Source organism: Pseudomonas sp. TTU2014-080ASC (genome assembly GCF_001446935.1).
Taxonomy (GTDB): Bacteria; Pseudomonadota; Gammaproteobacteria; order Pseudomonadales; family Pseudomonadaceae; genus Aquipseudomonas.
The window spans coordinates 1-57,671 of the sequence record NZ_LKKK01000014.1 but is presented as its reverse complement, the minus strand read 5'-3'; the positions used below and the strand labels follow the sequence as shown (position 1 = coordinate 57,671).

General features: G+C 54.5%; 47 protein-coding genes, 2 tRNA genes and 2 pseudogenes (1 of these 51 running past the window's edge). 22 read left to right on the top strand and 29 right to left on the bottom strand.

Annotated elements, in window-relative coordinates:
• Positions 1-110: the 5' end (the start) of a glutamine--tRNA ligase/YqeY domain fusion protein gene (locus AO726_RS17950; RefSeq protein ID WP_058069632.1), read on the bottom strand. The gene continues 1,555 nt to the left of window position 1, outside the view; the window shows 110 of its 1,665 coding nt (coding positions 1-110); it begins with the start codon at positions 108-110; its stop codon lies off the left edge, out of view.
• A 171-nt stretch (positions 111-281) separates the two neighbouring features.
• Here AO726_RS17950 and AO726_RS17945 point away from each other — a divergent pair, with 171 nt between their 5' ends.
• Together AO726_RS17945 and lpxH are read left to right on the top strand one after the other, a co-directional pair.
• The gene (locus AO726_RS17945) at positions 282-776 is read left to right on the top strand and encodes a peptidylprolyl isomerase (protein WP_058069484.1); all 495 of its coding nucleotides are present in this window, start codon (positions 282-284) and stop codon (positions 774-776) included.
• The gene (lpxH, locus tag AO726_RS17940; RefSeq protein ID WP_058069483.1) at positions 773-1,504 is read left to right on the top strand and encodes a UDP-2,3-diacylglucosamine diphosphatase; all 732 of its coding nucleotides are present in this window, start codon (positions 773-775) and stop codon (positions 1,502-1,504) included. The genes AO726_RS17945 and lpxH overlap by 4 nt, the downstream gene beginning before the upstream one ends.
• A gap of 21 nt (positions 1,505-1,525) precedes the next feature.
• On the opposite strand, the gene miaE is transcribed toward lpxH, so the two are convergent.
• Positions 1,526-2,131, bottom strand: coding sequence for a tRNA-(ms[2]io[6]A)-hydroxylase (gene miaE / locus AO726_RS17935; RefSeq protein ID WP_058069482.1), 606 nt, complete (start codon positions 2,129-2,131; stop codon positions 1,526-1,528).
• Between the two features lie 248 nt (positions 2,132-2,379).
• Here miaE and AO726_RS17930 point away from each other — a divergent pair, with 248 nt between their 5' ends.
• Complete coding sequence (locus tag AO726_RS17930; protein ID WP_058069631.1) at positions 2,380-3,243, top strand: universal stress protein; 864 nt, start codon at positions 2,380-2,382, stop codon at positions 3,241-3,243.
• Positions 3,244-3,277: 34 nt separating this feature from the next.
• On the opposite strand, the gene AO726_RS17925 is transcribed toward AO726_RS17930, so the two are convergent.
• Positions 3,278-3,745, bottom strand: a complete 468-nt coding sequence (locus AO726_RS17925) for a DUF1289 domain-containing protein (RefSeq protein ID WP_058069481.1) — start codon at positions 3,743-3,745, stop codon at positions 3,278-3,280.
• Positions 3,746-4,135: 390 nt separating this feature from the next.
• On the opposite strand from AO726_RS17925, the gene acnB reads away from it, so the two are divergent.
• The 4 genes from acnB to AO726_RS17905 all read left to right on the top strand — a co-directional run bounded on the left by acnB (position 4,136) and on the right by AO726_RS17905 (position 12,273).
• The gene (gene acnB / locus AO726_RS17920) at positions 4,136-6,745 is read left to right on the top strand and encodes a bifunctional aconitate hydratase 2/2-methylisocitrate dehydratase (protein ID WP_058069480.1); all 2,610 of its coding nucleotides are present in this window, start codon (positions 4,136-4,138) and stop codon (positions 6,743-6,745) included.
• A gap of 170 nt (positions 6,746-6,915) precedes the next feature.
• Positions 6,916-8,157, top strand: a complete 1,242-nt coding sequence (gene alaC, locus AO726_RS17915; protein WP_058069479.1) for an alanine transaminase — start codon at positions 6,916-6,918, stop codon at positions 8,155-8,157.
• Positions 8,158-8,884: 727 nt separating this feature from the next.
• The gene (locus tag AO726_RS17910; RefSeq protein ID WP_058069478.1) at positions 8,885-11,173 is read left to right on the top strand and encodes an ATPase, T2SS/T4P/T4SS family; all 2,289 of its coding nucleotides are present in this window, start codon (positions 8,885-8,887) and stop codon (positions 11,171-11,173) included.
• Positions 11,170-12,273, top strand: coding sequence for an ATP-binding protein (locus AO726_RS17905; protein ID WP_058069477.1), 1,104 nt, complete (start codon positions 11,170-11,172; stop codon positions 12,271-12,273). The genes AO726_RS17910 and AO726_RS17905 overlap by 4 nt, the downstream gene beginning before the upstream one ends.
• A gap of 182 nt (positions 12,274-12,455) precedes the next feature.
• On the opposite strand, the gene AO726_RS17900 is transcribed toward AO726_RS17905, so the two are convergent.
• Complete coding sequence (locus AO726_RS17900) at positions 12,456-12,779, bottom strand: hypothetical protein (RefSeq protein ID WP_241492144.1); 324 nt, start codon at positions 12,777-12,779, stop codon at positions 12,456-12,458.
• Positions 12,780-13,108: 329 nt separating this feature from the next.
• On the opposite strand from AO726_RS17900, the gene AO726_RS17895 reads away from it, so the two are divergent.
• On the top strand, positions 13,109-13,861 hold the full coding sequence (locus tag AO726_RS17895; RefSeq protein ID WP_058069475.1) for an SDR family NAD(P)-dependent oxidoreductase: 753 nt from the start codon (positions 13,109-13,111) through the stop codon (positions 13,859-13,861).
• Between the two features lie 381 nt (positions 13,862-14,242).
• Complete coding sequence (locus AO726_RS17890; RefSeq protein ID WP_152987323.1) at positions 14,243-16,288, top strand: hypothetical protein; 2,046 nt, start codon at positions 14,243-14,245, stop codon at positions 16,286-16,288.
• Between the two features lie 516 nt (positions 16,289-16,804).
• Here the strand turns inward: AO726_RS17890 and AO726_RS17885 are convergent.
• The 10 genes from AO726_RS17885 to AO726_RS17840 form a co-directional block, all read right to left on the bottom strand.
• Positions 16,805-16,881 (bottom strand) — tRNA-Pro (locus AO726_RS17885).
• A 79-nt stretch (positions 16,882-16,960) separates the two neighbouring features.
• Positions 16,961-17,317: a MerR family transcriptional regulator gene (locus tag AO726_RS17880; RefSeq protein ID WP_058069474.1), complete on the bottom strand. Its 357-nt coding sequence runs from the start codon at positions 17,315-17,317 to the stop codon at positions 16,961-16,963.
• Positions 17,298-17,600, bottom strand: a complete 303-nt coding sequence (ihfA, locus tag AO726_RS17875) for an integration host factor subunit alpha (protein ID WP_058069473.1) — start codon at positions 17,598-17,600, stop codon at positions 17,298-17,300. Before ihfA ends, AO726_RS17880 begins: the two co-directional genes overlap by 20 nt.
• A gap of 3 nt (positions 17,601-17,603) precedes the next feature.
• Positions 17,604-19,982, bottom strand: coding sequence for a phenylalanine--tRNA ligase subunit beta (gene pheT / locus AO726_RS17870; RefSeq protein ID WP_058069472.1), 2,379 nt, complete (start codon positions 19,980-19,982; stop codon positions 17,604-17,606).
• Between the two features lie 42 nt (positions 19,983-20,024).
• On the bottom strand, positions 20,025-21,041 hold the full coding sequence (gene pheS, locus AO726_RS17865) for a phenylalanine--tRNA ligase subunit alpha (RefSeq protein WP_058069471.1): 1,017 nt from the start codon (positions 21,039-21,041) through the stop codon (positions 20,025-20,027).
• Positions 21,042-21,136: 95 nt separating this feature from the next.
• Positions 21,137-21,493, bottom strand: a complete 357-nt coding sequence (gene rplT, locus AO726_RS17860; RefSeq protein ID WP_058069470.1) for a 50S ribosomal protein L20 — start codon at positions 21,491-21,493, stop codon at positions 21,137-21,139.
• A 26-nt stretch (positions 21,494-21,519) separates the two neighbouring features.
• On the bottom strand, positions 21,520-21,714 hold the full coding sequence (rpmI, locus tag AO726_RS17855) for a 50S ribosomal protein L35 (RefSeq protein WP_058069469.1): 195 nt from the start codon (positions 21,712-21,714) through the stop codon (positions 21,520-21,522).
• A gap of 60 nt (positions 21,715-21,774) precedes the next feature.
• Positions 21,775-22,326 carry a translation initiation factor IF-3 gene (gene infC / locus AO726_RS17850; protein WP_177330570.1) on the bottom strand — a complete coding sequence of 184 codons (552 nt, stop codon included), beginning with the start codon at positions 22,324-22,326 and terminating at the stop codon, positions 21,775-21,777.
• Positions 22,326-24,248, bottom strand: coding sequence for a threonine--tRNA ligase (gene thrS / locus AO726_RS17845; protein WP_058069467.1), 1,923 nt, complete (start codon positions 24,246-24,248; stop codon positions 22,326-22,328). The genes infC and thrS overlap by 1 nt, the downstream gene beginning before the upstream one ends.
• 241 nt (positions 24,249-24,489) lie before the next feature.
• Positions 24,490-24,566: transfer RNA gene (locus AO726_RS17840), tRNA-Val, on the bottom strand.
• 185 nt (positions 24,567-24,751) lie between these two features.
• On the opposite strand from AO726_RS17840, the gene AO726_RS17835 reads away from it, so the two are divergent.
• A complete protein-coding gene (locus AO726_RS17835; RefSeq protein ID WP_058069466.1) occupies positions 24,752-26,035 on the top strand; it encodes an NAD(P)/FAD-dependent oxidoreductase in 1,284 nt (427 codons plus the stop codon).
• A gap of 54 nt (positions 26,036-26,089) precedes the next feature.
• Here AO726_RS17835 and AO726_RS17830 read toward each other — a convergent pair whose 3' ends face one another.
• Together AO726_RS17830 and AO726_RS17825 are read right to left on the bottom strand one after the other, a co-directional pair.
• A complete protein-coding gene (locus AO726_RS17830) occupies positions 26,090-26,782 on the bottom strand; it encodes a hypothetical protein (protein WP_058069465.1) in 693 nt (230 codons plus the stop codon).
• A 149-nt stretch (positions 26,783-26,931) separates the two neighbouring features.
• Complete coding sequence (locus AO726_RS17825) at positions 26,932-28,248, bottom strand: Na+/H+ antiporter family protein (protein WP_058069464.1); 1,317 nt, start codon at positions 28,246-28,248, stop codon at positions 26,932-26,934.
• Positions 28,249-28,483: 235 nt separating this feature from the next.
• Here AO726_RS17825 and AO726_RS21670 point away from each other — a divergent pair.
• The 3 genes and pseudogenes from AO726_RS21670 to AO726_RS17815 all read left to right on the top strand — a co-directional run.
• Positions 28,484-29,773: pseudogene (locus AO726_RS21670) on the top strand (PDC sensor domain-containing protein); the annotation flags it as partial.
• 342 nt (positions 29,774-30,115) lie between these two features.
• Positions 30,116-30,631 (top strand): annotated as a pseudogene (locus AO726_RS21665) (methyl-accepting chemotaxis protein); the annotation flags it as partial.
• Between the two features lie 101 nt (positions 30,632-30,732).
• Positions 30,733-31,329, top strand: a complete 597-nt coding sequence (locus AO726_RS17815) for an NADPH-dependent FMN reductase (RefSeq protein ID WP_058069462.1) — start codon at positions 30,733-30,735, stop codon at positions 31,327-31,329.
• 26 nt (positions 31,330-31,355) lie between these two features.
• Here AO726_RS17815 and AO726_RS17810 read toward each other — a convergent pair whose 3' ends face one another.
• The 4 genes from AO726_RS17810 to AO726_RS17795 are packed head-to-tail and all read right to left on the bottom strand — an operon-like array spanning position 31,356 to position 33,962.
• Positions 31,356-32,675 (bottom strand): ATP-binding protein, encoded by a 1,320-nt coding sequence (locus AO726_RS17810; RefSeq protein ID WP_058069461.1) that lies wholly within the window; start codon positions 32,673-32,675, stop codon positions 31,356-31,358.
• Complete coding sequence (locus AO726_RS17805) at positions 32,672-33,340, bottom strand: response regulator transcription factor (RefSeq protein ID WP_058069460.1); 669 nt, start codon at positions 33,338-33,340, stop codon at positions 32,672-32,674. The genes AO726_RS17810 and AO726_RS17805 overlap by 4 nt, the downstream gene beginning before the upstream one ends.
• A complete protein-coding gene (locus tag AO726_RS17800; protein WP_058069459.1) occupies positions 33,340-33,654 on the bottom strand; it encodes a PepSY domain-containing protein in 315 nt (104 codons plus the stop codon). The genes AO726_RS17805 and AO726_RS17800 overlap by 1 nt, the downstream gene beginning before the upstream one ends.
• Entirely contained in the window at positions 33,654-33,962 is a 309-nt protein-coding gene (locus AO726_RS17795) for a PepSY domain-containing protein (RefSeq protein ID WP_058069458.1), read from the bottom strand. Before AO726_RS17795 ends, AO726_RS17800 begins: the two co-directional genes overlap by 1 nt.
• Positions 33,963-34,125: 163 nt before the next feature.
• Between AO726_RS17795 and AO726_RS17790 the strand changes: the two genes are divergently transcribed.
• From AO726_RS17790 to AO726_RS17780, 3 genes are all read left to right on the top strand, one after another.
• On the top strand, positions 34,126-35,208 hold the full coding sequence (locus AO726_RS17790; protein ID WP_058069457.1) for a hypothetical protein: 1,083 nt from the start codon (positions 34,126-34,128) through the stop codon (positions 35,206-35,208).
• A 411-nt stretch (positions 35,209-35,619) separates the two neighbouring features.
• A complete protein-coding gene (locus AO726_RS17785; protein ID WP_058069456.1) occupies positions 35,620-37,278 on the top strand; it encodes a nitrite/sulfite reductase in 1,659 nt (552 codons plus the stop codon).
• Entirely contained in the window at positions 37,262-37,759 is a 498-nt protein-coding gene (locus AO726_RS17780) for a DUF934 domain-containing protein (protein ID WP_058069455.1), read from the top strand. The genes AO726_RS17785 and AO726_RS17780 overlap by 17 nt, the downstream gene beginning before the upstream one ends.
• A gap of 121 nt (positions 37,760-37,880) precedes the next feature.
• Here the strand turns inward: AO726_RS17780 and AO726_RS17775 are convergent, their stop codons facing one another.
• Together AO726_RS17775 and AO726_RS17770 are read right to left on the bottom strand one after the other, a co-directional pair.
• Positions 37,881-38,840, bottom strand: a complete 960-nt coding sequence (locus AO726_RS17775) for a L,D-transpeptidase family protein (RefSeq protein WP_058069454.1) — start codon at positions 38,838-38,840, stop codon at positions 37,881-37,883.
• 83 nt (positions 38,841-38,923) lie between these two features.
• The gene (locus AO726_RS17770) at positions 38,924-39,205 is read right to left on the bottom strand and encodes a hypothetical protein (protein WP_058069453.1); all 282 of its coding nucleotides are present in this window, start codon (positions 39,203-39,205) and stop codon (positions 38,924-38,926) included.
• Positions 39,206-39,611: 406 nt separating this feature from the next.
• Between AO726_RS17770 and AO726_RS17765 the strand changes: the two genes are divergently transcribed.
• Entirely contained in the window at positions 39,612-41,084 is a 1,473-nt protein-coding gene (locus AO726_RS17765) for a sensor domain-containing diguanylate cyclase (RefSeq protein ID WP_058069452.1), read from the top strand.
• A gap of 6 nt (positions 41,085-41,090) precedes the next feature.
• On the opposite strand, the gene AO726_RS17760 is transcribed toward AO726_RS17765, so the two are convergent.
• On the bottom strand, positions 41,091-41,699 hold the full coding sequence (locus tag AO726_RS17760) for an arylesterase (RefSeq protein ID WP_058069451.1): 609 nt from the start codon (positions 41,697-41,699) through the stop codon (positions 41,091-41,093).
• 10 nt (positions 41,700-41,709) lie between these two features.
• Here AO726_RS17760 and AO726_RS17755 point away from each other — a divergent pair, with 10 nt between their 5' ends.
• Positions 41,710-42,393 carry an ABC transporter ATP-binding protein gene (locus AO726_RS17755; RefSeq protein ID WP_058069450.1) on the top strand — a complete coding sequence of 228 codons (684 nt, stop codon included), beginning with the start codon at positions 41,710-41,712 and terminating at the stop codon, positions 42,391-42,393.
• Positions 42,393-44,897 carry an ABC transporter permease gene (locus AO726_RS17750; RefSeq protein WP_058069449.1) on the top strand — a complete coding sequence of 835 codons (2,505 nt, stop codon included), beginning with the start codon at positions 42,393-42,395 and terminating at the stop codon, positions 44,895-44,897. The genes AO726_RS17755 and AO726_RS17750 overlap by 1 nt, the downstream gene beginning before the upstream one ends.
• Before the next feature lie 34 nt (positions 44,898-44,931).
• Here AO726_RS17750 and AO726_RS17745 read toward each other — a convergent pair whose 3' ends face one another.
• Together AO726_RS17745 and greB are read right to left on the bottom strand one after the other, a co-directional pair.
• Positions 44,932-46,227: an MFS transporter gene (locus AO726_RS17745; protein WP_058069448.1), complete on the bottom strand. Its 1,296-nt coding sequence runs from the start codon at positions 46,225-46,227 to the stop codon at positions 44,932-44,934.
• An 82-nt stretch (positions 46,228-46,309) separates the two neighbouring features.
• Positions 46,310-46,783 (bottom strand): transcription elongation factor GreB, encoded by a 474-nt coding sequence (gene greB, locus AO726_RS17740; RefSeq protein ID WP_058069629.1) that lies wholly within the window; start codon positions 46,781-46,783, stop codon positions 46,310-46,312.
• Positions 46,784-46,905: 122 nt separating this feature from the next.
• Here greB and mnmC point away from each other — a divergent pair, with 122 nt between their 5' ends.
• Entirely contained in the window at positions 46,906-48,888 is a 1,983-nt protein-coding gene (gene mnmC / locus AO726_RS17735; RefSeq protein WP_058069447.1) for a bifunctional tRNA (5-methylaminomethyl-2-thiouridine)(34)-methyltransferase MnmD/FAD-dependent 5-carboxymethylaminomethyl-2-thiouridine(34) oxidoreductase MnmC, read from the top strand.
• Here the strand turns inward: mnmC and rlmKL are convergent, their stop codons facing one another.
• Positions 48,889-51,108 (bottom strand): bifunctional 23S rRNA (guanine(2069)-N(7))-methyltransferase RlmK/23S rRNA (guanine(2445)-N(2))-methyltransferase RlmL, encoded by a 2,220-nt coding sequence (gene rlmKL / locus AO726_RS17730; RefSeq protein ID WP_058069446.1) that lies wholly within the window; start codon positions 51,106-51,108, stop codon positions 48,889-48,891.
• A gap of 426 nt (positions 51,109-51,534) precedes the next feature.
• Here rlmKL and rmf point away from each other — a divergent pair, with 426 nt between their 5' ends.
• Positions 51,535-51,750: a ribosome modulation factor gene (gene rmf / locus AO726_RS21050; RefSeq protein ID WP_082629184.1), complete on the top strand. Its 216-nt coding sequence runs from the start codon at positions 51,535-51,537 to the stop codon at positions 51,748-51,750.
• Between the two features lie 92 nt (positions 51,751-51,842).
• Here the strand turns inward: rmf and AO726_RS17720 are convergent, their stop codons facing one another.
• Positions 51,843-52,865: a quinone-dependent dihydroorotate dehydrogenase gene (locus tag AO726_RS17720; protein ID WP_058069444.1), complete on the bottom strand. Its 1,023-nt coding sequence runs from the start codon at positions 52,863-52,865 to the stop codon at positions 51,843-51,845.
• 80 nt (positions 52,866-52,945) lie between these two features.
• Complete coding sequence (locus AO726_RS17715; RefSeq protein WP_058069443.1) at positions 52,946-53,164, bottom strand: DUF2835 domain-containing protein; 219 nt, start codon at positions 53,162-53,164, stop codon at positions 52,946-52,948.
• Between the two features lie 257 nt (positions 53,165-53,421).
• On the opposite strand from AO726_RS17715, the gene AO726_RS17710 reads away from it, so the two are divergent.
• Positions 53,422-54,186: a DUF6685 family protein gene (locus tag AO726_RS17710; RefSeq protein WP_275044104.1), complete on the top strand. Its 765-nt coding sequence runs from the start codon at positions 53,422-53,424 to the stop codon at positions 54,184-54,186.
• A 129-nt stretch (positions 54,187-54,315) separates the two neighbouring features.
• Here AO726_RS17710 and AO726_RS17705 read toward each other — a convergent pair.
• Positions 54,316-57,671 (bottom strand): DUF5801 repeats-in-toxin domain-containing protein (locus AO726_RS17705; RefSeq protein WP_152987315.1); only part of this gene is annotated, 3,356 nt, incomplete at its 5' end.

Sequence of the window (57,671 nt, the reverse complement as noted above, 5' to 3'; positions counted from 1 at the left end):
GGCTCCGGCGGGAAACGGGTGATGATCTTCGCGTGTTTACCCGCATCCAGATCAGCCTGAACGATGGGGCGAAGAAAGTTAGCTGCGGCGACAGTTTCTGGCTTGCTCATGGTGTCCTTGATCATTCGGGTGCGCGGCTCAGGGTAGGCCGACTAATACAAAGCGCTTATCATAGCCGAAGCTGTCAATCCCCTGACAGGCCCCAGACTGTCTCCAGCCCTTTAGTTGTCACTAAATACAGGCTGGACGGCTTCCGGTTTTACCGAAAGAGCGACTATTACATGATCAAGCTGCACACCAATCACGGCGTAATCACCATCAACCTGTTCGAAGACAAGGCTCCTGAAACCGCTGCCAACTTCAAGCAGTATGTTCAGGAGGGTCACTACGACAACACCGTTTTCCACCGGGTAATCAGCAATTTCATGATTCAAGGTGGCGGTTTTGAGCCTGGCATGAAACAGAAGCCGACCCGCGCGCCGATTAAGAATGAAGCCAATAACGGCCTTTCCAACAAGATCGGTACAGTGGCAATGGCCCGCACTATGGAGCCGCACTCGGCCTCTGCCCAGTTCTTTATCAACGTAGCTGATAACAACTTCCTCAATCACAGCTCTCCGACCGTCCAGGGGTGGGGCTATGCAGTTTTCGGTGAAGTGGTTGAAGGCATGGACGTTGTGAATGCCATTAAGGGCGTTGCGACCACCAGCAAATCCGGCCACCAGGACGTACCGGTCGACGACGTCATCATCGAACGTGCCGAGATCGTTGAGTGATATTGCTGATCTCAGATCTGCATCTCGAACAAGAGCGCCCGGATATCACCCGGGCGTTTCTCCATTTTCTCGAGACACAGGCAAGGCAGGCTCAGGCGCTTTATATCCTTGGGGACTTTTTTGAAGTCTGGATTGGTGATGACGCCATCACTGCTTTTCATCAGAAGATTGCCCAGGCGCTACGCCAACTGAGTGAACACGGCACTCAGGTATTCCTGATGCATGGCAACCGAGACTTCTTAATTGGCAAGCAATTCTGCCGACTAGCAAGCTGCACACTACTCCGCGACCCGGCCCTAGTCGACTTCAATGGCGAAAAGGTATTGCTCATGCACGGCGATAGTCTGTGTACGCAAGATATCGCCTACATGAAAATGCGCCGCTGGCTGCGCAATCCGCTTTCCCTGTTCATCCTGCGCAATCTGCCGCTCAGCACACGACAGAAGCTAGCTCGCAAGCTGCGTAATGAAAGCAAGCTGCAAACCCGTATGAAAGCCAGCGAAATCGTTGATGTCACAGCGAGCGAGGTCAGCCGAATCATGACCCAATACGGCGTGCAAACACTTATTCATGGACACACTCACCGGCCAGCGACCCATGCGCTGCAGATTGCTGGCCAACCCGCGCAGCGAATCGTACTAGGCGACTGGGATAAACATGGCTGGGTCTTGCAGGTTGACGCTGACGGATACCATCAGTCGTCATTTGCTTTAGAAGCCGAGGCCTGACGCCCCAGCTCTTCTATCGGTTTAAAACGCGGGAACACCGCTGTGAAAGCGGAATTCGCTGTCAGGTGACTCGACCAGCTCACGCTCAGCATCCCTGATACGGATGACAGCCTGATCAACATCACGCTCATCTCCATACTGATAGGCCAATTTCAAATATCCCTGAAAGTGCCGGGCCTCGCTCTTCAATAATCCCGCATAGAACTTGGCCAGTTCTTCGTCGAGATGCGGCACCAAAGCTTCAAAGCGCTCACAGCTGCGCGCCTCAATAAATGCGCCAACCACCAATGTGTCCACCAGCTTATACGGTTCGTGAGTCCGCACATGCTTGCGCAGCCCGGAAGCGTAACGGGCAGCAGAAACCGGTCTCAGCGGAATCTTGCGGCGCTTCATGATGCGCAACACCTGCTCGTGATGGACCAACTCTTCCCGCGCTAGGCGCGACATAGCATTGAGCAGGTCAACATAGGTGCTGTACTTGGCCATCAGGCTCAATGCCGTACTGGCCGCTTTAAACTCGCAGTTTTTATGATCGATCAGCAGCGTTTCTTGATCGGCCAAGGCTGCTGCTACCCAACCATCAGGTGTTGGGCAACCTAAAAAATCATTTATCTCAGGCAAATTCATTGGCGCACACAGGTTTCAGAATTATTAACCAAGCATCACTAGCCCGGCACAAGTCGCCATTATTGGCGGTAATGACAGCGTGTTTGGCGGAAAAATGCATAGACTCGCTGTAGGGTTAGACATAAAACAAAACAGCCATTATACGAATGGTGATCAGAAGCAAGAACATCTGTTCGATTGACACGCGTCAATCGCAAGCCAAATCAGCCGTTTATAGTGAATTTAAACAATCGTTTGAGGAGCTGGTCATGCAGGCAATACGCAGCATTCTTGTTGTAGTTGATCCATCACGAAGCGAAGACTTGGCCCTCAAACGCGCCAAACTAATTGCCAGTGTGACGCAGTCGCACCTACACATTCTTGTGTGTGACAAAAAGGCCGATCACAGCGATTTTCTCTGCTCGCTTAGCGAAAACCTCAAAGATGAAGGCTTTAGCGTCACAGCTCAGCAAGAGTGGCTGGAGACACTGCATCAAACCATTGTCCGCGTCCAACAGAGCGAAGGCTGCGGCTTAGTCGTCAAACAGCACGTCGCAGACAATCCGCTGAAAAAGGCGTTGCTGACGCCTGAAGATTGGAAAATCCTACGTTACTGCCCTGCTCCAGTCCTGATGGTGAAAACTGATACACCATGGACGGACGGAGTCGTTCTGGCGGCAGTCGATGTCGGTAACGCCGATGCTGCGCACCACATTCTGCATAGCAGTATCGTCAGCCACGGTTATGACATCGCCGCGCTGGCAAAATCCGAGCTACACGTCATTTCCGCTCACCCTAGCCCAATGCTCTCAGCGGCTGATCCGACCTTCCAACTCAGCGAAACCATCGAGGCTCGCTATCGCGAACACTGCAAAGCCTTTCAAAGCGAATACGACATCAGCAACGAGCGCCTACACATTGTCGAAGGTCCGGCTGATGTGCATATCCCGCAAACCGCCAAACAGCTGAAGGCAAGCGTCGTGGTCATGGGAACAGTGGCGCGCACGGGGCTATCCGGCGTGTTGATTGGCAACACCGCTGAAGTAGTTCTGGATAGCCTTGAAACGGATGTACTGGTCCTTAAGCCCGATGACATCATCGGTCATTTAGAAGATCTAGTGGCGCAACACTGATGCATCGCTTCTGGCCGTCGCGGGCGGCCAGAAGTTATTCAAGTCCGTTCTGCAGAAAACGAGGCGCGATATAGCGCTCATAATGCGCTTCAGACAGAAGGAAGAACTCCCGATCAATTGCATCGCGTACATCAGGCAATGACCAGTCGCGAAACTCGGGCAGCAACACCACACCATACGCATCCAACTGATTAATCACCCGCGCACCTCTGGCTATTAACTGGTAAGCCCAGCAATACGGCGACTGCTGAGGGACAAACCGAATTTGCCGTTGCTCAAGTTGAAATCGCAGTCGGCCCGGGTCAAATACCACAAGCTTGGCGGCAATAACTTGCACAAGCAGCGCTTCGAGACGATGCCAGACAGCCTGTTTCTGCTCTTCTGTATAAGCGTTCCAACTAGTTACCTCATGGTGAAAACGCTTACACCCACGACACACCAAATCCCCGTAAACAGTGGAACAGAGGCCGATGCATGGGGTTTTGATACGCTGATTTGACATTACGCAGGACAAGTACGAGTAGCGGACAAGCGGGCATATTAGCCCTTTGTCTGTAACAGATCACCCCAGAGCCGACTTAACTTTGATAAAGCTTTCCAGTAGAATCTTCCGGCCAATCTTTTGGCTGCAACGTCCGTTGGAAGCTGTTTTCAAAGCGTCACGAGCACAGTCGATCCTGCAGGTTGGACGTTGGTGCAGCGCCGAGAGTTAATCACGGTTCTGCACCAGCCCTCATCTAACCCGTCCTGCCGGCGTAAAACTTTGAAAGCAGCTTCTTCAGGAAGATAACGATTCAAGGCAGAACGGCCCATAAAGCCGAGATGCGCTTGGAACGCTGTTTTCTGGATCGCGTTCCGGTTAGTCCCGGAACAACTGATGAGGGTAATAACTGTGCTTGAAGCCTATCGCAAACATGTAGCAGAGCGTGCCGCTCAGGGTGTCGTGCCCCAGCCGCTGAACGCCGAACAAACCGCAGGCCTGGTCGAGCTGCTGAAATCCCCGCCGGCTGGTGAAGAAGAGTTTCTTCTTGATCTGATCACCAATCGCGTACCACCAGGAGTTGACGAAGCAGCCTACGTTAAGGCGGGCTTCCTCTCTGCCGTTGCCAAAGGCGAAGCTACCTCCCCGCTGATCGACAAGAAGCGCGCAGTTGAACTGCTCGGCACCATGCAAGGTGGTTACAACATCGCCACCATGGTTGAGCTTCTCGACAGCGCTGATCTTGCAGAAGTCGCTGCAGAACAACTGAAGCACACCCTGCTGATGTTCGACGCCTTCCACGACGTCGCTGAGCGCGCCAAGAAAGGCAACGCTGCTGCCAAAGCAGTGCTGCAATCCTGGGCTGACGGTGAGTGGTTCAAAGCCAAACCAGCCGTTGCTGAAAAGATCACCTTGACCGTGTTCAAGGTGCCAGGCGAAACCAACACTGACGACCTGTCTCCAGCTCCGGATGCTTGGTCGCGTCCTGACATCCCGCTGCACGCCCTGGCCATGCTGAAAATGGCCCGTGACGGCATTGAGCCGGTTCAGCCGGGCGCTGTTGGCCCGCTGAAACAAATCGAAGAAGTTAAAGCCAAGGGCTACCCGGTTGCTTATGTAGGTGACGTTGTAGGTACTGGCTCTTCCCGTAAGTCCGCTACCAACTCGGTACTGTGGTTCTTCGGTGACGACATTCCTTACGTACCGAACAAGCGTGCTGGTGGCTTCTGCTTCGGCACCAAAATCGCTCCGATCTTCTACAACACCATGGAAGACGCCGGCGCTCTGCCGATCGAATTCGATTGCACCAACCTGGCCATGGGCGACGTGATTGACGTTTACCCGTTCAAAGGCGAAGTGCGCCGCAATGGCAGCGATGAGCTGGTAACCACCTTCGAACTGAAAACCGACGTGCTGTTGGACGAAGTTCGTGCTGGCGGCCGTATCCCACTGATCATCGGTCGCGGTCTGACTGAAAAAGCCCGTGCTGAGCTGGGCCTCGGCGCTAGCGACCTGTTCAAGAAGCCAGTTGCTCCTGCTGACAGCGGCAAAGGTTTCACCCTGGCTCAAAAAATGGTTGGCCGTGCTTGCGGTCTGCCAGAAGGTCAAGGCGTTCGTCCGGGCACCTACTGCGAGCCTAAGATGACCACCGTTGGCTCCCAGGACACCACTGGCCCGATGACCCGTGACGAGCTGAAAGATCTGGCTTGCCTGGGCTTCTCCGCCGATCTGGTAATGCAGTCCTTCTGCCACACTGCTGCTTATCCGAAGCCGATCGACGTAACCACGCACCACACCCTGCCTGACTTCATCAAGACCCGCGGCGGTGTTTCCCTGCGTCCAGGCGACGGCATTATCCACAGCTGGCTGAACCGTATGCTGCTGCCGGATACCGTTGGTACTGGTGGTGACTCCCACACCCGCTTCCCGATCGGCATCAGCTTCCCGGCTGGTTCTGGCCTGGTAGCCTTCGCTGCTGCCACTGGCGTAATGCCGCTGGACATGCCGGAGTCGGTACTTGTTCGCTTCAAAGGCAAAATGCAACCTGGCATTACCCTGCGTGACCTGGTTCATGCCATTCCTTACTACGCGATTCAGGCTGGCCTGCTGACCGTAGAGAAGAAAGGCAAGAAGAACATCTTCTCTGGCCGCATCCTTGAGATTGAAGGCCTGAACGAGCTGACCGTAGAGCAAGCGTTTGAGCTGTCCGACGCCTCTGCCGAGCGCTCCGCTGCAGGTTGCACCATCAAGCTGCCGGAAGAGTCCATTGCCGAGTACCTGAAGTCCAACATCACCCTGCTGCGCTGGATGATCAGCGAAGGCTACGGCGATGCCCGTACTCTGGAGCGTCGTGCTCAAGCGATGGAAGCCTGGTTGGCCAAGCCACAACTGCTGGAAGCCGACAAAGACGCCGAATACGCTGCCGTTATCGAAATCGACCTGGCCGACGTCAAAGAGCCTGTGCTCTGCGCGCCGAACGACCCGGACGATGCCCGCCTGCTGTCCACAGTGGCTGGTGACAAGATCGACGAAGTGTTCATCGGTTCCTGCATGACCAACATCGGTCACTTCCGCGCTGCTGGTAAGCTGCTGGACAAAGTCAAAGGTGGCATCCCGACTCGTCTGTGGCTGGCTCCGCCAACCAAGATGGATGCTCACCAGCTGACCGAAGAAGGCTACTACGGCATCTACGGCAAAGCCGGTGCGCGCATGGAAATGCCGGGCTGCTCGCTGTGCATGGGTAACCAAGCTCGCGTGCAGACAGGTTCGACTGTGGTCTCCACTTCGACCCGTAACTTCCCGAACCGCTTGGGTGACGCCACTAACGTGTACCTGGCATCGGCCGAACTGGCTGCTGTCGCTTCGATCATCGGCAAACTGCCGACTGTTGAAGAGTACATGGCGTACGCGAAAGACATCGACAGCATGGCTGCCGACGTTTACCGCTACCTGAGCTTCGACCAGATCGCTGAATTCCGCGAAGCAGCTGCTAACGCGAAGATTCCAGCCGTTCAGGTTTAAGCAGTAAAAGCGTCATGAAAAGCCCCGCCTTGTGCGGGGCTTTTCTTTGCCATATATAAACGGGGAACAACACTAGACAGATCAACTGCGTCGGCATATCTTCGCCATCGGCCAGCACACTGGCCAACGTCGCTCGGACGGTTCCGGGCGCTTACGTCCTCGAGGAAAGCATGGCTGAACAAGCTCCGCGCCGCTTTGCGCGCATCGATCGTCTCCCCCCTTACGTTTTCAATATCACAGCTGAACTAAAGATGGCCGCACGCCGCCGTGGCGAAGACATCATCGACTTCAGCATGGGTAACCCTGACGGGGCTACGCCGCCACATATCGTCGAGAAATTGGTGCAAGTCGCTCAACGCGAGGACACTCACGGTTATTCGACTTCCCGCGGCATTCCGCGCCTGCGTCGCGCCATTTCGCGCTGGTATCAGGATCGCTACGACGTCGAGATCGACCCGGAAAGCGAAGCCATTGTCACCATCGGCTCTAAAGAGGGACTGGCTCATCTGATGCTGGCTACCCTAGATAGTGGCGATACCGTTCTGGTACCTAACCCCAGTTACCCGATTCATATCTACGGTGCTGTGATTGCAGGCGCGCAAGTGCGCTCTGTGCCGCTGATTCCGGGCGTGGACTTCTTCAATGAGCTGGAACGGGCCATTCGCGAGTCGATTCCAAAGCCGAAGATGATGATTCTAGGTTTCCCTTCCAACCCGACTGCTCAATGTGTCGAGCTGGACTTCTTCGAGCGTGTGGTTGCACTGGCCAAACAGTACAACGTGCTTGTGGTGCATGACTTGGCCTATGCAGACATCGTGTACGACGGCTGGAAAGCTCCGTCAATCATGCAAGTGCCCGGCGCTAAAGACATTGCCGTTGAGTTCTTTACTCTGTCCAAGAGCTACAACATGGCTGGGTGGCGCATCGGCTTTATGGTCGGCAACAAAGAACTGGTCAACGCCCTCGCCCGCATCAAGAGCTACCACGACTACGGCACCTTCACCCCGCTACAAGTGGCTGCCATCGCAGCGCTCGAGGGGGACCAACAATGTGTACGCGATATTGCCGAGCAATATCGCCAACGCCGCAACCTGTTGGTTAAAGGCCTGCATGAGCTGGGCTGGATGGTCGAAAACCCTAAAGCGTCCATGTACATCTGGGCGAAAATTCCAGAGCAATATGCCCATTTGGGTTCGCTGGAGTTCGCGAAAAAGCTGCTGCATGAAGCCAAGGTTTGCGTATCTCCAGGCATTGGTTTCGGTGATTACGGCGATGATCACGTACGTTTTGCCCTGATCGAAAACCAGGACCGTACCCGTCAGGCAATCCGAGGAATCAAAGCGATGTTCCGCGCGGATGGATTTGAACCAGCTAAAGACAGTAAAAGTCGCAAACACTCTTCTGGCAGCTAATTGCAGCACAGGTGGAGTACCGGCACGCCCCACTCCACCTTCCCCGCCTTCGCTACTGACTCAGTAATTCGACAGACTGCCCCCCTCATTAGCTCAAATGCTGAGCACAGCTAAACACTGCCTTAAAAGGCCAAAGTGTGGCTGAGTCTCCCTTAACGGCATTAACACTTCAGAAGTAGATAGCAACTTGTGCCCAATCGCCCAATAGTGCCTGCCAACCAGAGCTTATTAGCAACATTGTTAATCATTCATTCGCCAATTTGAAAAGCATCTTAATTGACACCTTGGCATACACCCCCAAAAAAACAAATCAAACCAGCCAATACCATCTATACAATAATCAACTCTAAACAATTTAGAACCAATTATAAATTTAGATTCTGATCAAAATTCACAATTGATCAAAGCTACACCCAAAAGCAGCTAGATCAAACAAATACCAAAACACCATCCCCAAAACTTGGCATTTCATTACGCCCAAGACTTTTAAATTTGCAGAATTTTGCAGTTTCAATGGCGCACATCAAACACAAAGCTTCTAAAAAACAATAGACTAGAACAACACCTGCTAACAATTGTTGCTACCCAGTCGCGCACTTCGGCACTATTTAGCTATAACCTGGAATATCAACCAATTAATAGTTGTTAAATTAATAATTAAAAACATACCAAAGATCGCTCGTAAACCTAGGTGCATTTAACATTAGCACTGCAGTAGGAGTATTTAATGGAAAACAATCACCCCAGGATTCGCTCGGCGTTAAGATCTGTTTCTAGAAGTGACTTCATCAACGGAAAAGATCTGCCGCTTTCCACGACTGGGCACTCAATCCCAAGGGCTGAGGTAGTCGGCCTTATTTTGTCGATTCTTCCAGATATAAGCCCTACCGATGTAGTCATGCATGTTGGAGGCGGCTCAGGATATTTTGCTGCCGTACTTTCTCAGCTCGCCTATAAGGTCTTTTACATCGAGCAAAACAGCTATTTAGCAGAAGCCGCCAAAGAGCGGTTCATGCGCCTAGGCCTCGACAACATTGTCGTAATTGCGCAACCGGCAGAGTCTAATTTCGAGCTAGACAGCCAATGTGACCTCGTTCTATGCACGACTTTTATATCCAACATTCAAAAGCTCCAAAGTTATCTGCGCGAAGGCGGGAACTTGGTGTGCCTTGAGGATAAAATAGGCACTGAATCTACACTGTCTATGTACGTAAAGTGCAGTGGTAGACTTCAACGCGCTCAATCGCTTGGCCGCGTAGACTTCAACCGCAACTCCGAACAAATTCTCATCGACATGGGGATGGTCAGTGAACCATCACTCGAGCAAGCCAAAGCCCAGGCCGCGGCTGAAGGCAGCAATGTACTGGATATCCTTAACCGCAAACTGAATGTTGAGGAAGTAAGCTTATATCGCTCATTGGCAATTCAACGCGATATGAAGTTTGTGGATGCCGACACACTCATACCTTCTCTTAACGTTGCACTGTTCCGCCGTTTCTCCAGAGCGTTTCTGGATTTATCGCGGCTTATTCCCGTTGCGCAAAGTGATACAACTCTAACATTTATCACCGATAACCCAGATGCACGGGCTGACATGGTGGAGCGCTTAAGCCCCAATCTCAGCGTAGAGTGTTGGTTGGTGACGCCTACAGACTTCAGACGCGTTTGGTCCGCTCTCAACCTGTGCGCTCAAGGGCGGCGTTTTGCCGCAGAACACGCATCACCCGCGCAGCTTGACGACGTGCGCGCGCAGCAATCGGATCCAGAAGAAACGGATGAAGTCGAGGAAGACCGTGACCATGTCAGTCCGTATCTCGTTTCAGTCTACGAAGCCATTCTGATGGATGCGGTCAGGAATAAGGCTAGTGATATTCACATTGAGAAGTACGGTAAGCGTGTACGCATACGCCTACGGGTGGATGGCGATCTACAAGACTTGCCGCAGTATCCGCTGAGCCCTCGTGAATTCAGAGGAATCATTAACGTCATAAAGTTGCGTGCAGCCCTCGATATTGCCGAAAGCAGGCTCCCACAAGGTGGTCGCTCCCGCTTGCAACTGCGGAACATGTCTTACGACCTGCGCGTTCAAGTTCAGCCCTCGCACCATGGTGAGTATGCAGTAATCCGCTTACTGCCTCAGACGGGCCGCGCGATGACAGTTGCCGAATTGGGCATGTCTCCCCTCATTGGCTCCTACTACGAACGCTTGTTGGACAACCCAGCAGGCCTGGTTCTTGTCGTTGGCCCTACAGGCTCAGGTAAATCAACGACTCTTTATGCAGGCCTGCAAAATTTGGCGGATGATGGGCGTCGCAAAGTGATTACAGTAGAGGACCCCATCGAATACTCGATCGACAATGTGCAACAAACTGCTGTCCGCAGTGATATCGGCTTTAACTTCGCCGATGCAATGCGCTCCTTTGTACGGCAGGACCCGGACGTAATCATGGTCGGTGAAATCCGTGACAAGGAAACTGCACTAGAGGCTATCCGCGCCTCACAAACCGGTCACATTGTTCTATCAACACTGCACAGTAACGACGCCGTCGATTCGCTGCAGCGTTTGTATGATCTGGGGATACACCCCAACTCGATTGCGGCAGAGCTATTGGCTGTTATTGCGCAGCGCTTAGCCAAACGAATTTGTAAACATTGTCGCCAACCCGCTGAGCCCGACCCTGAAATCCTTGCAGAGCTGTTCCCGGACGGCGCTCCTGATGATTTCCGTTGTTTCGAAGGCAAGGGCTGTGAAAACTGTGGTGGCCGGGGAACACGCGGCCGCGTAGCAATCATTGAATACATGGGTGTGGATGACGACATCCGCAATGCTATATCGAGCCAGCCTCCGATCGGAGAGTTACGCTGGCGGGCGCTCGACTCCGGGCTGATCACCATGCGTGACAGCGCTATCGATCATGTAATTGAGGGCGTGATTCCCATGTCCGAATTGCCACGAATTCTTCCCAAAGAGCGTATGGCACCTGAAGTTCGTGGTGGTCGGAGGAAATCGATATGAGTACTACAGCTAACGCTAAAAAGTCTGCTCAGCGCCAACCAGCAGAAATCATCTTTAAAGCTGAGTTGCAAAGGCTGGCAGCCATGGATCTTGGGCCTGTACCGCCGGGCTGGCGGATGTCCCCTATTGCAGTAGAAAAGTTCATCTTGGGCGATGAAAACCTAGGCATTGAGCGTAAGTTTGTAGCTGATCGCGCCATGGTCACTCGTATTATAATTTCACTTTGCACAAATCGTGGCTGCTTGCTAGTGGGCGAACCTGGCACAGCAAAATCCTGGCTGTCAGAACTGTTGGTAGCGGCTATTTCAGGGAATTCCACGTTGACCCTGCAAGGCGGTGCTGTAACCCAAGTACAGCAGCTGCTCTATGGTTGGAACCCAGCCATTCTCGCCAGTCAGGGCCCTTGTTACGAGGCGTTAGTGCCTAGCCCCTTGCTGCGCGGGATGATGGAAGGTCGATTGGTGCGATTTGAGGAGATTGCTCGATGCCCCCAGATGTTGCAGGACGCCCTTCTCTCGATTCTTTCTGACCGCGTTGTAGTAATTCCTGAAATTGCCGGTGATGACGGGATTATTCTTGCGCGGGAGGGCTTTAACTTGGTGGCCACCTCTAACAGTGTTGATGCCGGCGTACATGAAATGAGCGCAGCACTCAAACGTCGTCTCGACTTCGAGGAAATTCGTCCCATCAAAAACCTCCCCGATGAGATAGGTGTAGTCCTGCGGGATGTCAAAAAGGCTAATGAGCGCGCTGGTCTCAAGATGGAACTCGATACCAAGCTGATCGAGGTGCTGGCCACGATGTTTCACGAGTTGCGGAATGGCCAAACCATGGACGGTCGCAGCACAAGCCGTCTCGCGGGCGCTGCAATGTCGACAGCAGAAGCTGTATCTGTTGCCCACGCAGCTTGTCTCAACGCCTGGTATTACGGTGGAGGTAAAATGACCGTAGAGAATCTAATCCATCACATTATTGGTTCTGCACTCAAGGACAATCCCGACGACCGCAGAAGGCTTAAACATTACTTCGAAACGGTTGTGGGGCTGCGCAAAGAGTGGCCGTGGTCTGAGGTCTATGCGCTGCGATCATTAATCCAATAACACTCAGCCGTGTCGCGTTTGGCAAGCAATGACCTGCACACGGCCATTGGTCCTAAGTATAGCCCGTGGCTGGCCTGCCCCTTTGAGGTTCGCCAGCCCAGCCTGCCCAATCCTTCGCACTCACAGCGGTGACCTGCTCTACAATTTAAACTATCTGCAATTTATTGGACGACGACACACATCTAGCTGTCATGGCTGGAATAATCCAACACTGTCCACAGACGACGTTCCGCTTGGCCCAGCTGACAAGCATGGCTGTCTACACCTGACTGATTGTGCACATGCATCAGACTTGTGATGCCATCTGCGGCATCCGAACGCTCAGTGAGCCACTGCATGCGCCCGCAATTTTGGGTTTCGATAACATAACTGGCTGCGACAGTTGCCCCCTGGCTGCCCGATTTGATGACATCGACAACCACCCCTTGTTCCCGGATGCGTATACCGTCAGAAACCTGCACGGCCCATGCTTGATCGTCATCGATTACCAAATAGGCCCCATTCATCTGTGGCTGCTCAAGTTGCGGCTGTGCACACCCCGTCAAAAAACCCATCAAAAAGCAAGTAATTAGCAGTTTTGGCATTACCTCTAACTCCTCAGTCAACTGAATTCGACATCAGGCCCGCAGTCATCTCTGCAACTAAACACCCCGCGCCGATGCACTATCAGATAATACTGGTTGTTTGTACAGTGTTTTTTTGCACCTTCGAATGCCTGACCTTATGAACCCAACGGGACCATCCCAGCACCACCAACAATGCACCTTTCGGGACTGGATTTGAGGATGAGACACAATCAGTATGAGCAGATAACAATCAAAAAGAGTCGGACACCATGTTGAAAGGCAAAGTAGCGCTCATCACAGGATGCAGTTCAGGAATCGGTCAAGGCGTTGCCCTCGCTTATGCAAGAGCAGGTGCCAAGGCTGTAGTGGTTAACTTTCCCAATGAGTCAGAGGCCGCTAACGCAGGTGATGTCTGCAAAAGCTTGGAAGAACTGGGCTGCACGGCTCTTGCTGTCTGCGCAGATGTCGCCAGTCAACATGAGGTTGCTCAGATGGTTGAGCAGTCGCTGAATGCATTCGGACGCATAGACATTTTGGTCAACAACGCAGGCATCACTCACAACCATGCCGTTGAAGAGCTGCCAGTAGAAGTATGGGACCGCGTTATGGCCGTGCACTTGCGCGGCACATTTCTCACGACTAAGTCCGTGCTGACACTGATGTATAAGCAAGGCTCTGGAAGAATCATTAACACCGTATCCCAGCTAGCCTACAAGGGCGCACCAGGACTCAGCGCTTACACCGCAGCAAAGGGCGCGATCATTTCTTTTACACGTTCCGTAGCCCTTGAGATAGGTGCCCCTGACATCACCATTAACAGTGTTGCACCGGGCGCGACTCTCACCCCCATACTCCAATCTGCACCCAACGAGACCTTACTGGCCATTAAAGCTGGTATTCCATTAGGGCGCCTTGCTGAAGTCGATGACATTGCCCCGAGCTATGTCTTTTTGGCCTCAGATGCTGGTCGCCACTTCCAGGGGCAGTGCATCAGCCCCAATGGTGGCGATCATTTCCTGTAGTACACAAGTTGGTCGCAACTAAGTTACCCGAAAGTCTTTGAAGATTACGCTGTCAGTGTGCAGTGAAATTAGATAGCATTTCGCCATTCATTTGCCATCACTGCACTGTAGACTAGTGCTGCACTAAGGAATAAGAATTTCCTTTTGCGTAGAGTAATGCTGCCCTGCGCTTTGCAGTGTTGGTGTTTATATCAGGGTCTTAAAACACTCTGATTGACTAATAAAAAGCTGTCGCCAACAGCCGGAATGTCGACGATGAAAAAAAATAAAGACAATGACGTAGTTTCCAGCGTGTCTGAACCGCGTACCGTTGGACATACCGTGCTTACCTCCCTTGAGCTTCCTGAGGCTCAACCCAAGCGAGTTGGCGGTGAGCAATGCATGTACTTCACCGAGCATGATATTGACCGCATTCTCGAGAACCTTGATGGCCTGCGTGATCGAGTATTCCCAAGGCTACATGGCGAAGATCCCGTCGATGTGCGTCACTCCCAGCACTTCCCGTCGGTATGCCTGATAGGTCTGGGGCGCTGTGGTTCCAACATCGCGCTTGATGTCGCCTCACTCGTTTACAACGCCCGACGTTTCTATCTGAACGAGTTCAGCAGCCAAGAAAAAAATGGCTCCGATCAACGTCCGGCAGGCTGGTTGCGCAGCAACCTGCGGCTGACCGGCAGTCGTGCTGTCAAACCTGTGTTTCTAATTGAACCACTGGTGATGCTTGGAGATTTGGACAAGGACATTGAGGGGCGCATCCGCTTCTCACGCAAAGCGGAGACCAGCGGCTTTCTAGATGACTACAGCAAGATGAAAATCATGGACTTGTCTGAAGTCCATGCTGGTGGTGCCGGTAACGCACCAATACTTGGTCAGTACCTAGCTAAGATCATCCTCAATAAGGACACCCAACGATTCTCCAATGCTGACTGGAAATACATCCACAGCTACCTCATTGACTCCTGCGGGATTAAAGCTAACCAATCGCGCTTGTATTTCTACATCTTCAGCGCCGGCGGCGGTACTGGTTCAGGCATGGCTTCAGAGTTTGGCCTGGCCCAACAATTCGCTTACATGAGCAAAACCTTCGACACCAAGCAAGAGAGCAGTAGCGAGGACAATCGCGGCCACTCCTTCGTCTTTGAGCCTATCTTCACCAGCGGTATCTGCATCCTGCCAAACATCTCAGATCAACGCATCGAGATGTCCGAGGCCCTACACATCAACGCCGGCCGCTTGTTGTGCAAGTACCTCGCAGAGGAGTGGGATTTTTCTTATAACTTCGACAGCGATGAGGCCGGCGAAGAAAGCGTTATGCGGCGCATCCGGCCGTGGAACGCCATGATGCTGATTTCGAATGACATCATGCGTTACGCCGAAGAAAGCGACGGCGGCAACGTTCAAAACATTGACGTGAACGCAATGGAGCGCCACGCCAACCAATACATATCACAGCAGATTTTTAACATCCTAACCGCCCAGGCTGTGACCACAGATTACGATCAGAACTACTTCCGCCGCGCCGGCATCGACATTGGCGAAACCATCCGCCTCGATGCCAACGACCTGTTCATGAGCCTTGCAGGCCCAGTAGCCGTTGCATATGCCGAATCCGTTGTTGCAGAACAGGCACCGCCCGCCACCGACAAATTCAAGGTGTTTGAAAAAGAACAGCCCAAGCTCAATATTGATGACCTGTTCTTCCGCTCGATCGATTTGCCGCATTTCAACAAAACCACTCAAGCCATCGAAGGTATTAGCCTGTTACCGATCGAGGCTAAGCGCTACCGGGCAGCACTTGAGCAGTACAAAAAATCCAACTTTGATGCCAGCGCCCTTAGTGATTTGCATTTCTTCAAGAACTGTTCATCGGTGGTATCCATTGTCTCGTTGCCGAAGGATTACAAGCTCTCCTATATGGACTTGAACCGGCTCAAGACTCACCTTAACAGCCTGTTCCCAAATACCACGCTGAAACGCTACGCCTTGGTGATTGGAGCCTCGGCCAACCTTTCGCTGACGACCCTAATCGTCAAAAGTCCGTGCCTGTCAGACGACTTCCTGACATTGATCGTCGCCTTCATCAAGCGCTGCTTTGCCCGCGACCAATACCGCTACGACGAAAGCCTTGATAACGCCATGCTGGACTTCATCATTTCTGAAGAATTCGATGAAGAGCGCATAGAGGCTATGCTCAACGAGTACGAAAACCCGGCAAAGATCCTCGATACCAATTGGTACGCGATCAAACCGATGTACGAGAAGAAATTTCGCGAACTGATTAATGATCAGGAAAAGTTTGTTTCAATCAACGATATACGCCTCTCTCGCGAGAGCGTGAAAAAGGCCATCAAGTACCTGCGCGAGATCTACCGACACCGCGTTGGCAAAACGCGCGTAATCTCGCTTAACGACTACAACAAGGGTTAAGGCACCGGTAGGGTAAATCACATCGCTCCCGCATCCGGATGCGGACTGGTAAGTGGCCTGATCTCCAAACAGCTTCAGGCCACTACATCCCATCCTCTCACCACCTTAAATTTCACGTGGCAGTCAATTAACCAAGCATCAGGTTGCTCGCATGATCCTGTATGCATGCCAAGCTGGACAAAACCGCCCCTGTTTTGCACGGATCAGAATCAACGGCCTAAAACACACATTCGCACGCGCGCTGCGAACGGCCGGGGTTTCCCATGAGTACAAGCTTGCATCACTGGGTCACAAAAGTAGCAACGTCGCCAGCGACTACTCAGCGCTAGTGCTGGACCGGTGATCATGGCGCCGACTAAGGTTTCAGTTCCCGACAACCCGCCCCCGCTCTCACGCTACTCTCGTGGCAAAAGGATGCGACAACATAAAGTTCCGCAAAAGTCCCGCAGCCAGGCTGTTCAAATAGGCATAAAAAAATCCAGTCACCGCTAAGTGACTGGATTTTCTAGGGATTTTTGGTCGGGACGGAGTGATTCGAACACTCGACCCCTTGCACCCCATGCAAGTGCGCTACCGGGCTGCGCTACGCCCCGACGATGTTTCCGACTGCTCGAAAACGTCGAAGACTATACTATAAGCTTCTGAATTATGGAAACTTTTTTGAATAGCCGATTACTTCTTCAGAACCATCAGCACATCTTCAAGCTCGGTGATCATTTGCTTGATCAGCTGCTTATATTGAGTGCTGTCGTCTTTAGCCTCATCACCAGACAACCGCTGTCGGGCACCACCGATGGTGAAGCCCTGATCGTAAAGTAATGCCCGAATCTGCCGGATCATCAGGACATCCTGACGCTGGTAATAGCGTCGGTTTCCTCGCCGCTTAACCGGATTGAGCTGCGGGAACTCCTGCTCCCAATAGCGCAATACATGCGGCTTCACAGCACACAGTTCACTCACCTCACCTATGGTGAAGTAACGCTTCCCGGGTATCGTGGGCAGTTCGTCGTTATGGCTTGGTTCCAGCATAAGCCTCAACCCTGGCTTTAAGTTTCTGGCCGGGGCGGAAAGTCACGACACGGCGCGCCGTGATCGGAATTTCCTCCCCCGTTTTTGGATTACGACCGGGGCGCTGACGCTTGTCGCGCAAATCAAAATTACCGAACCCCGAGAGTTTGACCTGTTCGTTAAGCTCCAGCGCTTGGCGGATCTCTTCAAAGAACAGCTCCACCAATTCCTTGGCTTCCCGTTTATTCAGGCCCAGCTCTTCATACAGACGTTCTGCCATCTCAGCTTTCGTCAGAGCCCCCATACGCTACTTCCTTAACGTGGCGTTGAACCTTTGTTCCAGGGAGGTGAGGATATTCTGTGTTGTCGTACTCACCTCATCGTCATTAAGAGTGCGCGATGGATGCTGCCAGGTCAAGCCAACTGCAATACTTTTTCTATCAGGATCAATACCTTTTCCTACATAGACATCAAACAGCTTGAGGTCTGTCATCCATTCCCCTGCTGTTTCACGAATTGTATTGAGCAGGCTCTGAGCCGGAACATCGCGATCTACCAGCAATGCCAAGTCACGACGAACTTCTGGGAACTTGGAAAGCTCCTGGAATTTCGGCATCTGGCCGCGGGTGATTTCACTCAGCAGCAACTCGAACATGAACACAGTCTGGTCAAGATCAAGCGCTTTAGCCAACTCCGGATGAATTGCACCGATGTAACCGACCAGTTTTCCATCACGCTCGATGCGCGCAGTCTGACCGGGATGCAGTGCAGAATGCTCACCCGGTACGAATGAGAAACTGCCAGCAGCACCGGCACTTGCCAGCAATGCTTCAACATCTGCTTTAACATCGTAGAAGTCGACAGTCTCACGACCATGGGCCCAAGCTTCTGGCAGACGACCACCGCAAACAACGCCGGCAAGCATCGGCTCTTGCTGCAACTCTTCCAGCTGACCAACAAAGCGCAGACCGCTTTCGAACAGACGAACACGCGACTGCTGACGATTGAGGTTATGCTGCAGCGCCTTAACCAAGCCAGGCCACAGTGACGAACGCATCGCAGCCATATCAGCCGAGATCGGGTTTGCCAGCATTAACGGCGCAACACCTGGAGCGAACAACTCAAACAGTTTCGGATCAATGAAGCTGTAAGTGATTGCCTCCTGATAGCCTCGCGCAACCAGCAGGCGACGCAGCACTGGCAGATCGACCGCGGCCTCAGCTTTCGCCTGCGGAGCCAGGCGTGCCTGCGGGTAACGCACCGGCAGACGGTTGTAACCATAGAGACGGCCCAACTCCTCGATCAGATCCACCTCAATACTGATATCAAAGCGATGACTTGGAACAGTTACCTGCCACAGCCCCTCACCTGCTGCAGCTACAGTCAGGCCGAGTCCGGATAGAAGCCGCTCGATTTCAGCACCATCCATACGCAGGCCAAGCATCTGCTCGACGCGCTCAGCACGTAGTGTAATCGGTGCAATCTGTGGCAGATGCTCCTGGCTCGCGGCCTCAACGACCGGGCCTGCCTCACCACCTACGATCTCCAGCAAAAGCGCTGTTGCACGCTCCATGGCTTCGCGGGCCAACTGCCAGTCAACACCACGCTCATAGCGGTGCGATGCATCGGTATGCAAGCCGTAGGAGCGCGCCTTGCCTGCAATGGCAATGGTGTCGAAGAAAGCGCTCTCAAGGAAAATATCCTTAGTCGTTGCGCTGACACCGCTGTGCTCACCACCCATCACACCGGCAATCGCTAACGCACGCTGATGATCAGCAATAACCAGCGTATCAGGACGCAGGGTGACTTCCTGACCGTCGAGCAGAACCAGCTTTTCGCCCTCTTCCGCCATGCGCACGCGAATACCACCATTGATCTCGGCAAGGTCGAACGCATGCAGAGGCTGCCCCAACTCAATCATTACGTAGTTGGTGATATCAACGGCCGCATCGATGCTGCGGATATCGGCACGACGCAGGCGCTCAACCATCCACAAAGGCGTTGGGCGGGACAGGTCTACGTTACGAATGATTCGACCGAGGTAGCGCGGGCAGGCATTCGGTGCCAACACGTCTACACTGCGGACCTCATCGTGCGCCACTGCAACACTGGCCACTTGCGGTCGGGCAACTGGAACGTCGTACAACGCCCCTACTTCGCGCGCCAATCCGGCAAGGGACAGGCAGTCGCCACGGTTCGGAGTCAGGTCTACTTCGATACTGGCATCATCCAGCTGCAGATAGACGCGGATATCTTCACCAACCGGCGCATCAGCCGGTAACTCCATCAAACCATCGTGGTCATCGCTGATTTTCAGCTCAGACGCAGAGCACAGCATGCCGTTGGACTCAACACCACGCAGTTTGGCTTTCTTGATTTTAAAGTCGCCAGGCAGCTCTGCACCGATCATAGCGAACGGAATTTTCAGACCCGGACGCACATTTGGCGCACCACAGACAACCTGGAAGGTTTGGCTGCCGTTGCTCACCTGGCACACGCGCAGCTTATCGGCGTCCGGATGCTGCTCAGTACTGAGCACCTCTCCCACAACAACACCACTGAACTGACCAGCCACCAACTCTACGCTGTCGACTTCCAGCCCAGCCATGGACAAACGGGCTACCAACTCATCACGGGAAACCTGCGGGTTTACCCAGCTGCGCAGCCATTGTTCACTGAATTTCATCCTGCTCTCCTCAACTATTCGGTTACGTTCATGCGGCTGGTGCTAGCGGAATTGCGCCAGGAACCGCAGGTCGTTATCGAAGAACAGTCGTAAGTCGTTGACGCCATAGCGAAGCATCGCCAAGCGTTCAACCCCCATACCGAAGGCAAAGCCGGAGTATTTCTCAGGATCAATGCCAGACATGCGCAGCACATTCGGATGCACCATGCCGCAGCCCATCACTTCAAGCCAGCCGGTCTGTTTGCACACGCGACAGCCCTTGCCGCTGCACATCACACACTGCATATCCACTTCAGCGGACGGCTCAGTGAATGGGAAGAAGGACGGACGGAAGCGTACGCCCAGCGGCTTCTCGAAGAATACGCGGAGGAACTCCTCAATAGTGCCCTTCAGATCAGCAAAGCTTACGCCCTCATCAACCAGCAGGCCTTCTACCTGGTGGAACATCGGCGAATGGGTAATATCGGAGTCACAGCGATAAACACGGCCCGGGCAAACAATGCGGATCGGCGGCTGCTGGGACTCCATGGTGCGCACCTGTACCGGCGAGGTATGGGTGCGCAGCAGCATATTGGCGTTGAAATAGAACGTATCGTGCATAGCACGGGCCGGGTGATGCCCCGGAATATTCAACGCTTCAAAGTTGTGATAGTCGTTTTCGACTTCAGGGCCTTCGGCAATGCCGTAGCCGATGCGGGTGAAGAACTGCTCCACACGCTCAAGAGTACGTGTAACCGGATGCAGACCTCCGGAGGTCTGGCCACGGCCGGGCAACGTCACATCAATTTTCTCTGCAGCCAACTTGGCACTAAGGGCAGCCTGCTCAAGGGATGCCTTACGCTCATTCAGCGCGTCCTGAACCTTGTCTTTGGCGGCATTAATCAGCGCACCGGCTTGCGGACGCTCTTCAGCTGAAAGATTGCCCAGGGTCTTCATCACCTGAGTCAATTCGCCTTTTTTACCCAGATACTGAACACGCAGTTGCTCAAGGGCGTTCACATCGTCGGTGTGGCTAACGGCCTCAAGCGCTTGCGAGACCAGCACATCCAGATTTTCCATTTAAAGACTCCAGATACGAAATAGGGGAAGAGCTTGAAGGCTCTTCCCCTATTGGTGACGTTTAGCACCGGGCGAGCCCGGAGATTGTCAGGGACTTAAGCCAGTACGGCTTTCGCTTTCTCGACAATCGCAGCAAACGCCGCTTTTTCGTTCACTGCCAGATCGGCCAGAACCTTGCGATCGATCTCGATGGACGCTTTTTTCAGGCCAGCGATCAGACGGCTGTAGGACAGACCGTTAACACGAGCACCAGCATTGATACGAGCGATCCACAGAGCGCGGAACTGACGCTTACGCTGACGGCGGTCACGGTAGGCGTATTGGCCTGCCTTGATCACTGCCTGCTTGGCAACGCGGAATACGCGCGAGCGCGCACCGTAGTAGCCTTTAGCGAGTTTCAGAATTTTTTTGTGACGCTTACGAGCGATAACGCCGCGCTTAACACGAGCCATGAGTAATTTCCTCTAACCTTGACCGATTAACGAACGCGCAGCATGCGCGCCACTTTTGCTACGTCAGACGGGTGAATCAGGCTGCTGCCCCGCAGTTGACGCTTACGCTTGGTGGACATTTTGGTCAGGATGTGGCTCTTGAAAGCGTGCTTGTGCTTGAAGCCAGTAGCGGTTTTAAGAAAACGCTTGGCTGCACCACTCTTAGTTTTCATCTTTGGCATGTTCGGATACTCCGCATTCAATTGATAAACATAACCGCAAGGCCTGCCGTGCCCTGGTGGTTACTTCTTCTTTTTGGGGGCGATGACCATAATAAGCTGGCGTCCTTCCATCTTAGGGTGCTGTTCGACGGTGCCGTATTCAGCGAGGTCAGCTTCAACCCGCTTCAACAACTCCATACCCAGCTCCTGATGCGCCATCTCACGACCACGGAATCGAAGCGAAACCTTGGCCCTGTCCCCCTCACTAAGGAAACGTACCAGGTTGCGTAGTTTTACCTGGTAATCCCCTTCCTCCGTCCCTGGACGAAACTTGATTTCTTTAACCTGAACCTGTTTCTGGTTCTTTTTCGCTGCGGCTATCTGCTTCTTCTTTTCGAAGAGCGACTTGCCGTAATCCATGATGCGGCAAACTGGAGGTGTTGCATCGGCAGAAATCTCTACCAGATCCAGCTTGCTCTCATCAGCGATTCTAAGCGCTTCATCAATCGAGACGATGCCAATTTGCTCGCCGTCAGCGCCAATTAACCGAACCTCGCGTGCCGAGATATTCTCGTTGATCGGGGCTTTCGGTGCAGCTCGTTTATCTTGTCTCATATCACGCTTAATAATGATTACTCCAAACCTTGGCGACCACGCCGGGAAATCGCCTGTGCGAGCAGTTCAGTAAATTGGGTGACAGGCATAGAGCCCAGGTCAGCGCCTTCACGGGTGCGCACAGCGACAGTTTGCGTCTCAACTTCCCTATCCCCAATAACCAAGAGATATGGAACCTTGAGCAAAGTATGCTCGCGGATTTTAAAGCCTATCTTCTCGTTTCTCAAGTCGGCTTTGGCACGGAAACCGCTTTGATTCAGAGTTTTTTCAACTTCCAGAGCAAAATCAGCCTGTTTATCGGTGATATTCATCACCACAGCCTGTGTCGGAGCTAGCCACGCAGGGAATGCCCCCTCGTAGTGCTCAATCAGAATACCGATGAAACGCTCGAAAGACCCCAGGATAGCGCGATGCAGCATTACGGGCACTTTACGAGAGTTGTCCTCTGACACATAGCTGGCCTCAAGACGCTGCGGCATGTTCGGATCGTACTGCAGCGTACCGCATTGCCAGGCACGCCCCAGGCAGTCCAGCAAGGTGAACTCAATCTTCGGGCCGTAGAAGGCACCCTCACCCGGCAAATACTCCCAAGGCAGACCTGCCTCGTTAAGCGCATCAGCCAACGCCTGTTCGGCACGATCCCAGAACGCATCATCACCCACACGCTTAGCTGGGCGGGTCGACAATTTCATCTGGATATCAGAGAAACCAAAGTCGGAGTACACCTGCAAAGTCAGCTTGATGAAGTCTGCAGCCTCTTTCTTCACCTGCTCTTCTGTACAGAAGATGTGCGCATCGTCCTGAGTGAACCCACGCACACGCATAATACCGTGCAATGCGCCAGATGCTTCGTTCCGGTGGCAGGAGCCAAATTCAGCAAGACGCAGCGGCAGCTCACGATAGCTTTTCAGACCCTGGTTGAAAATCTGCACGTGGCACGGGCAGTTCATTGGCTTGATGGCGTAATCGCGACTTTCTGACTCAGTGGTGAACATGTTGTCAGCATAGTTACCCCAATGGCCGGATTTCTCCCACAGAATGCGGTCGACCACTTGCGGCGTGCGCACTTCCTGATAGCCATTTTCACGCTGAACACCGCGCATGTACTGCTCAAGCACCTGGTAGATAGTCCAGCCATTCGGGTGCCAGAACACCATACCTGGCGCCTCTTCCTGGGTATGGAACAGATCAAGGCGCTTACCGATTTTACGGTGATCACGCTTCTCGGCTTCTTCAATACGCTGAATGTAAGCAGCAAGCTGCTTCTTATCCGCCCAAGCAGTACCGTAAATGCGCTGTAGCTGTTCGTTTTTGGCATCGCCACGCCAATAGGCACCTGACATCTTGGTCAGTTTGAATGCCTTAAGGAAGCGCGTATTTGGCACGTGTGGTCCACGACACATGTCGACGTATTCTTCGTGGTAGTAAAGCCCCATTGCCGTTTCGTCCGGCATGTCATCAATCAGACGGAGCTTGTAGTCTTCACCACGGGACTTAAATACCTCGATGACTTCTGCGCGCGGCGTCATCTTTTTGATGACGTCGTAATCCTTGTCGATCAGCTCACGCATGCGCTGCTCGATTGCCACCATGTCTTCCGGCGTAAAAGGACGCTCGGCAGAGATATCGTAATAGAAACCTTCATCAATGACCGGGCCGATCACCATCTTTGCGGACGGGAAAAGCTGTTTGACCGCGTGCCCGACGAGATGCGCGCAGGAGTGGCGGATAATCTCAACGCCTTCCTGGTCTTTAGGGGTAATGATCTGCAGCGTTGAATCGTCAGTAATCAGATCGCACGCATCGACTAGCTTGCCATTAACTTTGCCAGCCACTGTAGCCTTAGCCAAGCCCGCACCGATGGACTGAGCCACCTCAAGAACGGATACCGGTTGATCGAATGTACGCTGACTGCCGTCGGGAAGAGTAATGATGGGCATGGCGCCTCCTCTCCTAGTGGTGACCTCTACCAAAGGCCACATGGGTTGGGATGAGCCAGTAAATGATTCGGCGGTATCCCTGCCATACAGTGGCAGGAGCTTTAGCCAACCAGAACCGAACCAGAGTCACTGGAAGTTGTAAACGCGCTACTTTAGCAAACCCGCGCAAGTTCGCGTGTGGATTTACCGTATTTCAGGCAATAAAAAAGGGCCGCATAAGCGACCCTTTTTCTACCAAATCTGGTAGGCACGATTGGACTCGAACCAACGACCCCCACCATGTCAAGGTGGTGCTCTAACCAACTGAGCTACGTGCCTGCTGTGGGTGCGCATTCTACTGACGCCGCAATCAGTGTCAACAGATTTTTTCGCTAACCCTCTGAATAATTGTAATTTTTACGAATTCAGCAACCTAAGTTCTTTTGATTCAGCCCACTAGCCGGCCATTTTCAACTCAGGTAGGATCGGCTCACTCGTAAAAAATAAAGAACAGAGGTTGCAAAATGGCGCACACACCTTACCCGCAGTCCTATTACGCAGCATCGGCCAATCCGGTTCCGGATCGCCCAGAGCTCAATGGTGAAGTAGAAACAGATGTGTGTATTGTCGGTGCCGGTTATACCGGACTGTCGACCGCCATTGCCCTACTCGAGAATGGATTCAAAGTAGTGATTGTCGAAGCTGCCAAAGTTGGCTTTGGCGCTTCAGGCCGTAACGGTGGACAAATCGTTAACAGCTACAGCCGCGACATCGACGTTATTGAACGCACGGTCGGCCCACAGCAAGCCAAACTGCTGGGTGATATGGCATTCGAAGGTGGCCGCATCATTCGCGAGCGCATCGCCAAATACAACATCCAGTGTGATCTCAAAGACGGCGGCGTATTCGCAGCCAACACGCCCAAGCACATGAAGCACCTTGAGGCGCAGAAGAAACTGTGGGAACGCTACGGCCACACCCAGCTGGAGCTCATGGATGCCCAACGCATCCGCGAGGTTGTTAATACGGACCTATATGTAGGCGGCATGCTGGATATGAGCGGCGGCCACATTCACCCACTTAACCTGGCTCTAGGCGAAGCAGCTGCGGTTGAATCGCTTGGTGGCGTCATTCATGAGCAATCCCCGGCAACTCGCATTGAACGCGGCGCGAACCCGGTCGTGCACACACCTAAAGGTCGCGTTAAGGCTAAGTTCGTAGTGGTAGCCGGTAACGCTTACCTGGGCAACCTGCTTCCCGAACTGTCAGCGAAGTCCATGCCATGCGGCACTCAGGTGATCACAACTGAACCTCTTTCCGATGAGCTTGCACAATCGCTGCTGCCACAGGATTACTGCGTTGAGGACTGCAACTACCTACTCGATTACTACCGTCTTTCCGGCGATAAACGCCTGATCTTCGGCGGCGGTGTAGTTTACGGCGCACGCGATCCGTCCAACATTGAGGCAATTATCCGACCGAAGATGCTCAAGACCTTCCCGCAATTGAAGCATGTGAAGATCGATTACGCGTGGACAGGCAACTTCCTGCTGACCCTATCACGCCTGCCGCAAGTGGGCCGCCTGGGTGACAACATCTATTACTCGCAAGGCTGCAGCGGCCACGGCGTGACTTACACCCACCTGGCCGGTAAGGTGCTGGGTGAAGCCTTACGTGGCCAGGCCGAGCGCTTTGATGCCTTTGCCGGGCTACCGCACTACCCATTCCCTGGTGGTCAGCTGTTCCGCGTACCATTTACCGCTATCGGCGCTTGGTATTACTCACTGCGCGACAAGTTTGGACTCTAAGTTCCAGGCACAAAAACGGCACCGTAGGGTGCCGTTTTTATTTAACTCGATTACTTAGAGCTGTGCGTCCGGCCACTTCGCCTTGGCTGCCGTCAGCCCGCGCCTAACCGCAGCGTCCCGCCCCTGCTGCTGAAGGGCTCGCAGCGCATCCAGCCAGCGCTCACGCTCAGCCTGAGCAGGTAATACACTTGCGGGCAGCACGACCACCGCCCAACGCCCCGCTTCTGCCCACTGCTCATCAAAGTCATTCAAACTCACGTGCAAACGGCGCGCATTGCCCTTGCGCAGTATCAAGATCCGCTCACGCCGGTCATAGCCAACTAACAAGGCAAATTCTCCCCCCGGCCCAGAGAAAGACTTATCCAGCTGTACAAGCACAGGATTCTTACCTGCCACTTGCTGAATCAAGGCATCCAGCTCAGCGGACAACGGATACACCGCCTGATCATATGATCGCGCGACAACAGCCAAAGCCTCACGCTCGCGCTGCCCTTTGGCAAGTTCTTGAATTCGCGCCTCAATCAAACCAGGCGTTGAGATTACGTTGTTATGATTGAGCACCGCCGCCAGTACAGACGAGCCACCAGAGGCCTCGCTCAAATAAAAAAACGGCACATTAACTAGCTCGACACGCTCTGGCAGCGCAGCAGTTTCAGGCTTTAGCTGAGGACCTGAGCCGCACGCTACACACATCACCAGCAGCATCCCCACGCACAGCGAGCGCCCCAGAACAGTCCAACCAGCCATTTAGCTCTCACTCTCAATCGGATTAACAAAGTACTGCGACTACCTACGTGGCATAGTTTCTCAACCACGCGCGCAAAAAAATACGTGAAACGTGCACATAAAAAAGGGCCGCCGATTACTCGACAGCCCTTCGAGAGACAAATGCCACTTTACAGCGTCATGGCAGCAATCCAGCCGAAGACTAACAACGGCAGGTTGTAGTGCAGAAAAGTCGGGACGACGCTGTCCCAGATATGGTTGTGCTGACCATCTACGTTCAGACCTGCAGTTGGGCCGAGGGTGGAGTCTGAAGCAGGCGAACCCGCATCACCCAGAGCGCCAGCGGTACCGACAATACTCAAGATTGCTAACGGACTGAAGCCAAGCTGCACACCCAGCGGCACAAAGATGGCTGCAATAATTGGCACTGTGGAGAATGACGAACCAATACCCATCGTCACCAGCAGACCGACCAGCAGCATCACCAGCGCCCCCACGGCCTTGTCATGACCAATCAGCGTGGCGGAGCTTTCCACCAAAGTTTTGACCTCGCCAGTGGCCTTCATCACCTCAGCAAAGCCTGCTGCTGCGATCATGATGAAGCCGATCATAGCCATCATCTTCATGCCTTCGGTGAACAGGTCATCCGCCTCTTTCCAGCGCACCACACCAGAAACAGAAAAGATGATGAAACCGGACAGCGCACCAATAATCATCGAGTCCAGCCACAGCTGAACAATGAAAGCAGTAGCAATCGCAGCAACTGCCACCAGCAGAGTTTTCGGGTTGTACTGCACATCTACGCGCTCAGCCTTTTGCACCTTGGCCAGGTCATAAACACGCTTCTTACGGTACGAGAACAGTGCAATAAGCAGCCCGACAACCATGCCCACTGCTGGAATCAGCATCGCTTCGGTAACATTCAGGCCCGTGGTATCAACGCCGTTATTGACGACATTGGCCACCAAAATATCGTTAAGAAAGATGGCCCCAAAACCAACCGGCAAGAACATATACGGCGTGATCAGGCCGAAGGTCAGAACGCAGGCAATCAGACGACGATCAATCTGCAGCTTAGTCAGCACATATAGCAGCGGCGGAATCAGCAGAGGAATAAATGCGATGTGGATGGGCAAAATATTCTGCGAAGACACCGCTACGACGAGCAGAACGCAGATCAGAATCCACTTCAGCAGCCCTGCGCCTTGCGCATCTTGTTTATCAACCATCACCAGTACCTTGTCGGCCAGCGCATGAGCTAGGCCTGACTTGGCAATTGCGACGGCAAATGCACCCAGCAATGCGTAAGACAACGCAACGGTGGCACCACCTCCCAATCCTTTATTAAAGGCAGACAGAGAGCCCTCAAGCCCCAAACCACCTAACAAACCGCCTGCCAGCGCACCCACGATAAGGGCGACCACCACATGCACACGACACAAACTCAGAATCAACATGATTCCGACCGCCGCAACCACTGCGTTCATCAAATAACTCCAGCCATTAAACAAAGCCCCCGAAGGCTCTGAACCTCCAGTGGCAACTGCGCCTGCGCAGCGAAGGGGCGGTACTCTGCACAATGCTGACCACGCTGTCAAAAAGCGATGACAGCCGTGCACTCCCCAAAAAACACGCAAGTGATTGCAAAGTATTGCCAGGCTTAAAGAAATTCCGCTAACGACCGATAGCCTGAGATCACTAATAACTTTGCGGGTCTGTTCCATGCAACTCAGCAAACTCTCCATACAGATGAAGATCACCATGCTGGCGGGCCTGTGCCTGCTGGCAATCGTCACTGTGCTAGTGGGCCTTGCAGTCTTTCAGGCCTCCAACAGCGCCCGCTTGGTTCAAAGTGCCAGTTCGCAGATGTTGACCGAAGCTGCTCAAGCTCGCATGCGCGCCAGAGCGGAGACAGAAACACTCAAGGTGCAGCGTTTCTTCATGGATGCGTACCAATACGGAGCCAGCACTGCCGCGCAGGTGACTTTCATTCGTGAGCAAGCCCAGAAGCGACTATTTAACGCTTTTGAGGTGCGCGAAGACCTCAGTGAACGTATCCGCGAGTCAGTGGAGAACAACCGTTCGTTGCTCGGCGTCTACCTGGCGTTCGAGCCCAACGGGTTGGATGGCAAGGATGATCTGTTCGTCAACCAGACTGATCAGGGCGGCAATGACAGCGGCCGCTTCGCCGTTTACTGGATGCAGGGCGAGAACGGTCAGATGACACTTGAGGTGATGAATGAAGAAAGCCTTAAAGATACCACTCCCGGCATCACCGGCACTCCGTTCAACGCGTGGTACACGTGCCCAACCCAAACCAGCCAACCCTGTCTGATTGAACCTTATCTGGATAGCGCTAACGGTACCGAGAAAGTGCTAATGACCAGCATTGCCTTCCCGCTGACTGAGAACGGCAAGGTGATTGGCGTCCTCGGCGTGGATATCGCCCTCGACAGCCTGCAAACCCTCAGTACAAACGGCCATAAAGAGCTATTTAATGGCGACGGCCACATCAGCATCATCAGCCCGCTCGGATACCTCTCCAGCCACAGCCGCGACAGCAGTCTGTTGGGCGAAAAACTGGAAAAGGCCATCCCCGGCCAGAGCACCTCAATCCTCAGTCAAGTGGAGTCCAATCAGAATGCCTTGCTGAGTCAGGATGGGATGTTGCGTGTGGTGCAATCCATGCATCCAATTCCCTCCAGCAAACCTTGGGCGGTGTTAATTGAAGTCCCTGAAAGCACGCTGCTCGCTCCGGTATTGCGCCTGGATCAGCAGATGTCAGAGAACAACACCCGCAGCACGGTGGTGTCGCTGGCCTTGGGCCTAGCAGCCGGCATCCTCGGCATTCTGCTGATCTGGTTAATGGCTCGCAGCGTCACTCGCCCCATCATGACCTTGGCAGACATGCTGAAAAACATTGCCAGCGGCGAAGGTGATTTGACTGCTCGCCTGCACTACACCAAGCAAGATGAGCTCGGCCAATTGGCTAGTTGGTTCAATCGTTTCCTCGATAAACTGCAGCCCATCATTGCCGAAGTTAAACACAGCGTGCAGGACGCCCGCAGAACGGCAGATCAAGCTGCACTGGTAGCCAACCAGACCAGCAACGGCATGCAGCAGCAGTACCGCGAAGTCGATCAAGTGGCCACCGCCTTCCAAGAAATGAGCGCCACCGCCCACGATGTTGCCCAAAACGCTGCCCAAGCTGCCGAGTCAGCGCGCAATGCTGACCTTGCCAGCAAGGAAGGCATGACTGTGATCGGCCAGACCACCAATGCCATTGAGCTACTGGCCAACGAAATGAGCGTTGCCATGGAGGAAGTTGAAGGGCTTGCCAGCAGCAGCGAGAAAATTGGCTCGGTGCTCGAAGTCATTCGTTCAATCGCCGAACAAACCAACCTGCTCGCCCTCAATGCTGCAATTGAAGCCGCCCGTGCCGGTGATGCCGGACGTGGGTTTGCAGTGGTGGCCGATGAAGTGCGCAACCTGGCCAAGCGTACGCAGGACTCCGTCGAAGAGATTCGCCTGGTGATAGAAGGCCTGCAAAATGGCACCAAAGAAGTGGTCGACACCATGTCCAGCAGCCACCATCAGGCACAGAGCAGCGTCACCCAGGTAGAGCAAGCGGTAGATGCGCTCAAGCGTATCAATCAGGCAGTGAGTGTGATTACCGACATGAACCTGCAGATTGCCAGCGCAGCGGAAGAACAAAGCTCGGTGGCCGAGGAGATTAACCGCAACGTCGCCTCCATTCGCGACGTTACAGAAGCCATCTCGGCGCAAGCGCAGGAGTCCGCCCAGATCAGCCAGGACCTCAACGCCCTGGCCAATAACCAGCAATCACTGATGGACCAGTTCCGCGTCTAAACCTGATTTTGACTCGGCAGCCTGACCGCTCTGCTTTATGCTTGCGCCACACTTAACAGGCTGCACCGCGCAGCCTGTTTGTTTATGCCGAGGAGGAAATAATGCTTAGAGTTGCATTGGTCGCAGGCTCCAGCCGCGCTAACAGTCAGTCCGGTAAAGTTGCCCGCTTCTTACGCCAGCGCCTGATTGGTCAGGGTCACACCTCAGTCGAGCTGAGCAACGTCATCGACCTCGGGCTTGCCCCCCTACCCCTTTGGCCTGCTGAAGATACCGGCCCATGGAACCTCTACAGCCAGCAGCTGAAAGAGGCTGACGCAGTGGTAATCATCTCGCCTGAGTGGAATGGCATGGCCAGCCCAGCCATCAAGAACTTCTTTATTTACGCCAGCAAAGCTGAATTGGCACACAAACCAGGCCTTCTGGTAGGTGTGTCTGCTGCTGTGGGCGGTGCATACCCGATCAGTGAACTGCGCGCTTCGGGCTATAAAAACTGCCGCCTCTGCTACTTGCCTGAGCACCTGATCATTCGCAGCGTGGAAAAAGTCCTGAATACCCCGCACGCCAGTAGCGATGAAGATCAGCGCCTGCACCCACGCGTGGATTACGCACTGGATATTCTGGTCAAGTACGCCAAAGCTCTTGCACCGGTACGTGCTGACATTGACCTGAGCAACCCAGCATTCACTAACGGCATGTAAGCTCAGTCGTCATTGCGCACGCTGTATCAGACGCGCTTTAGCGGCAAGCTGACAGTGACCTTCAGGCCGCCCAGGTCACTGTCAGCCAACTCGAAGCTGCCGTTCCAGGCATCAACAATATCCCGCACGATCCCAAGCCCGAGACCATGCCCTGCCACTTGCTCATCCAAACGGCTACCGCGTGCAATCACCGTCTCCCGGCGTTCGGCAGCAATACCAGGCCCGTCATCTTCAAAAATAAGCTGATAACACTCGCCCCCCTGCACAACGCTTAGCCGTACTTCGCTATCTGCCCATTTGCAGGCGTTATCGAGCAAATTGCCCATCAGCTCAAGCAAATCTTCGCGATCCCAAGGCAAACGCAGCCCGGCAGGCGCGTGCCAAGTCAGATCCAGATGATTGCCGTGAATCATCCCTAAGGTTGCAAACAGCTCTGGCAGTTCCTTAGCGCAATCAAAATACGCACCCGGCAGCACTTCACCCGCCAGCCGGGCCCGGCCCAACTCTCTGGATATTCGCTGCTGAATGTTCTCGAGCTGACTTACCAGCGCCTCATGCAGCTCAGGCTGGGATTTCAACTCCTCGCGGGAGGTCAGGCTGACTAGTACTGCCAAAGGAGTTTTCAAGGCATGCCCCAAATTACCCAGCGCATTGCGCGAGCGCTTGAGCGTGTCTTCTGTATGCGCCAATAAGTGGTTGATCTGCCCCACTAGTGGCTCCAGCTCCTCCGGTACATGCTGGTCAAGCTGGCTGCGCTGTCCTTGCTGCAGCTGCTCAATCTGCTGACGAGTCTGCTCCAGCGGTTGCAAGGCGCGACTAACCAGCACGCGCTGCATCACCAGCAAGATGATCAGTGCAACTGCACCCAAGCCAAGCACAATGCGCTGCACGCGGCTAAAACTGTCGAGAATCGGGGTGTAATCACGGGCCACGTGAATGATGATCTTCTGCCCGAAGCGCTGGTAGTCCACACGATACACCAGCCATTCCTGCCCCTGCGGCCCATCTGCCAGGGCCTCTTGTAGCCCCGGATGATCGGCCATCTTCAGTTCGCGATCCCAGAGTGAGCGTGAACGCCAGCTTTGATTGGAGAAATCGACGCGGAAATACAAACCCGAATATGGTCGTTTGTAGGCGGCGCTCATTCGACGGTCATCAAGGACGATGCCGTTCTCAGCTCTCGTCATCGCACTGAGGATGCCCTGAGCCTCGTCTTGCAGTGTTGCATGCAAGTAGCTACGCAGGCTGCGGTCAAACAGCCAAAGGCTGCCCTGCGCCAGAAGCAACCCGACAATCAACAAGACGCTGACCAAACCCAGACTGAGGCGCTGCTGAATCGACTTCAAAGCGCCGTACCGGTGTAGCGATAGCCCTGGCCACGGCGGGTTTCGATAATGTCCCGTCCCAACTTGCGACGCAGGTGATTAACGTGGACTTCAATGACGTTGGAGTCACGTTCACTTTCGCCATCGTACAGATGATCAGCCAAGTGGCTCTTGGACAGGATCAGTCCTGGATGCAGCATAAAATAGCGAAGCAGACGAAACTCAGCAGCGGTCAATTGAATCTCATCACCGTTGCAGGCAACAGACTGCCGACCTTCATCCAACTGCAAGCCAGCGGCTTCAAGTTGCGACTGATTAGCCAGACCACGCGCCCGTCGCAGCAACGACTGAATCCGCAGCAGCAGCTCTTCAGGGTGAAACGGTTTGGTCAGGTAATCATCCGCGCCGGCCTTGAGCCCTTCTATGCGCTCAGCCCACGAGTCGCGCGCCGTGAGAACTAAAACCGGTGTTGAGAGCTGACCGGCACGCCATTCACGCAGCACTTCCAAGCCGGGCTTACCAGGCAAACCCAAATCCAGCACCATCAGGTCATACGGTTCAGTACTGCCCTGAATCGCTGCATCGCGCCCGTCTGCCAGCCAGTCCACAGCATAGCCCTGGCTCTTGAGGTTGGCCTGTAATTCATCCGCCAACTGAACATTGTCTTCAACCAGTAACAGCCGCATTAATCCTCCACTTCATCCTTGAGAACGGCACCGGTTGCAGCTGACAACTCAACTTCACGCACCACACCGTCGACCGTGACCAGCTCGACTTCGTAGATCAGCGTACCGTCGTCATCTTCAAGCTCGGCCTCAAGCAGCACAGCGCCCGGGTGTCGCTCCAGCGCAGCACGCATCAGCTGATCCAATGGCAGGATCAGGCCTTGCTGCCTAAGCTGCAGAGCCTGATCCTGATCAAGATCGCGTGCACCGGCTGCCGCACAAGACAGTAGCGTCAACAGCGCAACAACACAGCATCCACGGGCCTTCTGGTTCATTAATCGTCTCGTTTGTTCTTAAGGATCTGGCCGCTCACAGCATCCACATCCACATCCCACTTCACACCTTGTGCGTCGCGGACCTCAACCTGATAGATCAGGCGACCAAGCTCTTCTTCAAGCTCGGTATATTCTGCCTTGCCACCGGCATGTTGCGACAGTGCGGCAGCGGTCAGCTCTGCAACTGGTTTGATCTTGCCAGCGCTTTGCAGCTGCAGTGCTTCGTCCAACCCGATATCACGGGCCTGAGCCAGGCTGGTTACCATCGCCAAAGAAGCAGCAGCAGAAAGAGCAATCAGTGTTTTCATCGTCATAATCCTTTGGAGGTGTCTTCTACATGAACCAAGGTACTCAGGCACGCTTAACTGAAGCTGAAAACGCCCTACCACAGCCGCACAATAAGAATCCGCAGCCTGTTCAGTGAGTGAACAGCGCACTCTATAATTGGCGGCTTGCGCAGCGGAGACCAGCATGAATGCGATACACATCAAGTACCCGGCCCTGACAATTAAAGCGGGTAAACGGGCGCTTGCACGAATAAGAGAGCGCGGATTACGCCCCGAAGACGTCTCAACCATTCCAGGTGCCGCTGGTGGCCCTAAGCCTCTAGGCTTGCAGGGGCTAGATATCGCGTTGTTTGGCGACTGGCTGGCGCGGGCACCGCGTGAGCGCACCTTAATCGGTGCTTCCATCGGTTCGTGGCGCTTCGCCAGCGCCTGTCTGCCTGACCCGGTTGACGGCCTGCGTCGTCTCGGCGAGCTCTATACCGGTCTGCGTTTCAACAAAAGCTCAACCCTTGCAGACGTTTCACGCACCTGCAGTGACATGCTCCACCAACTGCTGCAAGGCCAGGATGGTGCCATCCTCGCCAATCCGCACTACCGGTTAAACGTCATGGTGGTTAAAAGTCTCGGCCTGCTACAGCACGACCATAGAGGCTTGCTAGCTCTGGGGCTGTCCTCAGTCATCGGTCGTAACTTGCTGAGCCGCTCGCAGTTGAGCCATCACTTTGAGCGGGTGATTTTGCACGACCCACGCCTTGCCCCACCGCTCACGCCACTTACGGACTTCCCTTCACGCACACTGGGTCTCAATCAAGAGAACTTGCGCCATGCACTGCTCGCATCAGGCTCAATCCCCATGGTTATGCAAGGTATCCGCGATATACCAGGCGTTGGTACGGGCACTTACCGTGATGGCGGGCTACTGGATTACCACTTGGACCTGCCTTACGACGGCAGCGGACTGGTCCTATACCCACACTTTACTGATCGGGTGATTCCAGGCTGGTTCGACAAGATGACGCCTTGGCGTCGTGCCGACACTCAGCGCCTTACCGATGTGGTGCTGGTTACACCGTCGCCTGAATACTTAGCCAAACTGCCCAACGGCAAGCTGCCGGATCGCAGAGACTTCCGCCGCTATCTGGGAGACGACGCTACACGAGAGCGACTGTGGAAGCACGCTATCAAGGAGAGCCAGCGGCTGGGTGACGATTTTCTACACCTGACCGAGGACAGCCGACTGGTAGATCGGCTGCAGCCGCTGAATTGACTGCAGAAGCCCGAAACTCTCTTTCAGGCTCTGCAGCCTGTTTCTGCGTGACGGGTCAATCTATTGCTGACTCACCCAAAAAACCGCAGTTGCCACAACAAGCATAATCAGTACAAAAATGGCGCGTGCGTCCACCACACTGTCTTTGTGATCGTGACCTTGTTGTTCGTTGATCATGACCTGCCCTCTTGTGATTGTTATCAGTCAGCCCTCTGAGTAAAGACCAGTATCACCGTGCACTCAAACTCATTATTCAGTTGGCGCTAGATACTTATGCAATTTTGATCTTTGCATATACTCAAACTTCACTTTAGTGAATAACCGTTAGCTGGTATCTTCTGCCGGCTCCGTTGGGAGTGCGCTGCCGTGCGCGCGGAATTAGCAGTAGAAAGCCTGATAACAGGACACAAAATGTACGTTTACGACCAGTACGACCAACAAATCGTTGAGGACCGCGTTAAGCAGTTCCGCGATCAGACCCGCCGTTTTCTGGCAGGGGAATTAAGCGGCGAAGAGTTCCGTCCGCTGCGTTTGCAAAATGGCCTGTATATCCAGCGCTTTGCACCCATGCTGCGTGTGGCGGTGCCCTACGGCCTGCTCTCCTCCGCGCAGGTTCGCATGCTTGCAAAAATCGCCCGCGATTACGACAAGGGCTACGCGCACATCAGCACTCGCCAGAACGTCCAGTTCAACTGGCCTGAGCTGGAAGACGTGCCGGAGATTCTCGCTCAGCTGGCGACCGTGCAGATGCACGCTATTCAGACCAGCGGCAACTGCATTCGTAACACCACAACCGACCAATTCGCCGGTGTGGCAAAGGATGAAATCGTCGACCCTCGCCCATGGTGTGAAATTATTCGTCAGTGGTCGACCTTCCACCCGGAATTCACCCACCTACCGCGTAAGTTTAAGATTGCCGTCAATGGCGCTGTGGGTGACCGTGCCGCCATTGAAGTGCACGATATCGGCCTTGAAGCCGTGCGCAACGACGCTGGCGAGCTGGGCTTCCGTGTATCGGTCGGTGGCGGCCTTGGCCGTACGCCGGTAGTCGGCAGCTTTATCAATGAATTCCTGCCTTGGCAGCACCTGCTGACCTATCTCGACGCCATTCTGCGTGTGTACAACCGCTTTGGTCGCCGTGATAACAAGTACAAGGCTCGGATCAAAATTTTGGTCAAAGCCCTTACTCCTGAAGTGTTTGCCCAACGCGTAGAAGCAGAATGGGCACACTTGAAGGACGGTCCGAGCACGTTGACTGAAGAAGAAGTTGCCCGTATCGCTACGCACTTCGTTGACCCTCAGTACAAGGCACTGGAAGACCAAGACGCGGCCCTTGCTGCGCTGGATGCCGAACATCCAGGCTTCGCACGCTGGCGTCAGCGCAACACCTTCGCGCACAAGAAGCCAGGTTATGTCGCTGTCGTGCTTTCGCTCAAAGCCACGGGCGTGGCTCCTGGAGACGTCACCGACAAGCAGCTGGATGCGCTGGCCGACCTAGCCGAACGCTACAGCTTTGGCGAAGTCCGTAATAGCCACACGCAAAACATCATCCTTGCCGACGTTGAGCAGTCTCAACTGTTTGAGCTCTGGGGAGAGCTGCGTGAGCACGGTTTTGCCACGCCGAACATCGGCCTGCTGACCGACATTATCTGCTGCCCGGGCGGTGATTTCTGCTCGCTGGCCAACGCCAAGTCGATCCCAATCGCAGAAGCGATCCAACGCCGTTTTGATGACTTGGATTATCTGTTTGATATCGGCGATATCGAACTGAACATCTCCGGTTGTATGAACGCCTGTGGTCACCACCACGTGGGTCACATCGGCATTCTCGGCGTGGATAAAAAAGGCCAGGAGTTCTACCAGGTATCGCTCGGCGGCAGCTCGGGCCGCGATGCCCATCTGGCGCAGATCCTCGGCCCATCCTTCGCAGAGGCCGATATGGCCGATGTCGTCGAGAAAATCATCAACGTCTATGTAGAACAGCGTACCGAAGAAGAAAGCTTCCTCGACACGTACCGCCGTATTGGCGTCGACCCATTCAAGGAGCGCGTCTATGCAGCAAATAATTAAGAACGCTCGGCTGGTTGAAGACAACTGGCATCTGCTGCCCAAAGAAACCACGCTGGACAGCGTCAGCAACACCGACGACCTGATTGTGCCGATGGCGCTGTGGCTCGAGCACAGCAGCGCACTCAAGGCTCGCGATGGCCGCTTGGGCGTATGGCTAGACGCCGGCGAAGAAATCGAAGAGATCGCCGATCAACTGGATAACTTCGCAGTGATCGCCCTGAACTTCCCTGCCTTCACCGACGGCCGCCATTGCTCGACCGCATATCTCCTGCGTAATCGCTACAACTACAAAGGAGAAGTCCGGGCAATTGGTGATGTACTGCGTGATCAGCTGTTCTCCTATCTTCGCGTCGGTTTTGATGCCTTTGCTCTACGCGCCGACAAAGATCCGATCGACGCACTTAAAGCCTTTGACGAGTTCAACGAGGTATACCAGGCCTCAACTGACCGCCCGCAGCCGCTGTTCCGCCGTCGCGGTTGATCAGCCGTATCAGGCAATAAAAAACCCGCGTAAGCGGGTTTTTTATTGCGCTCTACCTCAAAAACTACAAAGCCCGGTTAATTACACCGGGCTTTGGCTGAAGAACACAAAAGCAAAATAATTAGAATGCCTGTGTTTCAGCATGCACAACAGCCTGCTGGCCTTGCTGTGCGATTTCTACAGGCAGACCGTCTTCAGCCGCCACAACCTCCCGCAACATATCCCAATCAAGCTGCAGGTCAGAGAACTGGTCATCTTTTAGAAGCGCATTGATTACAGCCGTGTGCTTATCGACCACCGACTCATGACCGGACTCTTCCAGCGGTGTATGCGCTTCAAGGAAAATTTTGCCGTCGGAACGACCAAACTTGTACGGCTCATTAATGATGCGCACAGAGGTACCGACAGAGACCATAGAGGCCAGTTCAAGGACATTATGATTGAGCATGCGGAAGCAACCGTGACTCACGCGCATACCAATACCAAATTTTTTGTTGGAGCCATGAATCAGATAGCCCGATGCTGAAAGTCCCATTTTATAAGGGCCAAGCGGGTTATCTGGTCCCGGTGGAACATAAGCTGGGAGCGGATCACCATTGGCGGCATGCTCAGCCAGAATTGATTTAGGCGGGGTCCAACCCGGGTTAGGGATTTTTGAGGTGATGCGCGCCGTTGTAATCGGCGACCCCCAGCCTTCACGGCCGATACCAAGCGGAAAGGTATGAACGACGTTCTGACCTTTCGGGTAGTAATACAGACGGTATTCAGCGAGGTTGATTACGATCCCTTCACGAGGTCCTGGTGGCAGGATAAAACGCGTAGGCAGGATGATCTCTGTTCCCTCACCCGGAAGCCACGCGTCGACACCCGGATTGGCAGCGACCATCTCGAGATAACCGAGATCGTTAGCAGCGCCAAGATCAGCGAAGGTGTCTTCGTATTTGGCCTTGATGACCTGAACCTGCCCGACTACATCTTCTCCAGGTGGAGGTAGCGGAAGCTCGAGTGCCTGTGTGGAGGCTGATACCAATATGGCAGCCATAGACAGGCAACGGGTAACACTAACAGCACGCAGCAGCATCCTGAAATCCCTGACGTAGACAATTAGAAGTAAGAGGAAATATTAGACAAGATTGTACACTGATTGATCAGCGTCAGACAGAATCACACCCCGGGCAGATCTGGACGATCTCCACGCTTTTCAGCCTCAAGCGCGGCTTTGCAGGCAGGGCACAAACGCTTGTCACGCAAAATATCTTTGTCCAGATCACGCCAGACGGGCTGTGCAGGCAGCAACCCACCACACAGAGTACGGTCTGCGAACTGTCCCAACTCAAGCTGGCGGACTAATAAATGGACACGCACTTCCCGACAGGCGAACAGGTCTAGCTGTTCGTCTGGCTCAATCGATTGGTATGCATACAAGGACCAGGCGGGGCGTGGCATTGGGGACTCCAGTGAAGGGGCGCAACCTTAGCTGAAAGCGACCATTCAGAAAAGCCTGTCGAAGCAACGGGTTAGGGATTGATAGTGAAAAACTTTAGCCCTTTCGAATCAACCGGTCATAACGGCTGCAAAAAGATGCACAGCCTACCTGTGCAAGCTACAAATACATCGTCGCAAGCAGCGTCATAAATGCCTCTATTGGCAGTGAAATAGCCAAATCAAACCACTTATACGCCACTATATTGACGAAAGAATGCCGTAAAATGCCCCCTGATAAAGCATGGATATATTTCTTCCATGAATCATCACTGATATCAGGTATATGGCATGCCTGCCTGGCCCCATAGAATGGGCCTAAGCTTTACCAAACTTGATTCCCAAGGTTTTAGTCAACTTCAGGACAGGCATGCCCCCACCACCGCTGCGAGTAGGCCACGGTTCACTGACAGTTCTGCTGTTGGTATTACTGTCCTTCGGATTTTTGGCCACTTCACTCGCAAGCTACTACTCAGCCTTTGATTCTATCCGCAGTGGTGTTGTTGATACTGAGCTGCCACTGACTTCAGACACCATCTACTCCGAAATCCAGAAAGACTTGGTACGCCCTATTCTGATTTCATCGATGATGTCCCGAAACATCTACATCAGAGACTGGATTCTGTCCGGAGAGTCCAATCCAGAGATGATCACACGCTATCTGCGCGACGTTCAGGAGCACTACCAGACTCTCACCAGCTTCTTTGTCTCAGATAAAAGCCTGACCTATTACCAAGCCCGCGGTGTACTGAAATCTGTCAGCCCAACCGCCTTCAGGGATATTTGGTATTACGAGCTGAAGACCTCCAACAAACCCTATGCCATCAATATCGATGTAGATCTTGCCAACCAAGATCGGCTGACAATTTTTATCAATTACAAAGTCCTGGACTACGAAGGGAATTTCATCGGCGCAACAGGCGTAGGGCTGCAACTGGATGCGATAGCCAAACTTATCGAGACGTATCAGCAGCGTTATGATCGCAAGGTGTATTTCACTGACGCCGCCGGACGCTTAGTTTTAACAGGCAACGAGGGCGGCCCCATAGGAGCCCGCATTGGTAACCTGATCAGCGAAATCCCCAGCCTTGAGCATCTATCCGGACTCGATCCGGCCATGCAATACGGCACCTACACTTACAAGGAAGGTGATCAGGGGCATTTGCTTAATATCCGCTATATCCCTGAGTTGAACTGGTACCTATTTGTAGACAAGGTAGATGATGGCAACCTAGACGGCATCCGCAAGTCGCTCTACATAAACCTGCTAATTTGCGCCATCGTCAGCGCCATTATTCTCTGCCTCGTGCATGTTGCACTGAGCCGCTATCAGCGCAGACTCAAGGCGCTGGCAACGACCGACCAACTGACCGGTCTTCTTAACCGGCGCGGCTTTGACCTGCTGGCCAGACAGGCCTTCAAAGAAGCAGTGCGAGACAAGACGCCACTTTGTGCCCTGCTGTTTGATCTGGACAAATTTAAGGACCTTAACGACAGCTTCGGTCACCTGGCTGGAGATGAAGTCCTTCGCCGTTTTGCTGATGCGCTGCATGAAAACATCCGCCAGTCGGACATTCTCTGCCGCTGGGGAGGCGAGGAATTTATCTTGCTACTCAAAGATACGAGTGCAAGTCAGGCTCAAGAGCTCGGGGAAAAAATCCGTCAGCGGATCAGCAGCACAGTCGTACCTTTTGGTAACTCGACGCTGACCATAACGACCAGTATCGGTATGGCTCAGCTTCAGCCCAATGAGGATATTGAACAGTTGATTACACGCGCTGACCGTGCGCTCTACCGGGCCAAGCAAGCAGGCCGAAACAGCCTGCATGAAGACCTGACCTGACAAGCGTCACTCGAGCATGAGCTTGAACGTCGGCCAGACATTATCCAGCAGAATCGGCTGCGCCTGAGCCGTCGGGTGAATGCCATCAGCCTGAGTCATTCCAGGCATACCGGCCGAGCCCTCCAGTAGGAATGGCACGAGAGCTGCCCCTGTTTCACTGGCCACTTTCGGATATACAGCGGCAAACGCAGTGGTATATCGCTGCCCATAGTTGGGCGGCAACTTCATACCAAGCAACAACACCTTGGCACCAATCGCCTGAGACTTGGCTGCCATATCTGCAAGATTCTGTTGCAATTGCGCAAGCGACTGGCCACGCAGGCCATCATTGCCACCTAACTCAATAATTACCCACTCAGGGTCGTGCTCTGAAAGCAGCGCTGGCAGCCGTGCCAGCCCGCCTGAGCTGGTATCACCACTGATCGAAGCATTGACCACCTGATGGTCAAAACCCTCTGTTTTAAGGCGTTCTTGCAGCAGAGCCACCCAACCATCCCGTGTATCCAGGCCGAAAGCGGCGCTGATACTATCGCCCACCACCAATACGGTTCCTGCAAATGCCGACGGCCCCCACAGGAGCAGGCTCAGAGCAGTACCGATCAACCAGTTACGCATTGGAATCTCCATGAGCTCAAGTATTCTCACCGCGCGAAACCTTAGCAAAGTGGTTTCCAGCGCGGAAGGTAAGCTGACCATTCTTCACGACCTTTCCCTAGAGCTGAATGCTGGCAGCAGCTTGGCCATTGTCGGCAGTTCCGGCTCTGGCAAATCCACCCTGCTCGGCCTGCTTGCAGGTCTTGACCTGCCCAGCAGCGGCAACGTCATTCTGGCCGGTAACGACCTGAGCAGCTTGGACGAGGACCAGCGCGCCAAAGTTCGTGCCGAGCACGTAGGTTTCGTCTTTCAGTCGTTCCAGCTGCTGGACAGCCTCAATGCGCTGGAAAACGTCATGCTGCCGCTGGAGCTTGAAGGCCGTAAGGACGCCCGTGAGTGCGCCCGAGCCCTACTGGAGCGCGTTGGCCTTGCCCAGCGCCTGACTCACTTCCCCCGTCAACTCTCAGGTGGCGAGCAACAGCGCGTGGCCATTGCACGTGCCTTTGCCGCTGAACCTGCCGTGTTGTTTGCCGATGAGCCGACCGGCAACCTAGACAGCAAGACAGGTGAGCACATCAGCGACTTGCTCTTTGAGCTGAACAAAGAGCGCGGGACTACGCTGGTGCTGGTCACCCACGATGAACGCCTGGCACATCGCTGCCAGCGACAAATCCGCCTTGAGGGTGGCCACCTGATTGCGCACGTGGAACCCTGATGAGAGACATACCTTTTAGCCGCCTGCTGACACTAGCGAGCCGTCAGCTACTGCGTGATGCCCGCTCGGGTGAACTGCGCGTGTTGTTTTTCGCCCTGCTGATTGCAGTCGCCGCCAGCACAGCTATCGGATACTTCAGTACCCGCCTCAATGACGGCATGCTGATGCGCGCAACCGAGTTCCTCGCTGCGGACTTACGCCTGAGCGGCAGCTCGCCCGGGACCGAGATGCAGATCGAAGCCGGCAAACAGCTTGGCCTCGATCACGCCCAGCTTGTGGAGTTTTCCAGTGTTATTGCCGGTGATGACGGCATTCAGCTGGCCAGCGTGAAAGCAGCTGACAGTGCCTACCCATTACGCGGCCCGCTGAAAAGCGCACCTACGCTCTATGCACAGGAGGAAGAAGGCCAAGGCCCTAAACCGGGCGAAGCCTGGGCTGAAGCGCGCTTATTGGTTGCCCTGAATCTTAAACCCGGCGATGAGATTGAAGTTGGTTCGAAAACCCTGCGCTTGACGCGTGTACTCACCTATTTGCCAGATGAAGCCGGTGACTTTTACAGCCTGACGCCCAACGTACTGATCAATCTGGCTGACTTGGAAGCGACAGGCGTGGTACAGCCCGGTAGCCGGGTACGTTACCGCGACCTCTGGCGTGGTTCTGCCGATGCTCTGACTCAATACCGCACCGCGATCAAACCAACCCTTGAGCCCAACCAGCGCATTGAAGATGCCAAGAACGGCAATCGACAAGTTGGTAATGCGCTGTCCAGAGCCGAGCGTTATTTGAATCTGGCCAGCCTCGCAGCCGTGTTGCTCGCGGGCGTTGCTGTGGCCTTATCAGCGAACCGTTTTGCCGCACGACGTTTTGATGCCAGCGCCCTGTTGCGTTGCCTAGGTCTCTCCCGACGTCAGGCACTTAGTCTGTTCAGCCTGCAACTGGCCCTGCTTGGCCTGCTCGCCAGCCTTGCTGGTGCCCTGCTCGGCTGGCTTGCTCAGTTCGTTCTGTTCTCCATGCTGCAAGGGCTACTGCCGTCACAGGTACCGCCGGGCGGTGTATGGCCTGCACTGGCAGGCATGGCAACCGGCCTGATTGCGCTTGCAGGCTTCGCCCTGCCCCCATTGGCAGCACTTGGCCGGGTCCCGCCACTGCGAGTGCTGCGGCGCGACATGCTGCCAGTGCCGGCCAGCTCATGGTTTGTCTACGGGCTCGCAATACTGGCCCTGGGCGTGATCATGTGGCGTTTGAGCCTCGATCTGAAGCTGACACTGGCCCTGCTCGGCGGCGGCCTGATCACTGCGCTTGTACTGGGTGGTTTACTCCTGTTTGGACTACAAAGCCTGCGTCGCCTGCTGGCCAACGCTTCGTTGCCCTGGCGGCTAGGGCTGGGCCAACTGCTGCGCTATCCGCTGGCAGCGGCCGGCCAGTCACTGGCGTTTGGTCTGATCATTCTGGCTATGGCGCTGATCGCCCTGCTACGTGGCGAGTTGCTTAACGCCTGGCAGGATCAGCTGCCTGAGGACGCCCCTAACCATTTCGCGCTGAATATTCTGCCAGCCGATCAGCAGGCCTTTAGCGCACGTATTGCCCAACTCTCACCCCATGCAGCCCCTCTCTATCCTGTGGTGCCGGGCCGTCTGGTTATGATCAATGGCGAGGCCGTGCAACAAACCGTGTCCAAGGAATCTCAGGGCGATCGCGCCATCCGCCGTGACCTCAGCCTGACATGGTCGCAAGACATGCCAAGCGACAATGAGCTACTGGCCGGTAGCTGGTGGACATCCGCCAACAGCGGCGATCTGCCGGGCGTATCCATTGAGTCGGAGGTGGCTGAAAGCCTGAAGCTCAAATTGGGTGACCGGCTCACCTTCAATGTCGGCGGGATTAACCGCGATGCGACCGTAACCAGCTTGCGCAAGGTCAACTGGAACACCTTCCAGCCCAACTTCTACATGATCTTCCAGCCCGGCACTCTGCAGGATCTGCCGGTGACCTACATGACCAGCTTCTACCTACCCGAAGGCAGCGAAAAACAACTGGTCGAACTTTCCCGTGAGTTCCCGGCAGTGACACTGCTGCAAGTCGATGCCCTGCTCGCTCAACTGCGCAGCATTCTGGCGCAGGTCACGCTTGCAGTGGAATTCGTGCTCTTGTTCGTTTTGGCCGCCGGCCTTGCAGTGCTATTTGCTGGCCTGCAAGCGACGCTGGATGAACGCATTCGTCAGGGCGCTCTGCTACGCGCGTTAGGCGCTGAGCGGAAAGTTCTGAGCCGTGCCCGGCAGGCCGAGTTTGCGCTGCTCGGTGCCGCCAGCGGCCTGCTCGCGGCTCTGGGCTGCGAGTTGATCAGCTACCTGCTGTACACCTTCGCCTTTGAACTAAGCTGGCAGCCTCACCCACAGTTGCTGCTTTTACCTGTGCTTGGTGCGCTGCTGGTGGGCACAGCTGGCGTAATCGGCACACGCAGGGCGCTGAACGTCAGCCCTCTGACAGTACTTCGCGAGGGATAAAATGAAAGAAGCCCCGGTTCAACCGGGGCTTCTTTCAGGCGGCACAGAGCTGCCCGACTCTGTGGCGAAACCAGGCCACTGTCATCACCCCCACCAACCCGACCAACGCGCAAAAGATCACAATCGTCCATGGTTCCTGCGGCATCAGACCGATCAGCAGTAACGGCGTAAAGCTCGCCCACAGCGCATAAGCGATGTTGTATGTGACGGAAATCCCCGACACCCGCACACTAGCCGGGAACAGCGACACCATCACTTTGGGCACAGCACCTACCAAGCCACAGCTCAGCCCCGCCAGCGCATAACCCAGCGCGATAAAGTGGCTGTCCAGTATCAGGCAGGCATAAAGCGCCAGAGCGCCTAGCGGCAGCAGCAGACTGTAAACCTTCACGGCACGCCATGCACCGATCCGGTCAGCTAATGCGCCGGCAATCACGCAACCAACATTCAGGCACATGATGCCCAGACTGCTCAGGGCAAAGGTCTCACTCGCCGGGATAGAAAAGCGGGTCTGCATCAGCGTCGGTGTCACAACAACCAGCATGACCACCGCCGAAGTCAGCAGGCAAGTCAGCAGCATTGCCGGAATCAGGCACTGCCGGTGGTCACGCAAAACCGTTTGCAACGGCAACTCCAGTGCTGCGTCACTCTGATTTTTCATCGCCATAAACACTGGCGTCTCACTGAGCCAACGGCGCAACCAGACGCCGATCAGACCAAATACCCCACCGAGCAAAAACGGAATACGCCAAGCAAACTCCAGCACCTCTGCCGGGGTGTAAATCTGCGTAAGAAAGGTGGCTGTCAGCGCACCTAACAAATAGCCGAACGTAAGCCCCGCCTGCAGTATGCCCAACGCATACCCTTGATGGCCTTTCGGCGCATGCTCAGCGACGAATACCCAGGCGCTGGGTACCTCACCGCCTACAGCAGCCCCTTGCAGCACGCGGAATAGCAACAGAATCAAAGGAGCCCAGTAACCGATCTGCTCATAAGTCGGCATCACACCGATCAACAGACACGGCAGCGCCATCATCAGAATGCTCAGGCTGAACACTCGCTTGCGCCCGAAACGGTCAGCAAAGTGGGCCAGCAGAATGCCGCCCAACGGGCGCGCCAGATAGCCGGTCACGAAAATTCCGAAACTCTGCAGCAGCCTCAGCCACTCGGGCATCTCGGGCGGAAAGAACAACTGACTCAGCGTCAGTGCGAAGAACACGAAAATGATGAAATCGTAAATCTCCAGCGCCCCGCCCAGGGCTGCAAGGCCCAGTGTTTTGTAATCGGAACGGGAAAAGCCTCCGTTCGGAGCAGTGCTACGGCGCATCATGGATTTTGCCCTGAAAGACTCAAACAGAACGGCATCAGCCGGTTGAAAGGCTCTGCCTGCGACAGAGCCAGAAGGATATAAATTACTTGTCGTAACTGATCTCGATAATTTCCCAGATCATTTCGCCCTGGGGCGTCTGTACGACTGCTTCATCACCTACTTCTTTCTTCAGCAACGCACGCGCCATCGGTGAGTCGATGGAGATGTAATCCTTACGCCCATAAATCTCGTCATAACCGACAATCCGGAAGCGTTTGGACTCACCGTCCACATTCTCGATGGTCACCCAGGCACCAAAAAACACCCGACCTTCCTGCTCCGGCGAGTATGGCACCACGCGCATATCTTCCAGCCGTTTGCGGATGTAACGCACGCGCCGGTCGATCTCGCGCAGCAACTTTTTGTTGTACTGGTAATCGGCATTTTCACTGCGGTCGCCCAATGACGCAGCCCACGCGACCTTGCGTGTAATGTCGGGGCGATGCTCGCGCCACAGGTAATCCAGCTCCTTTTTCAGGGCTTCGTGGCCTTCCTGAGTGATCAGCTTTGTGCTCAAACCTGTTACCTCGTTGCAAAACTGCGGCAATCATAACGGCAGCTAGCCTGCTGCGGCAGCTTGGATGCGCATGATCGATACGGATTCTATAAAATGCGCGCTTGCTCCTGCCGGTATGTGAAATGTCCGATCCAAATTCCAAACCCGAAACACCGAACGCTGACCTTGAATGGGACGAGCGCGGCCAACCGATTTCCGCCCAATTTGGCGATGTGTATTTCTCCAAAGATGACGGTCTGGCGGAAACGCGTCATGTGTTTATCGCCAATAATCAGTTGCCTGAGCGCTTCGCGGCATTAGGCGCGCGCCAACAGTTTGTGATCGGTGAAACCGGGTTCGGTACTGGCCTCAACTTTCTCTGCGCCTGGCAGTTGTTTGAACAACTCGCGCCTGCTGGTGCGCGGCTGCACTTTATCAGCGTGGAAAAGTACCCGCTGACTCGCTCAGACCTAGAGCGCGCCCTGCAACTCTGGCCAGAGCTAGCCGTTTTCTCAGCGCAACTGCTGGCGCAATACCGTGCGATCCATCCCGGCTTTCAGCGTCTGACATTCGCCAATGGCCGCATTGTGCTGACCCTGCTGGTTGGCGATGTGCTGGAGCAGTTGCCACAGCTCGACGCACAGGTCGATGCCTGGTTTCTCGATGGCTTTGCTCCGGCCAAGAACCCGCAGATGTGGGTGCCCGAGCTGTACAGCCAGCTGGCTCGTCTGTCTGCTCCCGGCACCACGCTGGGGACCTTTACCAGTGTCGGCTACGTGCGTCGTGGGCTGATCGATGTTGGCTTTGCCATGGAACGCACGCCCGGCTTTGGGCGCAAACGCGAAGTGCTAAAGGGCGTATTCAATGCCTGCTCCCTAAACACGGAAAAACCCTGGTTTGCCCGCCCGCAAACACCCGCAGGCAAACGCCACGCGCTGGTAATTGGTGCAGGTATGGCCGGCTGCGCCACTGCATCAAGCCTGGCGCAACGTGGCTGGCAAGTCACGATTCTGGAGCGCCACGCGGCTATCGCTCAAGAAGCCTCCGGTAATCCGCAAGGTGTGCTCTACCTCAAGCTGTCCGCTCATCACACCACGCTGTCACGCCTGATTGTCAGTGGTTTCGGCTATACGCGCCGGCTTATTCAGCAACTGACAAAAGGTGAGGAATGGGATGACTGTGGCGTGCTGCAACTGGCCTTTGATGAAAAAGAGGCCAAGCGTCAGGCGCAATTAGCCGAAGCCTTTCCGCCTGACCTGCTACACGTGCTGGATCAGTCGCAAGCGCAAATGCTGGCCGGTGTACCGCTCAATGGCGGTGGGCTGTTCTACCCGGATGCAGGCTGGGTCCATCCGCCCGCGCTATGCCAGCTGCTCAGTGAGCAGCCGAACATCCGCCTGCAATTGCATCAAGAGGTGCTGGAGCTACGCCGTCAGGACGGCCAATGGCAGGCATGGGATCAGGAACAGCTGCTCGCCAGCGCCGACGTGGCAGTGCTGGCCAACGCTGCACAAATCCGGCAGTTCAGTCAAAGCGCCGAGCTGCCGCTAAAACGCATTCGCGGACAGATCACCCGGGTTCCGGTCACCGACAGCAGCCAGGCACTGAAAACTGTGTTGTGCGCTGAGGGCTATGTCGCGCCACCACGTAACGGCGAACACACGCTGGGAGCGAGTTTTGACTTCCATAGCGATGAGGTAAGCCTCAAGCCCGCGGAACACGTCAGCAATCTCGACTTGCTGCGGGATATCTCCGGCGAACTGGCGCAGCGCATGCAGGCTGATCAGCTTGATCCGAACACCTTGCAAGGCCGCGCCGCCTTCCGCTGCACCAGTCCGGATTATCTGCCCATTGTTGGGCCGCTGGCAGATGCCGAACACTTTGCCAAAACCTACGCGGCGTTAAGCAAGAACGCCCGTAAAGTGCCAAACAACGCCTGTCCGTGGCTGGAAGGTCTGTACATCAACAGCGGCCACGGATCGCGGGGGCTGATTACCGCACCGCTGTCCGGCGAGCTGATCGCCGCGTGGCTGGATAACGAGCCGATGCCCGTTCCAGCCGACGTTGCCCATGCTTGCCACCCCAATCGTTTCGCCTTACGTGCACTGATGCGCAAGCAGAACTGATCAGGCTTTGCGGTTAAAGCGCCAGGCGCGGTGGATTTTGCTGTTACGGGCAAAATCCTGATCGATGGTTGAGCTGCTGATTTCTTCCACCTGATAGCGGCTCGCCAGGTTTTCATCCAATGCGAACTTGCGGAAGTTGTTGGAGAAATACAGCACGCCGCCCGGTGCCAGGCGCGCCATGGCCAGATCCAGCAACTGGACATGGTCACGCTGCACGTCGAACACCCCTTCCATGCGTTTGGAGTTGGAGAAGGTCGGCGGGTCGATAAAGATCAGGTCGTATTCGCCGCGATCATCAGCCAGCCACGCCATCACGTCGCCCTGCTCCAAGCGGTTCTTGTCAGAGAAACCATTGAGCGACAGGTTGCGCCGCGCCCAATCCAGATAGGTCTTGGACAGATCAACACTGGTGGTGCTGCGCGCGCCACCTTTGGCCGCATGCACGGTGGCCGTTGCGGTGTAGCAGAACAGATTGAGGAAGCGCTTGCCGGCAGCTTCCTTCTGGATGCGCAGGCGGATCGGGCGGTGATCGAGGAACAGGCCTGTATCCAGATAATCCGTCAGGTTGACCAGCAGCTTCACGCCACCTTCGGTGACCTCCATAAACTGACCTTGAGCAGACTGACGCTCATATTGCTTGGTGCCAGTCTGACGCTCGCGGCGCTTGATCACCACTTTGCTTTTGTCGACGTTCAGCGCCTGCGGAATAGCAGCCAGTGCATCGAACAGACGTGCCTGGGCCTTTTCCGGATCAATTGAGCGTGGTGCTGCGTACTCCTGCACATGAACCCAGTCACCGTACAGATCAACCGCCAGGGCGTATTCCGGCATATCGGCATCGTACAGACGGTAGCACTGGATATTTTCTTTGCGCGCCCACTTGCCCAACTGCTTGAGGTTCTTTTGCAGGCGGTTGGCGAACATCTGCCCGCCTTCACTCAAACGCGCCTGTTCAACAGGCTGTGCTGCCCCCTTCTGCTCAACAGCCTGAGCGCTTTGCTCGCGGTCACGCTCACGTTGCTCCGGTGTACGGCGCTCACCGGTCACAAACTGCTCAGGCTGCACCTTGATCATGAGCAGTTTGCAAGGCAGCGCGCCGTTCCAGAATGAATACTGCTTGTGGCTGCGAATGCCCATGCGCTTACCCAGATCAGGCGCACCGGTAAACACACCGGCCTGCCAGCCCATACAGGCCTGACGCAGACGTTCCCCCAGGTTCTGATAGAGATACAGCAGACTCGCTTCATCCCCCAAACGCTCGCCATACGGCGGGTTGCAGATAACCAGGCCTTTTTGATTCTGGTCAGGGCGCGGCTCAAATGTTGCGACTTCGCCCTGGTAAACCTTGATCCATTCACTCAGCCCGGCACGCTCGATGTTGTTACGCGCTGGCTGGATCAGACGCGGATCAGCTTCGTAACCGCGAATCCACAGTGGCTTTTTCGCCAAGCCTGCAGCCGCACGCTGCTCGGCTTCTTCACGCACACGACGCCAGACCGCCGGCACGTGGCCCAGCCAATTGGTAAAGCCCCACATTTCACGCTTCAGGTTTGGGGCAATGTCCGCTGCGATCAGCGCGGCCTCCACCAAGAACGTACCGACACCGCACATTGGGTCAGCCAGCGCGCCACCTTCAGCAGCGATCTTCGGCCAACCGGCACGAATCAGTACGGCAGCGGCGAGGTTTTCCTTTAACGGTGCAGCGCCTTGCTGCAAGCGATAGCCGCGCTGATGCAGGCTATGACCGGACAGATCCAGCGACAGAATCGCTTCGCCACGCTCCAAGCGCAGATGCACGCGAACATCCGGATTAACCTTATCGACGCTCGGCCGCGTGCCATCACGCATACGCAGCTTATCGACGATGGCGTCTTTTACCTTTAACGCCCCGAAATGGGTGTTATCAATGCCAGAGCCGTGACCGCTGAACTCCACAGCCAACGTACCTGCCGGATCAAGGTGTTCAGCCCAGTCAACTGACAGCACACCGTCATACAGCCCCTCGGCGTTCTGTACGCTGAAACGCTTGAGCACCAACAGCACGCGGTTAGCCAAACGCGACCACATACATAGGCGATAGGCCGTTTCCATATCGGCCATGCCGCGAATGGCTGCCGTGTGCTCACGGGCCTCCTCCAATCCCAGGCTGCGGGCTTCTTCAAGCAGCAGGCCTTCAAGGCTTTTAGGGCAAGTGAGATAGAGTTCGTAACGATCCGACATGGGAGCTTCCAGTGCCAACGGCAATCAACGCCATGCAAACAAGGCTACACGGCCAAAATAAGTGACGAACTGTACATAAAGGGCAGCTCGTCGGAATAAGCAGCAGGTTCAAACAAAATTCATTCTCACCTGTACAACGTACACAATCTTCTGTAACCGCCTAGTCACAAGCGTTACAGATAAAAACCTGACTAATCAGAAAATGTCTTATGGCCTTTGCCCTAAAAAGGTTACGGGCTTATGACGAAAGAGTCATTCACATGCCAGTCTACATTGGTTAGAAATCATTCTTAGCTTAACTCCGCAACGGAGCGAGCCACGGAGATTCGTCACGCCGGCAACGAACTCCACAGGCAGAGACGTCTGCCGATACAGCCACAAGCTTTAAAGGACATACATAACAGTCAACATTGAGGGCAACACCCTATGAGAAGACTTAAGCGTGATCCGTTAGAAAGAGCTTTTTTACGCGGCTATCAGTTTGGTATCAGTGGTAAATCCCGCGACCTCTGCCCGTTCACCCTTCCCGCTGTTCGCCAAGCTTGGATTAACGGCTGGCGTGAAGGCCGGGGTGACAACTGGGACGGCATGACCGGCACCGCCGGAATCCATCGCCTTAACGAACTTCGCGCAGTCGGCTGACAGGACACACAACCGGCTTACCAAGCCCGCTCCATCCGAGCGGAGGGCGAGAGCCCAGGGGCTCCAACGGAGCCCCTTTTTATTGCCCGCAGTTATTTGGGCAATGCAGCAATGGCGTCCACCGCTTCGCGAATCAGCGCCGGTCCTTTGTAAATAAAGCCGGAATAAATCTGCACCAGGCTGGCTCCAGCCTGAATCTTCTCAGCAGCATGCTTACCCTCGGTGATACCACCGACTGCGATAATCGGCATACGGCCTTTCAGCTCTTCAGACAGCACTCGGACGATATGCGTGCTCTTATCACGCACCGGTGCCCCTGAAAGACCGCCTGCTTCAGTTGCGTATTCAAGACCCTCGACCCCATCGCGGCTAAGGGTTGTATTGGTGGCAATCACTGCATCCATTTCGGCATTCAGCAACGCATTGGCTACCTGAATAGTCTCTTCATCGCTCATATCCGGGGCAATCTTGATGGCCAGCGGTACGCGCTTACCGTACTGCTCGGTCAGATCTTCCTGACGACGATGCAGCGCTTCTAGCAGTTGCTTGAGCGAGTCACCGAATTGCAGACTGCGCAGGCCAGGCGTATTAGGCGAACTGACGTTAACCGTCACATAGCTGGCATGCTGGTAGACCTTGTCCAGGCACAGCAGGTAATCGTCCACGGCATTTTCAACCGGCGTGTCGAAGTTCTTACCGATATTGATGCCCAGCACGCCCTTGTACTTTGCAGCCTTCACCCGTGCTAGCAAATGATCAACACCGTAATTGTTAAACCCCATACGGTTGATCACACCTTCTGCCTCAGGCAAACGGAACAGACGCGGCTTGGGATTGCCCGGCTGCGGGCGCGGCGTAACAGTGCCAATCTCAACGAAACCGAAGCCCAGCTGGGAGAACCCATCGATGGCATCGCCATTCTTGTCCAAGCCCGCGGCCAGCCCTACAGGGTTAGGAAACTCCAGGCCCATGACGGAAACTGGCAGCGACAACGGCTGTTTGGTAAGCAGTTTGTTAAGCCCCAAGCGTCCACCCGCACCAATCAGGTCGATGGAGAGTTCATGGGAGGTTTCCGGGGAAAGTTTGAACAGCAGCTCGCGGGCCAGGGTGTACATGGGCAGGCTTAGCTCTTGGAAGTTACAAAGCCTGCAATTATACGCGCGCCGGACTCAGAGAAGCGAGGAGCACGGGCCTGTCAAAGACGTTTAAGGCTGAGCAATTGCCCTGCCGTACTAAACTCCAAGACAAATGATCCGTAGACACCCTCATGGGTTAAGAAAGGACGAAAGTGGTGAGCAGGGACACTGACAGTTTTGCCGTCACGACTTTTCATCAAAATGCGATTGGCGTGGCCTTGGTAAACAGCGATCAGACGTTCGGCGGGCAAGGCAACATCCAGAACCAACGTAGGCATGTACACTCCTGTTTTTACTGACATGCCATCTTGCCACAGCCTTGCTATTAGTGGTCCGGCGCTGTATTGATTAGGCCTTGTGCCAAGCCTTAGCCAGCTGAAGTTAGCAATGGCTGCTTCTTGGGAGTCCAGCGAAGTTTATGAGTTTCACACCGCCCCACAATACTTTTAAGTCTCGCCTGAGTGCCCTTGCACGTAAGTTCGGGCTGGCTGAGCGTGGGCGTCATCAGATTTTTCAGCGCGCCAGCCAACTGCGCTTGCCATTTGCTCCCATCCCCGGCATCAAGCCAAGCATCTGCTGGAACAGTGATCCGCAACTGCACCGACTTGTTGAACTGCCTCGCGGCGCGCTGTCCGGCCCCGTACAAGAAGACAAATCCGACGCCCACGCCCTCCTTATAAACCTGATCAAAAAAGAAGAAGTTCAACTTCCCAAATTTGACCTACGCACTATCGACGGCCTTTCAAACTGCACTGACACACAGGCTGCATTTGCTTCACTTGAAGCCCTGGCCTCAAGTGAGGGGTGCCGAAAAATTCGTATCATTTCCTATAAGGATTTAGTACGTACCCTTAGCCTCGCCGTCCCAGGCTATCTCACAGGTGACTGCATCACGTTGCGGCAAGCAAGCTGGATGGGCGGCCGGATTTACTGGGCTGGTGAGCAGAATAATGACGCGCTTGCCTGCGCCATTGCCTATATGCGTCTGCGTGAACTGGAAATCACCCTACCCGCCACACTCCATCGCTATCAACTATGCAGCCAGGGCCTGCTAGCGTTGCAACAGAACTATTATGTTGTTGCGATCCCTAAACCAGCTTGGACAGCGCCTGAGTTTATGGAGCTACTGCTTGATACTGGCCTTCCTTATGCGCGCCTGTCTCTGATCACATCTGACGCATCTTCAGAAATTTTGATGCTGCCCAAACATTCTGCCGATAGCTCGGCGCTTGGCGAAGGCCTGATCACTGCTGGTGCTGCAGATGTGGTTGCGTACTTACTTAACTTGAACATGCGCTAAGCAGTACACAGTTCTATCTGCACTCACACTCCCCCCCAATAAAAAAGCCCCACAGTGATCATCTCACTGTAGGGCTTGGGTAAAAGGCTGCTGACAAGCCTGCCTTAGATAAAGGCAGGCTTGAATGCCTTAGCTGATTTTCAGAGTTTCATCATTCAGCATGGCTGTGATTACTTCCGCCTGATTGGATACACCATACGCAGCCTGCAGGTTGACCCCTTCCAAGACGATAGACTGCCCAGCGCCACCGCTTGAGGATCCGTTGGAGTCCACGGTGATGGTAGTGTTGGTGCCAAAGCTGAAGGTCAAGTACTGGTTCAGGTTGTTAGCAGTTTCATTGACCAGCAACTCAGACAGATCCAACTTATCGACCCCTTTCTGGAAGTCGGCAATCGTGGTAACGCCAGTGTTACCAGAGGTCCACTTGAAGGTGTCTGCACCTGCACCGCCGATTAGGTAGTCGTTACCGCCACCACCAATCAACAGATCATCGCCAGCACCACCATTGAGCAGGTTATTGAGAGAGTTACCGGTCAAACTGTCGTTAAAGTTCGAACCGATCAGATTCTCAATGGAGTCGAGTGTGTCCGTACCAGCGCCTCCTGTAGCAGTGCCAGTGCCATTTGCATTCAGGGTAACGGTGACACTGCTTATGGCATCAATGTATGTAGCAGTATCGATTCCGCCTCCGCCGTTAAGCGTGTCATTGCCAGCCCCGCCAGCGAGAATGTCATTTCCATTGCCCCCGTTCAGAGTGTCGTTACCACCCAAACCAATGAGAATATCATCGCCATCCCCGCCATTGAGCGTATCAGCGCTGCCATTACGCCCCAAAAGGATCTCATTACGGAACGTCCCGGTGATTGTGCTATTCGTAGACCGGCTGATTGTCACATCAGCACGATCATAGGCAGCCTGGCCGTTGAGTGTAGCGTCGTAGTAGAAGGAACCACCACTACCGCCAGTATCGGTAAACGTCACAGTAGAGCCATCAGCACTCTTAGAAACATCGCCACTCGTAGCTCCCGCAACACTCAAGACCTTCAGCAAGCTGGAGTTGGCCCCCGTATCGTTAGCCAGCAGTGCCCATGTCGGAATATTGATAACGTAGCTGCCGTTCGATGCTGAAGTGTTGGTCAAAATCAAATCATCACGCACAACCACCGGAGCAGTGGAGGTCGAAATATTGATATTGAGGTTAGCTTGAGGGCTTACATCACCATCACCGTCAGCAAAGGTAAAGCCGATACTCAAAGCAATGGCGGTGGCAATTGTGCTTGGCGGCGTGTAGGTATAACCACCAGTCAGTATATTCACGCTAAAACTGGAGCCATTTGAAAGTGTTACTTTCAGCTCATTGTTTGCAAGCGTGCCGCCGCTGGCACCTCCCAGCGTATATGCCCCTGACTCACTCTTAGTAATGGTGTAGGTATTGCTACCTATCACAATCGACTTCACATAGCCGCCATCGGCCCCGAAACCACCACCTGTTGTCAAATTGCCACTGATCGGCGACGCCTGAGCCGTCGCAACCAATGTTTGCGTCAACTGATTCACATCAGTGACGACAATTGCATTGGTATTGGTTCCGGTCTTGCCATCGTATGCAATAGGGTTCAACGCTGACTCGGTAACACCAGTCCCCATACCCAGAGCATATGAACGGATGCCGTTGGCTTTCAGGAAGTTAATCCAAGCCTGCTCCTCCGACGCATTGCCGTTGGAGTAAGGTGCTGGCCAGTCACTCGCACTACCAGCTGAATTGGAAATACCAGAGTCATAAGTAGGTCTGTTAGGCTCACCGTCCGAAAGGAAATAAGCGACATTCTGCACATTTCCCGAGGTGATCTTGCCGGACTCACCAAAGGAGTTGATGGCATCAATGAGCGCTGCATCATAGTTAGTATTGCCACCGGCCGTTGTAGCCAAAATAGCTGCCTTGGCCTGACTCACTGTCAACCATGTTGATCCACTTGACGCATTCGCATTAAAGGTAGTGAAACTTACTTTCACATCGCCCAACGCATCATATTGCTCAAGCAACTCCAGCAATGCGTTTTTAGCTGCCTGAAGGCGACTCATATTCCCCACACCCGACCCATCATCCATACTTCCAGACACGTCCAGAATCAGAATCAGGTTGGTGTCCAGCTTGACCTGAGCAGAGCCAGAAGCCGTCTGGTCGACAGCAACAGGCCCATCGTCTTTGAAGCTGATGGCCTGGCCGAGATCGAGTTTAGTGCTGGCGGTGTCGCCATCACGGTCAGTCACAGTCGCTGTGACGCTGATTTTGCCTGCAACCAGAGATACAGCCTCATCGTGGCTAGCACCACCAGTCGGGTGTTTGATCGCACGCAACTGATCCAGGGTCACCTTACCGCTGCTGTCAACGCTCAAGGTGAAGACCAGATTGCCCGCGGCGTTCTTACCTTCAATTACGCTGCCATTCTTGCTCAAGGTAATCGCGGTATTGGTGAGCGAATCCACCAGACCACTGGCTGCGCTCTCGACATTCAGGCTGTAAGTAACACTCTCACGGCCATCGGCACTGTCAGTGATGTTGAAGTATCCGCTGATATTGGCAGTTGCGTTGGTGTTAAAGTCCGACTCATCAACCACCAGTGACAGACCAGTCGGCGCCTTGGCAGTAATGCTTGGGCCATCGTCCAGGAAGCTGATGGCCTTACCAATGTTCGCAGTGGCAGTCGCAGTGTCGTTGTCGCCATCGGTGATGGTACCGACCACGCTGATTTTGCCGTCCAGCGTCGCACTGGCTTCGTTGTGGCTGTTGCCACCAACCGGGTGTTTAACCGCACGCTCTTGGTTCAGGCTGATCTTGCCGTCAGCAGTTACGCTGACAGTGAAGACCACCACGTCGCCGCTGATGGTACCAATCACCTCACCTTCAGCATTGAGGCTGAGTTTGACTTCCTCACCTGTCAGGGTGTCGAACAGACCGCTGTCCTCACTCTCAACTTTCAGCGCGAAGTCCAGCGATTGCTGACCATCTGCACCGGCAGCGCTGGTGAACAGGCTAGCGAGTGTGAACGACGAGGTAGCCGCTGTGTTCAGGTTGGTTTCGTCGACCTGCAGGCTCAGGCTGCCCAGCTCTTTGGCGCTGATGCTTGGGCCGTCGTCCAGGAAGCTGATGGCCTTACCAATGTTCGCAGTGGCAGTCGCAGTGTCGTTGTCGCCATCGGTGATGGTGCCGACCACGCTGATTTTGCCGTCCAGCGTCGCACTGGCTTCGTTATGGCTGTTGCCACCGACCGGGTGTTTAACCGCACGCTCTTGGTTCAGGCTGATCTTGCCGTCAGCAGTTACGCTGACAGTGAAGACCACCACGTCGCCGCTGATGGTACCAATCACCTCACCTTCAGCATTGAGGCTGAGTTTGACTTCCTCACCTGTCAGGGTGTCGAACAGACCGCTGTCCTCACTCTCAACTTTCAGCGCGAAGTCCAGCGATTGCTGACCATCTGCAC

What these genes read in the sequence shown, in the direction of transcription:
- AO726_RS17830 (WP_058069465.1), bottom strand. Translation starts at nt 26,782, where the DNA reads ATGGCTGGTTGGACTGTTCTGGGGCGCTCGCTGTGCGTGGGGATGCTG.
- AO726_RS17890 (WP_152987323.1), top strand. Translation starts at nt 14,243, where the DNA reads ATGTACTTCACCGAGCATGATATTGACCGCATTCTCGAGAACCTTGAT.
- mnmC (WP_058069447.1), top strand. Translation starts at nt 46,906, where the DNA reads ATGTCCGATCCAAATTCCAAACCCGAAACACCGAACGCTGACCTTGAA.
- AO726_RS17715 (WP_058069443.1), bottom strand. Translation starts at nt 53,164, where the DNA reads ATGCCTACGTTGGTTCTGGATGTTGCCTTGCCCGCCGAACGTCTGATC.
- AO726_RS17835 (WP_058069466.1), top strand. Translation starts at nt 24,752, where the DNA reads ATGGCGCACACACCTTACCCGCAGTCCTATTACGCAGCATCGGCCAAT.
- AO726_RS17785 (WP_058069456.1), top strand. Translation starts at nt 35,620, where the DNA reads ATGTACGTTTACGACCAGTACGACCAACAAATCGTTGAGGACCGCGTT.
- AO726_RS17755 (WP_058069450.1), top strand. Translation starts at nt 41,710, where the DNA reads ATGAGCTCAAGTATTCTCACCGCGCGAAACCTTAGCAAAGTGGTTTCC.
- AO726_RS17880 (WP_058069474.1), bottom strand. Translation starts at nt 17,317, where the DNA reads ATGCTGGAACCAAGCCATAACGACGAACTGCCCACGATACCCGGGAAG.
- AO726_RS17925 (WP_058069481.1), bottom strand. Translation starts at nt 3,745, where the DNA reads ATGTCAAATCAGCGTATCAAAACCCCATGCATCGGCCTCTGTTCCACT.
- pheS (WP_058069471.1), bottom strand. Translation starts at nt 21,041, where the DNA reads ATGGAAAATCTGGATGTGCTGGTCTCGCAAGCGCTTGAGGCCGTTAGC.
- AO726_RS17815 (WP_058069462.1), top strand. Translation starts at nt 30,733, where the DNA reads ATGCTTAGAGTTGCATTGGTCGCAGGCTCCAGCCGCGCTAACAGTCAG.
- AO726_RS17745 (WP_058069448.1), bottom strand. Translation starts at nt 46,227, where the DNA reads ATGATGCGCCGTAGCACTGCTCCGAACGGAGGCTTTTCCCGTTCCGAT.
- pheT (WP_058069472.1), bottom strand. Translation starts at nt 19,982, where the DNA reads ATGAAATTCAGTGAACAATGGCTGCGCAGCTGGGTAAACCCGCAGGTT.
- AO726_RS17800 (WP_058069459.1), bottom strand. Translation starts at nt 33,654, where the DNA reads ATGAACCAGAAGGCCCGTGGATGCTGTGTTGTTGCGCTGTTGACGCTA.
- rmf (WP_082629184.1), top strand. Translation starts at nt 51,535, where the DNA reads ATGAGAAGACTTAAGCGTGATCCGTTAGAAAGAGCTTTTTTACGCGGC.
- thrS (WP_058069467.1), bottom strand. Translation starts at nt 24,248, where the DNA reads ATGCCCATCATTACTCTTCCCGACGGCAGTCAGCGTACATTCGATCAA.
- AO726_RS17765 (WP_058069452.1), top strand. Translation starts at nt 39,612, where the DNA reads ATGCCCCCACCACCGCTGCGAGTAGGCCACGGTTCACTGACAGTTCTG.
- AO726_RS17775 (WP_058069454.1), bottom strand. Translation starts at nt 38,840, where the DNA reads ATGCTGCTGCGTGCTGTTAGTGTTACCCGTTGCCTGTCTATGGCTGCC.
- AO726_RS17720 (WP_058069444.1), bottom strand. Translation starts at nt 52,865, where the DNA reads ATGTACACCCTGGCCCGCGAGCTGCTGTTCAAACTTTCCCCGGAAACC.
- AO726_RS17825 (WP_058069464.1), bottom strand. Translation starts at nt 28,248, where the DNA reads ATGAACGCAGTGGTTGCGGCGGTCGGAATCATGTTGATTCTGAGTTTG.
- alaC (WP_058069479.1), top strand. Translation starts at nt 6,916, where the DNA reads ATGGCTGAACAAGCTCCGCGCCGCTTTGCGCGCATCGATCGTCTCCCC.
- rlmKL (WP_058069446.1), bottom strand. Translation starts at nt 51,108, where the DNA reads ATGTCGGATCGTTACGAACTCTATCTCACTTGCCCTAAAAGCCTTGAA.
- AO726_RS17750 (WP_058069449.1), top strand. Translation starts at nt 42,393, where the DNA reads ATGAGAGACATACCTTTTAGCCGCCTGCTGACACTAGCGAGCCGTCAG.
- AO726_RS17945 (WP_058069484.1), top strand. Translation starts at nt 282, where the DNA reads ATGATCAAGCTGCACACCAATCACGGCGTAATCACCATCAACCTGTTC.
- AO726_RS17895 (WP_058069475.1), top strand. Translation starts at nt 13,109, where the DNA reads ATGTTGAAAGGCAAAGTAGCGCTCATCACAGGATGCAGTTCAGGAATC.
- AO726_RS17905 (WP_058069477.1), top strand. Translation starts at nt 11,170, where the DNA reads ATGAGTACTACAGCTAACGCTAAAAAGTCTGCTCAGCGCCAACCAGCA.
- miaE (WP_058069482.1), bottom strand. Translation starts at nt 2,131, where the DNA reads ATGAATTTGCCTGAGATAAATGATTTTTTAGGTTGCCCAACACCTGAT.
- AO726_RS17900 (WP_241492144.1), bottom strand. Translation starts at nt 12,779, where the DNA reads ATGAATGGGGCCTATTTGGTAATCGATGACGATCAAGCATGGGCCGTG.
- AO726_RS17805 (WP_058069460.1), bottom strand. Translation starts at nt 33,340, where the DNA reads ATGCGGCTGTTACTGGTTGAAGACAATGTTCAGTTGGCGGATGAATTA.
- AO726_RS17780 (WP_058069455.1), top strand. Translation starts at nt 37,262, where the DNA reads ATGCAGCAAATAATTAAGAACGCTCGGCTGGTTGAAGACAACTGGCAT.
- AO726_RS17930 (WP_058069631.1), top strand. Translation starts at nt 2,380, where the DNA reads ATGCAGGCAATACGCAGCATTCTTGTTGTAGTTGATCCATCACGAAGC.
- AO726_RS17760 (WP_058069451.1), bottom strand. Translation starts at nt 41,699, where the DNA reads ATGCGTAACTGGTTGATCGGTACTGCTCTGAGCCTGCTCCTGTGGGGG.
- AO726_RS17910 (WP_058069478.1), top strand. Translation starts at nt 8,885, where the DNA reads ATGGAAAACAATCACCCCAGGATTCGCTCGGCGTTAAGATCTGTTTCT.
- AO726_RS17790 (WP_058069457.1), top strand. Translation starts at nt 34,126, where the DNA reads ATGAATGCGATACACATCAAGTACCCGGCCCTGACAATTAAAGCGGGT.
- AO726_RS17770 (WP_058069453.1), bottom strand. Translation starts at nt 39,205, where the DNA reads ATGCCACGCCCCGCCTGGTCCTTGTATGCATACCAATCGATTGAGCCA.
- rplT (WP_058069470.1), bottom strand. Translation starts at nt 21,493, where the DNA reads ATGGCTCGTGTTAAGCGCGGCGTTATCGCTCGTAAGCGTCACAAAAAA.
- AO726_RS17795 (WP_058069458.1), bottom strand. Translation starts at nt 33,962, where the DNA reads ATGAAAACACTGATTGCTCTTTCTGCTGCTGCTTCTTTGGCGATGGTA.
- rpmI (WP_058069469.1), bottom strand. Translation starts at nt 21,714, where the DNA reads ATGCCAAAGATGAAAACTAAGAGTGGTGCAGCCAAGCGTTTTCTTAAA.
- ihfA (WP_058069473.1), bottom strand. Translation starts at nt 17,600, where the DNA reads ATGGGGGCTCTGACGAAAGCTGAGATGGCAGAACGTCTGTATGAAGAG.